Here is a 44,239-nt window from a genome sequence, read left to right as displayed (position 1 = left end):
CCCGACGTTCCATTCGACGCTCCACCGCCCGACGATCCATTCGATGCTCCGCCGCCCGACGTTCCATTCGACGCTCCACCGCCCGACGATCCATTCGATGCTCCGCCGCCCGACGTTCCATTCGACGCTCCGCCGCCCGACGATCCATTCGAGGCTCCGCCGCCCGACGATCCATTCGACGCTCCGCCGCCCGGCGTTCCATTCGACGCTCCGCCGCCCGACGATCCATTCGACGCATCCGGGCGGTTGAGTTCAGATCCGTCGGAATCGGAATTTTCCCGGTTCTCCCCCGAAGAGCGCCGGACTTCTCCGCTCCCGTTTTCTTCACTACGCTGTCCGGTCCGAGCTGACGCGTCAGGAGGATTCTCCGGACGATCACAACCGGACACCACCAGCAGTACCACCGCGATGGGAGCGAAAATCATCGAGCAGCAATCGAAACGTCTTTTGTTCAATCCGACACCCTGTATTTTGGATTATCTGTCAAAAACAGAAGATATTCTTCCGTAATCATCCACTCAAGTTTCATCCCGAACGCCCGAAACATCTGTCGGAGACCGACGAACGTCTCCATCGAATCCGGATGCACAAAACAACGCACAAAACAACGATTCCGGTCAAATCCGGGGAATAATCGGGAGAATTCCGCCTTGCCGATCTCCTCCGAAACCGGGATGCCGCGCACCGGAATCAAAGTGAGGGTGTTTCCGTTTCTCCGCACCTCCACTTCCGCAGAACTGTCAAAACCCTCCCCGAGACGATGCAGCGCATCTCCGCAGAGAATCACATCGTAAGGACGCAGCCGGGTCGCTTCATTCTTCGCGAACCGGATCTTCCGGGGACGGACCTCGGCCCTCTGCCCGCGGATGGCCTCCTGCTCCTGCGCCAGAAGTTCGCTCCGCTGCTCCTGCTCCCGCAATGCGGCCTGCGCCTCAAGCTCACTGCGGTTGATCCGTTCCAGCTCCGCCGCATTCGCCGCCGTCCGCCGCGAAACCTCATTCTGCAATCTCTTGAGCTCTTGAAGCTGCGCGGTATGCCTCTCCTCGAGACGGGCGGCCTCGCGCATGCGCTCCCGCAGCTGTTCAACCGCCTCACGATCCCCCGAGGCATACCCGGTGGAACGCGACTGCATGGTCTGAGACTCCGCATTCTGCTCCTCCGCCACCGCTTCCAGCTCCGCAATCCGTCTGCGCTCCTCTTCGAGCATCTGCCTTTCCAGCTCGGCGGAAGAGCCTCCGGTCAGCATCTTCGAAACCACGGAAACCATAATCACCATGCTGATCGTAATGAACATGACTCCGCCGAACGTATTGCACATCGTGTCCAGCAGCAGCTCCAGACTGTCGGGTAATTTATGTTCGGCCATCAGAAACAGTGCTCTCTTTCGTAAAGCGGATCCATGCCCATCTCATACGAGGACATCCCCAGAGAATACTGATTGAGCAGGTATTCCGCGTATTTCGCCGCGCTTGGTTTGATCAAAAACAGAATATAACAACTGGATGCAGGATATTCCCGCAGAACGGCAAGCAGTTTTTCAATCTCCGCCGTAACCGTTATCCCCTGAAACGGAATCTCCCGGATCTCCGGCGAGTCAAGCCGCTTCACCCGAAATCCGGTTTCGCTGCACTCCACCATGACCGGCTGTTTGGACATATCGCCTTCAAACTCGATCGAGACGGCGTTCGCAAGCCGGCGGAGCTCTTCGCGCTGTTCCTCGTTTCGCCGCTGCAGCGCATCTCCATTCCGGCGAACCTGTTCGAGCTGTGCCGTACGTTGCTGAAGTTTCTCTCTCCGCCCGGCCAGCTCCCGTTCCGCGGCCTCAACCTCGGCTTTGCGCTCCCGCATCCGGAGCAGCAGCTCTTCTGCGGAAGAACACGCTTTCGTCGCGGAGTCGATCCGATGTTCGACTCTCTGCCGGGAATAGAGCAGCTCCGCCTCGCTCATATCGCTCACGGAGTCAAGTTCGGCGGCCAGCTCCTTCAGGCGGCGCGCCTGCTCTTCCACCTGCGTCTCCAGCGACTTCCTCTGTTCGCGAAGCCGGGCAAGCTCCTCCCGAACCGGAGAACTCTCTTCAAAGATACGGGTCGCCTCAATCAACTCCAGCGAAAGCAGCAGCACAAACAGCACCATGATTCCAATCAGGGTCGTGACGATGTCCTGAAAGGAAAACAGGGAAATCGGCGGGTCGGAATTCCGAAACATTATGACTCAAGATCCTCCCGGATGTCGATGAGTTTGAGTTTCGAAACAATGTTCCGGTAGCAATAGGATGAACATTCGTCCAGAAACGCCTCCTCCTTCTGAGCGAGGATCGTCAGCAACAACTGGACAATCAGGGCCGCAACCAGCGCAATCAGGGTCGTCTCAAACGCCACGGCCAATCCACCGGTCACCCCTCCGAGCGAAAGTTTCAGTTCGGCAATGTCCGCTCCGCGCGCCACCACGGCACCAAACCCTCCGATCGCCTGCGAAAGTCCCAGCACCGTTCCGATGAACCCCGTGACCGGGATCGCCCAGATCAACCCCTTCGGAAGAGTGTAGGTCCCCTCCGTGTACTTCTCGTCCGCCTTCGCAAGATCCCCCAGAACACTCGAAACATCCGCGACCCGGCCGATGTTCTTCAGATTCGCCAGCGCCTTGAGAATCCGGTTGTCCACCATGAATCCATCGGCCATGTACACCTTGCGGTTCAAGCGGAGAATCAGTTCCGCGGAATTCTGCGGAGAAAGAATGTAATCCGGATCATCCGGAAGCAGCTTCACCTGCAGCGCCAGCCGCTGAACCGCAAGTTTCCTCCATTTGATGAACAGAAATGCAAGACACCACATGGTCAGGAATACCGTGTAATACGGTATCGTACTCCGATTTTCCGGCCCCCCGTGAAAGAACATGTTCACCATCTGCCAGCGGTTCAACTGCCAGAACGGGTAGAGCACCAGGTAAAACACCCCCGTGAAAAACAATCCCAGCAGCGCCGAGGAGACATTCCCCACACCGGTAAAACGTTTGGCTGGAAACCCAAACCGCGCCTCAGGATCAAGTTTCTTCCAGTTTAATTCATAAGGCTGTGACGCCATCGTCTTCTCCTTTCCCATCAACACTTAGAGACTCCCCAGCCAGGCCATCCCGATCACAAATAGAAACGTGACCACAATAACCGCTGCCACTATAAGCAGAATGTTCACAAACATCTGCAGGTCGCCATGATTCGTCGTCACGGAAACAGACGGCATCGGCGCACCGCCCCCCTGCCCGGTCGCCGCGGGAACGAAACTCTTCCTGCAGGCTGGGCAGTCCACACTCTTTCCGCGCAACGCGGGATTCAGCCGGAAACGGTGCGAACATGACGGGCACACCACATCAAAAAACGGATAAACCAGAACCGGCTCCTCCTCCGATTGAACCGGCCGGAGCGGATTCGGCTTAATCGGCTGAACCGGAATGGCTTTCTCCTTCTCCGGGTCCTGAGGAGTCGGCGGCTCCTGCTGAACCCGGCCGGCCCTGCCGCCTTCCGGAAGCGACTTCAACTCCTCCATGTCGCGGAGGGGAATCCAGCGGGAGCGATCCGCGGAAATCGGCAGTTCTCCGTTGAATTTCCCGCTGTCCCGAAGCTGCCGGATCCGCAGGGCGTCGAGCGGACCGATCACTTTTCCGTTCAACCGGATGAAATAGGAAGACATTATCGATTTTCTCCTTCGGTTACATTCTGCGGCCAGAAAGCCGGCCAGGGAATCTCCGTAACGCCGGCCTTTTTCGCCTCGGCCCGTTCGTTTGCAATCCATTGTCTCGTATCGTTCCCGTCAACGGGAGTGAACGCCACACAACTCCGCGCCCGCTCCTGAATCGCAGGATCCCAGGTGATCTCGTCGCCCCGAAAACTTCCCGCCAGCCAGCAGCCGCGGCGACTGTCGTCAAAGCACCAGACCTCACCTGTTTCCCGTTCAACGTACCGGGATTTGTGGAAAACGGTCCTGCCGGCATTCCGCTGAATCACGCCGAGAAACTGCAGCTTTCTGGCAGTCGCACCGGAAATGAGGCGCACGAGAAAATGATTGGCCGCCAGATTGCCGAACAATTCCTCCATCCTGACCCGGGCCAATTCCGAACGGATCCTGTCGTTGAGCAGCTCATTGTTCATACCATTCCCCGAATTGTCCGCGGCCAGAAGCTCGTCGATCAGCTTTTTCAACTCGGTGTAAGGCTTTGTATCGATGACTTCAAGCTGCTGCATCGCATTCACAAGGCGGCTGCACAGCTGAAGTTTCCAGTAGGGATTGCAATTCGGATCCGAAATGATCCGGCCGATCGCCTCGACGATCTTTTGTTCGTACAATACCCCGTCGAGACCGCGCAGCATCGTGAGCGTCTCGGAAGCCAGCAGTTGATGCGGCGCCGTCGCATTCAGAAGTGAATTCCGGTCCAGACGGGCAGGATAGACCGGCCGAATATCGGCATAGAGCGTATCTCCCACCTTGACACTCGCCACGCGGTCGACCTCAATTTCCACAGGGAGCCCGTTCTCCGCCTGAAACTGAAACTTCCGACTCCCGGAGTCATACATCGCCGACACGGTGCGGCTCTGCGGAAAATAGATCGAAATTTCACGCCCGTTGCGATCTTTGAAGCTGAACATCCGCAAGCGGTTGCGCACCACACTGGTCATCAGGAGCTCATAGGACTCGATCATCTTTTTCCGGGCGGCGTCGAACGACTCGGAAAGCGCACGGCTTTTCTTCGCATCCTGAAAAAAGGCAACGGAACTCTCCTTCGGCAGCGGTGTTGTCGCAGGCTTCTCCTGATAAGCCGCAATCGCCAGAAGCGCCTCTGAATCGCCCGAAAGCGCCTCGACGAACGCTTGATCCGATGGCGGCAGATTCCGGTCGGTCGTACTCTTTTTGAAATCCGCCACGGCCTCCGCAACCGCCGAGGTTGTATTCGCCGCTAAAACCATCTGCCGCAGTCGGGTGACAAGCGCCTGAATCTCCTTGTCATCTTCAAAATATTGGAACAATTTCTCATAGGAGTTGATCAATTCGGCATACTCCTCGCGATTGTCCGCGGAAACCCCTTTCTGAGCCGCAGCCTTTCCCGCCTCAACCCGGAACTCGTCCAGAATGCGCTCGGCATTTGCAAAGTCATGCTCGCCGAGGAAACGGAAAAAATCGGCACGGATCTCCTTGAGATGCCGAACCTGCTCCAGGAACTGCTTGTCCGCCTCCCGGCGCGCCGCGGCAATCCGTCGTTCGGCCTCGCTGCGCTTTTCGCTCAGCGCCCGTTTGTCCTCCTCGAAATAAACCAGTTTTTCACACTCCGCGAACTTGGAGCGGATGAATGCCTCATCGGGGACCCCCCTTTTCAGCTCCTCATCCACATCGGCAATCCGATTGCGAAAATCCTCCCGGGCCGTAGTGATTTCATACTCCAGCCGGGAGAGTTCCCCGCGCAGCTCGGTGATCGCCGCTCCCTGGGCGATCGCGGGGTAACTCTCCTCGATCGACTTCAGCATCTTCCTGGCCTCCAGAAGCTTGCGGTCCTGAATAACCGCCCGCAAGCGTTCGGTCTGACTTTTTTCGATCTGATAATAGACAACGGAATAACCGACCCCGCCGAGCACCAGAATCCCCACGAGGCAGGCGGCCACAAGCTTCACGGTGCGGAGAATCCGTCTGTGGCGCGCCTCATTTTCACAGATCTGGCGGTACATCGCAATCCGGTCGACGAGATAGTCCGGGATGGGCTTTTCCAGTGCCGAAAGCGTTGCAAATTCCTGTTCGACCTCCTCCAGCGGCGCTTCCGAATCGAGCAAGTAATTCACACGTTTCAAAGATGTGGAAAAGGCCTCCTGCGCAGCCTCGGTTTTTCTTTTCTCCTCCAGCCATTCCCGCGCATCGTCCACCTGGAGCTGCTCGTTCGGGTCGGGTTCATAGTCCTCGAGCCGGCAGATGGCGTCCCACCGCGCGATGGCATCTCCCAGCTGCGACACGTCAAATATGCCGTACGCCAGATTGATCTCTTCCAGGATCGCGACGGCCGCCTTTTTCCGTTCCGCCTGGTGATATTCATCGAGAACCTTTCCGATTTTCGAAAGAACGATCGCCGGGACAGGAACCTGCCAGGCGGGATCCGTCAACTCCTTCTGCAACGTTTCGAGTTCGGCGAACCGCTTCTGCTCAATGGCGCTCCTGGCCCGATCGATCAGATCCGGAAGATATTCCGTCTCGATCTGCTTCTGATTCTGCTTCCATTCAGGATTCCGGGGATCAAGCTCCGCGATTTTCCGCAGCAGGCGGATCTTCTCCTGGAGATTCCGCCCCCGGGCGATGCGCCGGTATTCGTTCAGAAGTTCCATCAGGTCGGAGAGACCGCCGGAAGCGTTTTTCAACTGTTCGAACACCGGCATGTTCAACCGCGGCGGCGCGGACCAGTCGTACCATTCACACAACTCCAGAAATTCCGGCAGCCGGGGGAAATTCAGCAGCGGAACGATCTCAAAGAGAGAAGGTTCCCGACTCGCCAGATTCACCGCTTCGACCGTCATCTTCCGGAGCAGCAGCGCCGAACACTGATCGAGACGGCTGTTCGCCTCGACGCAGCACTCGGTATATGCAGCGAGAATCTCCCGGGAAGCAGGGGAGTTCACCCAGTCGTTCGATTCCAGAAACGCATTGAGCCGGGCAATGACTTGTCGTTCTTTCTGCATAGGTCATCCTATTTTATATACTCAACTGTGATCTGCGGGAAAAAGTCGTCCCCCAGAACGATTTCAGACCGGTTCAAACGGACGAGGATCTCTCTGCGCATTCCGTCAAGGTTCCTCTGCGCCGACATCAGAGCGATATCGACACTCTCTTTCGGAGCTAACGACTGAAAAAGTCGATTCGCCCCGAACATGCTCCGCAACTGAGCCGGAGTCGCCCGCGCCAAAATGGACTGGACAATGTTTTTCCTCTCCTCCTCAAGTTTCTTTTTAAGTTCATCACACTCCGTCTCCAGCTTCTTGCGGAGCTCCCCGCGCCGGGCCTCGGCATCCTTGTCCTGCGGATTGTCAAGCGGGGACTGCTGTTCCTGGATCTTATTTTGCCGGAGTTCGATTTCACGGCTGAGACGCTTGAATTCCGAAGTGGAAAAACCGAATTTTTCCCCCCCGGATTTTGCCGCGAGCGGCTCCAACTGTTCGCTGACGAGCTTCCGAATCTCCCCGGCCGTCCGGGTAAGATTGCTCACTTGCTCGAACAGCTTGAGATATTTCCCCCCGCTGAAGGAATCGAGCGTTGCAACCGGAATGACAAATTCCGGGCTGCCGGAACGCAACGATACAAAGTCCGATACGCAGCCGTTCGATTTCAGGGCGATTTTCCAATCGCCGTCCGGAACCCGTTCGAGCGCACCGCAATATTTCAAATGGAGCTCACCAGAATCCCCCCATTTCGCCGTCAGGGCATTTTCTCCGGCGAACTTGAGCCGGGAATGCCCGGGGACAAAGTAAAAATAGACGCTCTGACGCCCCCCGAACTGCGCATAGATCTGGCTCTCCTCCGGCAACCGTCCGCCGCGGATCTCGAACGTCAGACAATTCGCCCGATAGCTGGCGGTGAGCATAAGCTCATTGCCGCTGTCGGTCGTCATGCGGATCGTGTTGCCGTCCGACAGCACATCCGGACCGTAAATTCCGGTCAACTCCAGCCCGGGGTCGACCGCCAGCGCAAATGACACAGGATTTCCGGCGGAAAGCTCAAACAGCTGTGCAGCGTGCATCCAGACGAATTCCGGCGCAATCCGGGGCAGATCGGGCCGCCCGGGCCGCTCACTCCCGCTCTCCTCTCCGGACGGAGCAGGTTCCACAATCTCCTCCGCCCCGGACGGGGGGGTGTTTTCCGGAACCGGAGCGGCTTTCCGCTGCATCTCATCCAGCTGCTGCAGCAACGTATTGAACGCATTGACCGCTTCGCTCAGTCGTTTCCGGCTGTTTTCCGCGATCCGCCGAATCCGGTCAAGCTCGTCCCGAAATACCGGCACATCCGCACCGGACTCCCCATCCGTCCGGATCTCAACTCCCGTTGCCTCGCAATAAAGATCGCATCGCCGGTCGAATTTTTCCACGCCCTCAAGCAGCTGATAATTCGAGAGTTCGGAAATGGCTTCCGCACAAGCGGCTTCACGTTGTTTCAGACTTTCAAGATTTTTCCGGAACCGTTCGGACCGGGCGGTGATATCCCGGCAGAACGTCTCCCTCTCCGGATCCGATGCGAAAATCTTCTCAAACCGTTCCCGCAGATCTTCGATATCCGCCGAGAGCGGCGTCTCCTCATCGAGAGTTCCCTGCGTTTCGAGCTTCCGGAACCGCTCCCGGTATGCGGCATACTCGCGGCGCAGCTCCGTTTCCTCCTTCTGCGCCTTTCCGGAGGAGACAATGTGGTGCATCAGAAAAAATCCGCCGCCGAGGAAAAGCATCAGAACAATCAAAACCAGCGCGATTTTCCACCAGCTGCCCCGGTTTGAAACCGCAGCGGGATGCCTGGACCCGGCTCTCGACGCTGCGCCCGCGGGCGGCCATCCCGGTGGAGCTCCGCTCATCGCCCCCGTCCCGCCAGGCCGCGCCGCCGCATTCTCAGGCCGGAAAACGTCTTCGACATTCCGCAACGGAAAGACGGCGGACTCCTCTTCCCGCTCCGGCTTCCGCTCCTGCTCCTGCTCCTGCACCTGTTCCGGCGGCGACGGCAATTTCACCTCGGGCGGCGACGGCAATTTCACCTCGGGCAGCGACGACACCGTCCCGGAGGCCTGGACGCTCACCCTTCCGGTTCGGGCCAGCAGCACCAGTTGCCCCCCCTCCGCTGCGGGAAGCGGCCGGGTGAGATCGATGACCAGCGCCCCGGGAGAACGGCGGACCACCCGTTCCGCCTCCGGTCCGGCCGGCAGAAAACGCCAGTTGCAGTTGACTCCGGCCGGCAACGTGGTGAAATAGGTGTTGAAACAGACATTCCATCTCACATCGCGCGGAAGCAGGAGAATGCTCTCCTGCACCAGCTCAATGAGGTTCTTGTGTCGCAGTGGATCGAACAAAATACAGGCGCACTTCTGCGGAGAAGCGAGAAAATGTTCCGCGAGCACCCCGCCCCAGCCGGCGTCTCCGGCGAAACGCTCCCAGGCACTGCATTTCTCCGGGGCGAGATTCGAAGGCGCAATGTCCGCCTGACGTTCGAACAGTTCGGATTTGATCTCCCAGGAGGCATCCCGGAAGAGACCGGGCTGAAAAAACGGGGCGGCCGGACCGCTCACAAGCGCACTCATCTCACTGTCGCTCAAAACGATGTGCGACGCCAGCTTATTTGAGCGCTTCGTGTAGTCCAGGCCGTTGAAGCAGACCCGGCTGAGAACATGGTACGATCCGCCTCCCCCGCTCACGACACAGTGGGAACAGGCAACAGGATTCTCCCAGGCATTCGGATCGTAATGAGGATAAACCGGTTTGTAGGCGCTCAGATTCTCCAGCTTGGCAATCAGTCCCGCCCCCATCCCTTTCGTGCAGGCGACAACGCAGAAACCGCTGCTCCCCTGGCGGATGCCCCGGGGCGCCGATGTGTAAACCAGTTCAAAAGCCATTTTAATTTGCCCAGAAGGTTGTATCGATCAAACTGTTGCTGTCATCCAATCCATTTTTTCCGGCCTTTTCCTGCTCGGAGGCGGCACTCTCCTCCGGCGGAAACGGCAGTCTGAAATATTGCTGAGTCTCGTCACAATAGAGGGTTTTCCCCCAGTAGTTGCGCGGCAGCTGCTGCCGTCTCGGCAGACCGGGGAGGGAAAAGAGAATCGTATCATGAACGAATTTGTAATTTGTGATCTCGACGGCGTTTTTCACCGCTGTTTCCACGCCGCCGAGCAGGTTGTGCAGATACAGCTGCAGCAGAAACGGAACTTCCGCCCAGAGCGGTTTGAGATGATCCGGTTTGATTCCGATCATTTCGCGACTCTCATCGAACTCCGGAATCCGGCCGAGAGCGCTGACCGGCACGAAGTAAACCTGATCTCCAAACCCCTCCGCCGCGGCGACCACCTCGGGAGAGATTTCCAGCAGCCGCTTCCGCAACAGATAGGAGACGGAAGTAATAACCCGGATATCAAGATTGTAACGCATGTTCTCCGCATCGAAAGAGAGAAATTCCTGTTCGGAAAGATGCAGATCGAAAGATTGCCGCCACGCGTCGTACTTCGGAATCACCACCACAAGCGGTTTCCGGTATTTCTCGGAGGCCTTCAATCCGGCGTATTTCCGGATCCGGCCGGTCATCTCGTGGAACAGCGCAAGCTGATTGGCTCCGGTTCCGCCGCGGGAAATCTGCGGATCGTCCCCATTGCAATCGCGCATCATGCGGGCATCCTTGAGCGGGTCGTACAGAAAAATGATGCCGTCGGAATGAACGAGGTGAACCGTCGCCAGATTGGTCATGGAGTCGCGTCCCGGCTCAAAATGCTCCCCAGCGTTGTCGTAAAGAACGATGTTTCGTTCGAGCACCTTTCTCCGGGTATCGTAATCGGGGTGCGACATCATCGGACTGAGGTTGAAGATGAATGGACGCGGCAGATCGACGCTGATTCCGTCCAGCAGCACCTGGTTCGAAAAATCGGACCCCTGCAGTTCCGTCTTGGGCAGGGCGACATACTCATCGGGTTTTGCGTTCAGGAACAGGATCTTCTCGTAGTTGTTCAGCACGGAATTGAACGTTGCGTCCGTATCGGCGATGGTGAAATCGAACCACTGCGGAAGCACCTTCCGAATCTGCCAGATCATCGAGGTCAGGAAATAGGATTTGCCGCTGGCGGGAGCTCCCACGATGGAAAAAAACGACGTCGGCAGTTCAACCAGCGACTCGGGAATCTTCAAGTGACAGTGCGGACAGGCCATCTCCGGACACTCCACGCCGTTGGCATCGAGCGCGAGTCCGCCGGGACTGAAACGCAACGGCAGAAACCGGAGCTGAGCGTCCGGCCCGAGAACCGGATCTCCGAGCAGATCCAGATGCCGCGAAATGTAGTTGACCTCATCGATGGGGAACGATTTCCAGCAATGCGGACATACAATCCTCGCGTGTTCCGCGTCGCCGGTCCCCGCGGAAACCGGACCGGACAGCGGGGCGGAGGGTTCGGCGGCGGGCCACTTCAACCCTTCGATCTCGGAAGCGCGATACCACACGCCGTCGTTCCCGTAACGAATCTGTGTCTCGGGAGAGATCACCCCCTCGGCCGCCATTTTGAACACATCACGGCCGCGAAACGGACCTGACACCTCATCGTCCTTCTGGATAAACCAATTCTGCGCCATAAAAATCCCATTGTATGTTTTACTTCACCGGCATTCCGCCGGATAAAAACACAATCGGTGCGGAAACCGGAGGGACAAAAACTCCCGAAGCCGCACGGGATGTTCCGCCCCCCCGTTTTTCCTCGCTCTCACAATAAAGAATGTCCGACGTCCGCTCCGCCTCCCGGTCAGGAAACCGCCGCGTCAAACAACTCCCGCTGTCGGGAGCGCCTCCCTCCTCCACTCGTCCTGCCGGTCACCGCACAGTCGCTCCGGAGCGTCAATTGCAGACGAAACCGGCCGGCGATGCAATATCTGTCACTCATTCGCAGAAATAATACTATTAAATATATCCCGACATTGGCTCATTTTCAATCCCCCGGCGCAGAAATTTCAGCAAAAACCCTCCGGCCGACTCCCGAAACGGAAAAGCTCATGCGTTCCGTTTGCGGAACAGGCCGCTGGTCCACTCGCGAAGCGTCTCGCGGTCGAGCTCCTCGAACCCGAGAAGCGTAAACGCTTCCGCAACCTTGTCGAACTCGGTCGAAAGAATCCCCGCGAGCGTGAGATATCCGCCCGGCCGCACCCATTCGACAATGTTCTTCCGGAAGCGCACGAGCAGATGCCCGAGGATGTTTGCACAGACCAGATCGTACGGATGACTTCCCTGCCAGACTTCAGCGTCCGCGACGAACGGAACCACATTGCGGATGTTGTTCCGTTCGAGATTCCCGGCGGCGATGCGCACTGCGTCCGGGTCGTTGTCGAACGCGTCGACCGGCTCGTACCCGAGCAGCGCCGCAGCGATCGAGAGGATGCCGGAACCGCAACCCGCGTCGAGCATGCTGCGGACCTCCGCCTTTCCGGCGAGACGGTCGATCGTCTTCAGACAGTAATAGGTCGTCGCATGCTGACCGGTGCCGAAGCTCATGCCGGGATCGAGTTCGACAATCGCAAGCCCGGGCTTCGGCTCGACCGAAAGCCAGCTCGGTTTGATGACCAGCTTCTCCGAAATCGGAATCACGTCGAAATATTTCTTCCAGACTTCGGCCCAGTCCTCCTTCTTGAGTTCGAACGGCTCAAGCGCCGAGATGCGCACGCCGTACTCCCTCCACTCCTCGACGGCTGCCTTGAGCGCCGCAAGGTTGTTTCGCGCGGTCTCCGGATCAGAGGCGTAAACGGTGTGATAGACCCGTTTGTTCTCCTTGTCCTCATAACTGCTTGAATCAAGTTCCAGCGCGGCAAGCATCTCGGCGGCGAGATCAAAATTCTCCGAATCGTCGACGAGTTTGATGCAGTAAAGCATATCATCCATCGTAGGTCTCTCCATAAAACAGTATAAAACAGTGAATCGAAAAAACGCCGGCTCTCCCCCGGCTTCATACACTATAACCCGAAATCCGGAAAAATGAAAGCCTCCTCCCTTTAAAACCCCGTTTTTTTGTGCTATATTAAAACAAAAGCGATTGCAAGGAACCTTCCATCAAGGAAACGTCTATGAGTGAAACGATCATCGTTCTCGACTTCGGTTCTCAGTACAGTCAGCTGATCGCACGCCGGATCCGCGAGTGCCGGGTCTACAGCAAAATCATGCCGTATCATACGAAGGCGGAGGCGATCAGGGCGGAGAATCCGAAGGGAATCATCCTCTCGGGCGGCCCTTCGAGCGTCTACTCACCGAACGCGCCGAAGTGCGACCCGGCCATCTTCGAGCTCGGGATTCCGGTACTCGGAATCTGCTACGGGCTTCAGCTCATGATCCAGACCCTCGGGGGGGAGATCTCCCGCGGGAAAGCGCGCGAATACGGCAAGGCTATGCTCGACATCGTCGAACCGGGAGAACTTTTCATGGGGCTTTCTCCGCGCATTCAGGTGTGGATGTCCCACGGTGACAAGGTCTCGAAAATGCCGGAGGGCGGCTTCAAGGTTCTCGGTTCGAGCGGCAACACGGAGTTCTGCGCCGTGCACATGCCGTCGCGCAACCTCTACGGAATTCAGTTTCACCCCGAGGTCGTCCATACGCCCGAGGGGAAGAGCATCATCGGAAACTTCTGCCGACGCATCTGCAAGTGCAGCGGCGACTGGACGATGGAGTCGTTCATCGAGCAGCAGATTCGCGAGATCCGCGCGAAGGTCGGGAAGTCGAACGTGATCCTCGGACTCTCCGGCGGCGTCGACTCCTCCGTCGCGGCGGCGCTCATCCACAAGGCGATCGGGAAGCAGCTCAACTGCATCTTCGTGAACAACGGGCTGCTGCGCAAAAACGAGGCCGAACGCGTTCAGCAGCTCTTCGGGCGCAACTTCGACATGAAACTCATCTACGTCGATGCGACCGACCGCTTTCTTGAGAAACTCGCGGGCGTCGAGGAACCTGAACAAAAACGCAAGATCATCGGCAAAGAGTTCGTCGAAGTGTTCGACGACGCCTCCTCAAAGATCGAAAACGCCGAATTCCTCGCGCAGGGGACCACCTATCCCGACGTGATCGAAAGCGTTCCGATCGACGGCAATCCGTCGGCGATGATCAAAAGCCACCACAACGTCGGCGGCCTCCCGAAAGAGATGAAATTCAAACTGCTCGAACCGCTGTCGCGCCTCTTCAAGGACGAGGTTCGTGAAGTGGGCCGCCAGCTCGGACTGCCGGAAGACGTGGTCATGCGCCAGCCGTTCCCCGGGCCGGGCCTTGCGGTGCGACATCTCGGCGCCGTGAGCCGCAAAACGCTCGACATCCTGCGCGACGCCGACGAGATCGTCGTCGACGAAATCAAGAAGGCGGGGCTCTACTACAAGATCTGGCAGACCTTCGCGGTCTTTCTGCCGCTGCGCACGGTCGGCGTGATGGGCGACGAACGCACCTACGACTACGTCATCGCGATCCGCGCGGTCGAGAGCTCCGACGGCATGACCGCCGACTGGGTGCCGCTCCCGGCCGATCTGCTCGGGCGGATCTCCTCGCGCATCATCAACGAGGTCAACGGCGTGAACCGCGTGGTCTACGACATCACGAGCAAGCCGCCCGGGACGATCGAGTGGGAGTAAACGCCGCATGCGGATCATAGCCGGAACTGCGCGCAACATCGAACTGGCCGTTCCCCCCGGAATCGGAGTGCGTCCGACGGCGGGGCGCGCCCGCAAGGCGCTTTTCGACAGCATCGGAAATCGCCTGGCGGGAGGTGCTGTTCTTGACTTGTGCGCTGGCTCCGGCGCTCTTGCGCTGGAAGCGGCGAGCCGCGGCGCGGCGGCGGCGACACTGGTCGAAGCGGATCCGCGCCACGTCCGGGTGATCGAAGAGAACATCGCCAGGATGGAAAAGGCGGGAGTCCGTTGTGGATTCCGGGTGGTCAACAGCCACATCGAAACGGTCGCGTCCTACGCCGGACTCTGCGGAAAGCCGGACGTGATATTCGCCGATCCCCCCTATGCGGAGTCGGCGGAACTGTTCCGAAAACTTCTTGCGGACAGCCACTTCACCGAATTTGCCGCCGGAGCGCTGCTGATCTGGGAGATTCCGGACATGCCCGGCAGTGTCGGGCTGTTCCTCGACACGCCCCTCCTCGCAAAACAGCAGCTCCGCAAATTCGGAGGGACCGATTTTCTGCTCGGGGAGATAGTGGCATGACCAACCGTTACCGCTGGCGCTTTGCGTCGGACGCCGTGCGCGCCGAACTTGGAGAATTCCCTGAAACCATGCTTGAAACCGGCGAGGAGGTCAAATCCAATCCGGTCAGACGCGTGGTGCGCGCGGGCGATTATTTTCTGAAGTGCGATCTGCGCGGCGCAGGAAGGTTCCGCCGCGAATGGAGGGGGGCGGAGCTGCTCCGGGAGAGCGGAATTCCGGTGGTCGAGTATCTCGCCTGCGGTGAATCGCCGAACGGAGGCTGCCTTGTCACGCGGGCGCTGCCGGATTCGGAATCGGTCGGGGAGTACTACTGGCGGAAATTCGTGCGCGGCGGGGAAGACCCTGAGCCGTTTCTCAAACGCTTTGCGCCGTTCGTGCGGAAGATTCTCGAATCGGGTCTTTTCCACCCGGATTTTCACATCGGCAACATTCTCTGCGACAAGCGGAACGGCTCCTTTGTGATGGTCGACGCCATGGGAATTCGCCGGGCGACGCTGTGCGACCGACTCTTCCGGATGTACCGCATGCGGCGCATCCCGATGGAGCTGCGCGAACCGCTCGGCCGCGAGCGGATGATTGCGCTGATCGGGGAGTGCGGCATCCCCTCCCCCGCAGAGTTTTTCGACCGCGCCCTCGACCGAGAGGCGGACGCGCTGTGGAACGAGTGGCCGAAACGGCGGCGGCAGATCCTCGCGGGATATCCGAAATTCACGCGCCGCATCGACGGGATTCTCCACACGGTCGATCCGCTGCGGCGCATCGAGGAAAACGTGGACTGCGTGGTCATTGAAGATGAGGAGCCGGAGCTGCTCGAAAAGATGTTTCTTGCACATTTTTTTCTTCAGCTCGCCCTGATTCCGCACCGGCGGGCGGCGGCCTACGATCCGGAGAACGGCAGACTTTATCTCGAACCGGTTCCGGGAGGGGCGGTTCCGGCCCGCGCGGGGGATCAGGAGGAACGCATGGCGGCCTTCGACCTCACCTCCGGCCTGACCGACTGGATCAGCGGCGGGAAGGGAAAAGGAAAAGAAAACGAAAACGTCCGTTTCTTCAATCTGAAACGGATCGCAAAATTCATGTAGCCCGGAAAAGGAGTGCCGTCCCATGCTCGCGAAGACATTTTCCGCCGCCGTCATCGGCATCGACGCCTACCCGGTTGAGATCGAAGTCAACGCCGCCGTCTCGGAGAAGAGCGCCGGAAGTGAAAACGCCGTCTCGATCGTAGGACTGCCGGACATGGCGGTGAAAGAGAGCCGCGACCGGGTTCGTTCGGCGATTCTCTCGTCCTGTTTTCAGCCGCCGAAGGGGTTTACGGTGGTGAATCTCGCTCCGGCTGACCTGCGCAAGGAGGGGGGAGCCTTCGACCTCGGGATCGCACTCGGGATGCTGGCCGCGACCGGAACGATTCCGCCGGAGACGCTGGCCCGGTACGCCGTGATCGGCGAACTTGCACTCGACGGAACGGTCCGCCCGGTCCGGGGTGCGCTTCCGATCGCGGACCGGCTCGCGCGGCTGAACCGGTTTGCGGGGCTGATCGTGCCGCGCGAAAACGCGGAGGAGTCGGCGCTCGCGACGGGAGGCAGAATGCCGGTATACGCGGCGGGATCACTCCGTGAAGCGGTCTCAATCCTGATCGACGGCAACGCGCCGCCATGCCGGGCGGATCTGGGTGAATACATCGGGAAATCCACCGGGCGCGAACCGGATTTCAGCGAAGTCAAGGGGCAGATGCTCGCGCGCCGCGCGATGGAGATCGCCGCCGCGGGCGGACACAATCTTCTGCTGAACGGCAGCCCCGGAACCGGAAAATCGATGATCTCGATGCGGCTGCCGGGCATCCTCCCGCCGATGACGCTGGAGGAGGCGCTTGAAACGAGCCGGATCCACAGTGTGCTCGGACTGCTCTCGGACGGGCAGCCGCTGCTGAATCGCCGTCCGTTCCGCGCGCCGCATCACACGATCAGCGACGTCGGATTGATCGGGGGCGGACGCGACCCGAAACCGGGGGAAATCAGCCTCGCCCACAACGGCGTACTCTTTCTCGACGAGCTGCCGGAATTCAAGCGCAACGTGCTCGAAGTGCTGCGCCAGCCGCTTGAAAACGGCGTGATCACGGTCAGCCGCGCGGCGGGGAGCTGCACATTTCCGGCGCGGTTCATTCTCTGCGCGGCGATGAACCCCTGTCCCTGCGGGCGCGGGGAATACGAACTCGGCTGCACCTGCAAACTCGAGGAGAAACGGCGCTACCAGAAGCGGATCTCCGGTCCTCTGCTCGACCGCATCGATCTGCTCGTTCCGGTCCGGCAGCTTTCGCCGGAGGAGCTCATGGCCGCGCCGGAAGGCGAATCGAGTGAGACCATCCGCCTTCGGGTCGTGAAAGCGCGCGAAATCCAGCGGGAACGGCTCGGAAAATTCGGGCTTTACTGCAACAGCCAGATGAGCAGCCGCGATCTGCAGGAGTTCTGCCGTCTCGCGCCGTCGAGTGCACAGCTGCTGCGCGCGGCGATCGCGAAATTCAAACTCAGCCCGCGCGCCTATGACCGGATTCTGAAGGTTGCCCGCACGATCGCGGATCTCGCCGGGAGCGCGGCGATCCGCGACGAACACATCTTCGAAGCGATCAACTACCGGAAATCCCCCCTCGGGGCGGAGTGAGCCGCCGACTCTCCGCGCGCCCTCTCCGTTCCGGGGTCAGAGCAGATTCACGGCCTCGATCTCCGAGATGGCACTCTCGTCCATTCCGGCCGCGGCGAGAAACTCGGCAATGAGTTCGGTCTTGCCGCGGCAGTAGGCGTCGACATCGTCCGGGTGGAGGGCGGCAAGTTCAAATTTACGCGCTGAATAGCGTTCGGCATCATAAGGATGCGAACGCAGATAGTCGCGCAGTTTCAGATGGTTCTCCACGGCGGGCATGCCGTCACGACAGACGTAGAGGTTGTGGGAAAAATCGAGGTGCGGCGACCGGGTAAACGCCTCCCGCCACGGAATACCGAGATCGCCCCTGCGCTGAAACCCGAGCGTCTCAAGCCGGGAGGCGGCCTCGCCGAACTCCTCCCAGTTCGTCAGAATCACGTCGGCGTCGATGACCGGTTTGGCGGAGAGGCCGGGGACGGCGGTGCTGCCGACATGCTCGATCCGACAATTGATTCCTTCGAGAGCGCCGGCGACAAACTGCCTGAGGCTCTCGAACATCTCCATCCACTCCGGGCGGTACAACACCACTTCAACTGCCATTTTCTCCTCCGGGCCGGGGTTCCAACTTCCGATTGTTTTTTACAATAGAACCGCTCGGGCCGGAAAGCAAGAAAATTTTGCAAAAACCCCGGAAAAAAACGCCCGGCGCCCCCCTGTCCGCGCTTGCAAATCCGCACGGTCTGCCGTATAGTACAGCATGACGGAACCTGCGGAAAAATCGAAAATCAGCGCGATGGAGAAGGCGATGCGGCTGCTCTCCCGCCGGGCGCTGACCGAGCGGGAACTCCGGACGAAACTCGGTGCGGCCGGATATGCGTATCCGGAAATTCGCGAAACGGTCGCGGAGTGCCGCCGCCGCGGCTTCGTCAACGACGAACAGTTCGCCGCCGACTACACGGAAATCCTCGCCGCGCGCGGGCTCGGCGGACGCCGAATCCAGCTCGCACTTGGAAAACGCGGAATCCCGCGGCAGCTCCAGACCCGGCCGCTCGAAGAAGCCGCCGAAGGCGAAGCGCAGCGCGCCCGCGAAGCGCTCGAATACAAACTCCGGCTGCTTTCGCGGGAAACGGATCCGCGTAAAAAGCGGGAGAAGGCGTTCCGGTTTCTCATCAGCCGGGGCTTTTCCTGCGACAGCTGCCGGGCGGCGCTCGACGAAATCGACTTCAACCATTGAAAGGAAATCGTTTCATGCGAAAGTACACTCTGTTCCTGACAGCCCTGCTGTGCGCCTTCACGCTCACGGCGGAGAAGATCGACTGGAAGAAGGCCGAAGAGGTCCAGACAGGCGTCCGACTCGTCAAGTTCGAGCGCAGGGAGCCGCGGTTGATGAAGATCAATCTCATGCGGATCGACCTGCGGACACCGGGGCTTGAATTCACCGGCAGCGCCCGCGACGCCGACTGGGGCAAGCCGATGCCCGATTACGAAAAGGCCGTGATCCGGACCAAACGAATCCGGACCCGTGATTTTATGCTCAACGCGCGAAAACCCGTGAAGGAAGGCGGACTCGGCCTCAACATGATCGTCGCGGCGAACTCCGCCCCGTGGTGGCCATGGGAACCCCCATATACACACAAATACGCCCATCCCGCCGGACTCGGAATCCTGAACGGCGAGGTCATCTGCGACACGAAGCCGCACAACGCCGTATTCGTCGTATATGAGAACGGGGAAGTCGATATCGTATCCTCTGTTCCGGAAAAGGATTACAAAAAAATCCGGGTCGCCGCCTCCGGGTTCGCCATCATCATGAAGGACGGGAAAATCCTCCCCGGCGGCGGCTACGAGAAAAATCCGATGCCGCGCATCGCCTACGGGCTCTCGAAAAACCGCCGCTATCTCTACATCATCACCGTCGATGGACGTCAGAAGGGGTGGAGCATGGGCGCGACCGGCCCCGAAACCGCCGCATTTCTCGAAGACGCCGGCGCTTACGATGCGATCAACATGGACGGCGGCGGCTCGGCCACGCTCTGCTACTGGGACGAAAAGGAAGGCAGACCCGTCACCGTCAACCGGCAAACCGAAAGCGGCTATCAGCGACCCGTCGGCTCCAACATCGGCATCTGGCTGAAACCTTGATCCCCACGTATTCTGGCGGCGACCCGGCTTCGCCGCCCTGTTTCATCTCCGGAGTGCCATCGATAGCATTTTTTTGACAAAAAAAAGCGTCCCGCACTTGCTTTTCCGGAAATCGGGCGTATTGTAATCAATGCCAACGATGGCATAAAAGCTGAGGAACGGAAAGGAATCGAATGGCGGCGACGCTGAAAATGGTGGCGGAAAAGGCGGGAGTATCGATCCGCACCGCAGGTCGGGCGCTTTCCGGGACCGGTCCGGTGAAGGCGGAAGTGGCGCGTCGCGTGCTCACGGCGGCGCGGGAACTGCATTATGTGCCGAACGCGGCGGCGCGGAGTCTCAAACAGCGCGCGAGCCGGATCGTCGGGGTGATCTGCGAAACGAATCTTCAGAACGAGTGCGGAGTGCGCCGGATCAGTCTGCTCGAAGGGGCGCTGCGGAATGCGGGGCGCCACACGCTGCTCGGAGCGCTGCCGGAGACGGAGGAGAAACTGGGGAAACTTCTGCGCAGCTGGACCGGCATTGTGGAGTCGGTGATCTTTCTGGCGTGGAATCGAGCCTGGAATACGGAGAAGCTCCACTCTTTGCCGATCCGGTTTCTCTTCATCGACTGCGAGCTTGAATGCGCAAAGTTCGACCGGCTCGAAACCGACCGGACGAGCGGAGTCGCCGCGGCGGTGACGGAACTGCTCCGGGCGGGTCGGAAGCGAATCGCCCGGGTCGGCACCGACAATGCCGCCGGACGCCGGGCGGGATTCGAAAAGGCGCTGGGAGGAGCCTCCCCCGGCGTGGCAAGCACCTTCATCGTCAGCAACGGTCTTGAGTTTGCCGACGGCTTTGCGGCGGGTGGAGCGCTGGAGGAGTTCGGCGCGGACGCGGTGTTTTTCGACACGGACCGCATGGCGCTGGGCTTCTACCGGTACGCGAGTGAAAAGGGGATTTCGATTCCGGGAGAGATCGCGGTGGCGGGATTCGACGACGACGCGGCGGGCGCATTCGCGATTCCGGCCCTGACGACGGTCGCGCATCCGCTGGCCGAGACGATCGAACGCGCCGTCGAAAAGGTGCTCGCTCCGGCGGAATCGGAACCGGAATTGATCGTCTATCCCGCGCGGCTGATCCGTCGGGAAAGCATAGGATCTGCAACAAACCCCTACCAACAGGAGACAGGGAAATGAAAAAACGTTACTGCATCGTCGGGACCGGCGGCCGGTCGGAAATGTACATCAAAGCGATTCTGAACACCTTCCCGGAACAGGCGGAACTGGTCGGACTGTGCGACTCGAACCAGAAGCGGATGGATTTCTACAACAAAGTCGTTCTCAAGAAATACTGCAACAATCATCCTGACCTGCCGACCTACAAGGCGCAGGAGTTCGACCGCATGATCGCGGAGTGCAAACCCGACACCGTCATCGTCACCTCGATGGACCGGACCCACCACAAATACACCTGCCGCGCGATGGAGCTCGGATGCGACGTCATCAGCGAAAAGCCGATGACCATCGACGCCGAAAAGTGCCAGCAGATCATCGACACGAAGAAACGCACGGGGAAAAATCTCACCGTCACCTTCAACTACCGTTACGCCCCGCGCAACAGCAAGGTCAAAGAAGTTCTGAAATCCGGCGTTGTCGGGGAGATCACAAGCGTTCACTTCGAGTGGCTGCTCGACACCTGCCACGGCGCTGACTATTTCCGGAGATGGCATCGCAACAAGGTGAACTCCGGCGGCCTCATGGTGCACAAGGCGACGCACCACTTCGACCTCGTGAACTGGTGGATCGACTCCGAGCCAGTGACCGTGTTCGCCATGGGAGACCTGAAGTTCTACGGAAAAATCAACGCCGAGAAACGCGGAATCACGGAGTTTTACAGCCGCGCCCGCGGCAGCAAAATCGCCGAAAAGGATCCGTTCGCGCTGCATGTGAAGGAGAGCGACGAGAACCTCATGGGTCTCTATTACAACGCGGAGGACGAGGACGGGTACTACCGTGACCAGAGCGTCTTCGGCGACGGCATCAGCATCGAGGACAACATGGGCGTGATGGTGCGTTACAAGAACAATGTGGTCATGACCTACTGTCTCTGCGCGCACTGTCCGTGGGAAGGATACCGCGTGGTGTTCAACGGCACGAAGGGGCGGCTCGAATTCAACGTGGTCGAGAACTCGTACTGCAAGGCCGAGGGCGAAGATTTCAACAGCTTCGGCATGCGCGAACTGGGCCAGGATCGTTCGAAGCTTGTGCCGGAGATCATCTTCCAGCCGCACTGGGGCAAACCGCAGGTGATCGAATACTCGGTCGATTCGCTCGCGGGACACGGCGGCGGCGATGAGCGGCTGCTGCGCCACCTCTTCGTCGGAGTGGACGACGATCCGCTCGGGCTGGCGGCGGACTACGTCGACGGCGCGAAGTCGATTCTGACCGGCATCGGCGCGAACCTCTCCATGCAGACGGGGCTGCCCGTCAAGGTGCAGGAGCTGATCCACTGGTGATGTACGCAGCTGCAATCTCATGAGAGAGACGGCGGGTCCATGCGGAGCCCGCCGTTTTTTCATCCGGCAGGCATCCGTTTCCGGAACTCTTCGAAATATCTGACCGGTCAGGCGGTCGGTCCTGATGTGAAGGCATTCCTTCTGCAGAAGCGACAAATCGTTCACGGAATGCAGAACCATTCGCGCAGCATAGAAAAAAAACTTCTTTATTTTCCTGACATCAGGGGTTGACATGCGATTGTTTTACAGTAAATTATATGGCAGTCATAACTCACAGGAGGTAATATCATGTTTTGCAACAAGTGCGGAAAAGAAGTTGCGGACGGCGTCCAGTTCTGCCCTGCCTGCGGAAATGCAATGCAGAATCAACAATCCGCCCCCAATGCGCAGCAGACGGTTGTCATTGTTCAGCAGCAGACAACTCCTCCGAAATCAAGGACGGCGTACATCCTTCTGGCATTCTTCCTCGGCAGCCTCGGCATTCACAACTTTTACGCGGGACGCACGGGGTGCGGAGTTGCGCAGCTGCTGATCACGCTTCTCTCCTGTGGAACTCTGAGCGGAATCTCCGGACTCTGGGCGCTCATTGAAATGTTCACGGTTTCGCGCGACGGCCACGGAGTTCCCATGCAGGGCGGCGGCGTGCTGCTTGCCGTGATTCTCGTCATCGTCTGGCTGGTACTGGTAATCCTCCTGCTCGGAGTCGGAATGCTGCTTCCGGCCTTGAACAGCGCCAGGGGGCGTGCTCAATGCATATCCTGCTCGTCAAATATGAGGCAGATCGGACTGGGGTTGGTGCAATATGCCGGTGATTTTGACAGCAGATTCCCGGTACAGGACAATGCCCGCGGCCTGGAGGCGCTGCGGTCGACAGGAGTGCTGACGGATCATGCAGTCTATGTCTGCCCCTCGTCCACGACAACGGCGGGATCGGGAGAGGAACCGCTGACCGATGCGAACTGTGATTACATCTATCTCGGCGGCTTGTTCGATACTGACTGGACCCAGGATTGCCCGATCGTCATTGAGCGGCCGGGAAGTCATGTCGGCAATTCCGTCAATATCCTTTATGCGGGGGGATATGTCAACACCATCACGCTGCCGGATTCGGTTCAAACCGTCACGGAACTTCTCGAATATCTGGCTGACGAGGCGACCGACCCCAAAGTGGAAAAGTTCCTCAAAACGAAGCAGCAGACGGTCTTCTGATCCGACCATACACGGACTTGTCGCAACAGCGGGAATATTTCTCCCGCTGTTTTTTTTGTGTTCCGGACGGTCTTTTTCCCTTCCCGCCTCCCCGCCTTCCCCGCTTCCCGGCGTCAGGAATCATCCCTGTTTTGATAAATTTTTATCAATCGGCAGCTCACGCGAACCACGCGGATCCAAAACTTTGATATTTTTTTATCAATTGACATTGAAGGAGTTGCAAATCGAAATATTTTTGTAAAAAAATCGGGAGTTTCCGGAAGGGACGCTTGAAATCGGAAATTTCGGCGCTATTTATTAAAGAAGCCCGAAATGATCAATTTCACAGGAGAACAAACATGAGCTGTCAGTGCCAGTGCGCCGCCACCTCCCCGACCCGGACTCCGGAGGATGCGGCGAAATTCGACGAACTCGGACGTTTCATCGCGTCGCTGAATGTGGATGCCATCCCGGACCGCAGGCGCGGTTACCTGATTCAGATCCTGCATCGCGCGCAGAGCATTTTCGGATACCTCCCCGAAGAGGTCCAGGAGTTCGTCGCCAGAGCACTGAACATCTCGCGCGCCGAAGTGTACGGCGTCATCAGTTTCTACAGCTATTTCACCGACAAACCGGTCGGCCGCTACAAAATCAACGTCTGCACCGGAACCGCCTGCTTCGTGAAGGGCGCGCCGAAGGTGCTCAACGAGTTCAAGGCCCGGCTCGGAATCAAGGAGGGCGAAAGCACTCCGGACGGCAAATTTTTCCTCGGCGCGCTGCGCTGCGTCGGCGCATGCAGTCTCGCGCCCGTGGTCATGGTCAACGACAAGGTCTACGGCAACATGACCGCCGACAAAGTCGCGGATATCCTCAAGGAGTGCGGAGAGTGATTTTTCCGTACCGATCCGCGCTTTTTTCTCGATGAATCAAAAAAATGCAACCATTTCTGGAGTAGCTTTTTATGAAAATTGAATCCCCCGTACAACTCGCGGAGACCGCCGGGCAGCTGAACTCGCGTCCCCGTCCGCCGATGAAACTGCTCGTTTCGCTCGGCACCTGCGGCATCGCCGCCGGAACCCAGCCCGTGCTCAAGGCGATCAAGGACGAGATCACGGAACGCCGCCTCGAAAACGCGATCGAAGTCAGCGAAGTCGGCTGCATGGGGCTCTGCTACGCCGAGCCGGTCATCATGCTTCTCGACCGCGAGTCGGGCAAACGGCTGATCTACGGAGATGTGACGCCGCAGCAGATTCCGGCGATTCTCGCCGCCGGAACCGACGCCCCCGCGACCGGGACCCGCACGATCGAACGAAACTGGTACTATCCCGAGAGCGAGACCCCGGCCGACGGGGAATTCCAGGCGCGCATCGTGCTGCGGAACACCGGGCGGATCAACCCGGAAAACATCGAAGAGTACATCGCCGAAGGCGGTTACACGGCACTCGCCAAAGTGCTGACCGAAATGAAGCCGCAGGATGTGATCGACCTCATCACCGCATCCGGGCTGCGCGGGCGCGGGGGCGGCGGCTTCCCGACCGGACGCAAATGGCAGTTCGCCGCAAATCAGCCCGCCGGGGAGAAGTTCATTATCTGCAACGCCGACGAGGGCGACCCTGGCGCGTTCATGGACCGCGCCGTTCTGGAGGGGGATCCGCACACGGTGCTCGAAGCGATGGCGATCGGCGGATATGCGATCGGCGCCTCGACCGGCGTCATCTACATCCGCGCGGAGTATCCGCTCGCGGTGAAACGGCTCGAAATCGCGATCCGGCAGGCCGAAGAACGCGGACTGCTCGGAAAAAACCTCTTCGGCAGCGGGTTCGACTTCAAGATCGAAATCAAATTCGGCGCTGGCGCATTCGTCTGCGGCGAGGAGACCGCGCTCATCCACTCGATCGAAGGCAAACGCGGCGAACCGACCGTCAAGCCCCCCTTCCCCGCGGTCGAGGGGCTCTGGAAACGGCCGAGTGTGGTCAACAACGTTGAAACTTATGCGAACATCTGCGCGATTGTGCGCAAAGGCGCGGAGTGGTTCCGCTCGATCGGCACCCAGGGATCGCCCGGCACAAAGGTGTTCGCGCTCGCGGGCAAGGTTGCGAAGGTAGGCCTCGTCGAAGTCCCGATGGGCAGCACGCTGCGGGAGATCATCTTCGGCATCGGCGGCGGCATCAAGCACGGCCGCGAGTTCAAGGCGGTTCAGACCGGCGGCCCCTCCGGCGGCTGCATCACGAAACAGCATCTCGACCTCGGGATCGACTACGAGTCGCTCAAGGGAATCGGTTCGATGATGGGTTCCGGCGGCATGATCGTCATGGACGAGGATGACTGCATGGTGAATATCGCGAAGTTCTTCCTCGAATTCACGCTCGACGAGTCTTGCGGAAAGTGCACGCCGTGCCGCATCGGCAACCGGCGGCTCTACGAGATGCTCGAAGACATCACGAACGGGCTCGGCACGGTCGAGACGATCGAAAAACTCAAGACGCTCTCGGCGACGATCAAGGACACCGCGCTCTGCGGCCTCGGCCAGACCTCGCCGAACCCCGTGCTCTCGACGCTGAGCAACTTCGAGGAGGAATATCTCGCGCACGTGAAGGAGTCGCGCTGCCCGGCGGGCGTCTGCGTGAAACTCGTTCATTACACCATCACCGACAAGTGCGTCGGCTGCGGGCTCTGCGTCCGCCACTGCCCGGCGAACTGCATCTCCGGCGAACGGAAGATGCGGCACGAGATCGACCAGTCCCGCTGCCTGAAGTGCGGCGCGTGCTACCAGGTCTGCAAGTTCCACGCAGTGGAAAAACATTGAGCAATCCGCCGGAAAGGATAACCCTGATAAATGAAGATCAATCTGAAAATCAATGACTCCCCGGTCTCGGTCGAGGCCGGCACGACGATTCTGGAAGCGGCTGAACAGCTTGACATCCACATTCCGACACTCTGCCACTTGAAGATGGACTGCCTGCAGATCGAACACCGTTCCGGCTCATGCCGCGTCTGCGTGGTCGAAGTCAAGGGGCGGCCGAACCTCGCCCCGGCGTGCAGCACGCCGGTCGCGGAGGGAATGGAAGTTCACACAAACACACTGCGCGCAATCAACGCGCGCCGCACGATCCTCGATTTGCTGCTCTCGGATCACCCGAAGGACTGCCTCATCTGCCCGAAAAACCTGAACTGCCAGCTCCAGGCGCTCGCACAGGAACTCGGGCTCCATCATCTGCTCTACAAAGGGGAGCAGTCTACTTACAACAAGGATCTTTCGAGCAACGCGATCGCCCGCGACCTCGACAAGTGCATCATGTGCCGCCGCTGCGAAACGGCATGCAACGTGATCCAGACGGTCGGGGTGCTCTCGGGCGTCGGACGCGGATTCGAGGCGGTGGTCGCTCCGGCGGGGCTCAAGCCGCTCGTCGAAACCGAGTGCGTATTCTGCGGGCAGTGCGTGCAGGCGTGCCCGGTCGGCGCGTTGAGCGAAATCGACTACAAGTACCCGGTCTGGCGCGCGCTGAACGATCCGACCAAGACCGTCGTCGTGCAGACCGCTCCGGCCGTTCGCGTCGCCATCGGCGAGGAGTTCGGGCTCGCGCCCGGCTCGATCAGCACCGGCAAAATGGTCGCGGCGCTGCGCAAGCTCGGATTCGACAAGGTGTTCGACACCGATTTCGCGGCTGATTTGACGATCATGGAGGAAACGAGCGAACTCATCGAGCGGATCAAGGAGAACAAGAATCTGCCGATTCTCACGAGCTGCTGCCCGGGCTGGGTCAAATTCCTTGAGCACCAGTTCCCGGATCTGCTCTACATGCCGTCGACCGCAAAGTCGCCGCAGCAGATGTTCGGCGCGATCGCAAAAAGCTACTACGCGGAGAAGATCGGCGTGAAGCCGCAGGATATCATCGTGGTTTCGGTCATGCCGTGTCTCGCGAAGAAGTATGAAGCGTCACGGCCGGAGTTCAGCCACGACGGCGTCCGTGACGTGGACATCGTGATCTCGACCCGCGAACTCGCAGACATGATCCGCGAAGCGGGCATCCAGTTTGCGGAACTTGACGATCAGCCGTACGACTCCCCGCTCGGCGATTCGACCGGCGCGGCCGTGATCTTCGGTGCGACCGGCGGCGTGCTCGAGGCGGCGCTGCGCACGGCGGCCGACTGGCTCGCGAAGGAGGATCTGCAGGAGATCGATTTCAAGGCGGTCCGCGGCATCAAGGGGATCAAGGAGGCGACCGTCACCATCGCCGGACTCGAACTGCGCGTGGCGGTCTGCTCCGGCCTCGGCAACGCCCGCAAGCTGCTCGAGAAGATCCGGCAGGGCAAGGCGAATTATCAGGCGATCGAAATCATGGCCTGCCCCGGCGGCTGCCTGAACGGCGGCGGCCAGCCCTACCATCACGGTCACGGGAAAATCCTCGTCAAACGCATGGAGGCGATCTACGAGGACGACCGCAATCAGCCGATTCGGAAGTCACACCAGAATCCGGCCATCCAGCAGCTCTACGCCGAATATCTCGGGGAGCCGGGCAGTCACTTCGCGCACAAGCTGCTGCATACGCACTACTTCGACCGTTCCAAAAAGTGAAAGGCAACGACCGCGCCCCGGAGTTCCGAGCAGGGATTCCGGGGCGTTTTTTTTCAGCGCCAGAGCGCGGCGAGGAAACTGCGGAAAGCGGAGGGAAGCGCGAGTTCCGCCTCGAATCCGGCCCGCCTCACCCAGAAAAAAACGTCGGGCATGGCCGCACATTCAACGCGAAACGCGGTCATGTTCCACTGCCGGTGGGTGAAGATGTGCCTTCCCTCCCCCGCCGGAGCGATGGATTTCGGGGCGAGATTCCACTCCTCCGCGAGCGCGGACACGGCGGATTCGGAAAGCGTCCCGGCGACGTTCGGCAGCTCCCACATCCCGGCAAGAAGTCCGCTCTTCGGACGGCGGTGGAACGCGGCGAAGTCGCCGCATCGCAGCAGAAATACGGTAAGCGCGTCCTCGCGGCGCGGTTTCTTCGCACTTTTCACGGGGATCTCCCGCACCGCTGCTTCGCGCCGGGCACGGCAGAGTTGTTTCCACGGGCATGCGTCGCAAAGCGGCTCCCCGTTCGGCAGGCAGACGAGCGCGCCGAGCTCCATCAGCGCCTGCGTGAAGTCACTGCAGCGTCCGACCGGGTAGATTCTGCGCAAAGCATCCGAGACCGCCGCTTTCACCGCCGGGCGGGAAACATCCTCGCGGCAGGCCGTGAGCCGCGCGACCACACGCAGAACATTGCCGTCCACGGCCGGTTCCGGCTGCGAAAACGCGATCGAGGCAATCGCTCCGGCCGTGTAATCGCCGATCCCCGGCAGCGACAAAAGCTCCTCGCGCGAAGCGGGAAACCGCCCGCCGAAATTCGAGACGATCCGCTGTGCCGCTTTCTTGAGATTCCGCGCACGGCTGTAATACCCGAGTCCCTCCCAGAGTTTCATAAGCCGCCCGTCATCGACCTCCGCGAGAGACGCGACATCGGGGAGTTCATGCAGAAATCGTTCGTAATAAGGCTTTACCGCCTCGACACGCGTCTGCTGGAGCATGATCTCCGAAATCCAGACGCGATACGGGGTCGGTTCTTCGCGCCAGGGCAGCGTCCGCCGGTTCGCGTCGTACCAGGCGAGCAGCGGGGCTGCCGCCGCCTCCGGAATCTCCAGCGTCATCGGAACAGCGCCCGGAGGCTCTTCACCTTCGCCGTCACATCCCGGGCCTGCGTGATCTCGGTCACCATCGCGATATGGCGGGCTCCGGCTTTCACGAGTTCCGGGATGTGGCGCGCCTTGATTCCCCCCATGACGGAGAAGGGAACGTAGACATAGGGGCGGATCGCCTTCATCGCCTCGACCCCGAGCGGCTCGTAACCGACCTCCTTGGTCTGCGTCGGATAGATCGGACCGATGTTGATGCAGTCGGCCCCCTCGCGCTGCGCGCGCAGCGCCTCCTCGAGATTGTGGGTTGAGTTGCCGATCCAGAGCGACTCCGAAAGCGTCCGAGCCGCCGCGATCGGCAGATCGTCCTGCCCGAGGTGAACCCCGTCGGCATTCGCGGCGACGGCGACGTCGGCATGATCGTCGATGATGAGCAGAATTCCAAACTCGTTGGCGATGCTCCGGCAGCGGACGGCGAGTTCATAGAGCGCCTTCTTTCCCAGATGCTTCTCCCGAAGCTGAACGACCTTCGCACCGCCTTCGGCGACGGCGCGGAAGATCTCCTCAACCGGCCGCCCGAGGCAGAACTCCGAAGAGATCACCGGATAGATGTCCGCAGACTCGAACGCGGCACGTTTTTCGACGCGCGTACCAAAACAGGATTTCAACATGATGCCTCCTCTTTCTTCTTGAACCGGGGACACTCCCCCATCGGATCCGCGGCGTGACCGTCGACGCCGCAGAGGGTCTTGAACGGATGTTCGATGAAGTATACGCAGTTCCGGCAGAAACGGCCGTAACCGTCGCCGGGCGTGAGATCGGCCTTCGCCTCAGGCGGCGCCGACTCTCCGAGCAGTGCGGCGAGCCGGTCGGCGGTGGAGTTTTTTTTCTCCGCGCCGCCTTCGACGGGTTTCCCGAGTTCCGCGCCGCAGAGAGCGCAGACCAGAACCTTCCCGACCAGGGAAAAACCGTCCATTTTGTTCTTCGACTTCACGATACTCCGCTCGCCGCAGCGGGGACACACGATCGACTCTCCTTCGCGCATACCTTCTCCTGTGCCAGATTGTCACGGTTTCCGGGACAATCTGTCCCGGCGCCGCCCGTTTTTTCCTTCGGACTGCCTTCCTCGGATAAGGTACACCGCATTCCATTTTTTACAAGCGCCTCACCCGGAGACGGAGCGGGAAAACTGGCATGTTTCCTGCTAACAACACAACTGTGACTTTCTGGAAGGAGAAACAATTATGAATATGGAAAAGCTGACGAACAAAACCCGTGAGGCACTTCTGGAATCCCAGAACATCGCCGTCGGGAACCGCAATACCGAATTGCGGAACATCCACGTTCTCGCCGCGCTCATGCGGCAGGAGGACGGACTTGTGCCCTCACTGCTCGAAAAACTCGGAGTGAGCCGCAAGCTCTTCAACACCCAGGTCGACGAGGCGCTCGCAAAGCTGCCGACCGTCCAGGGTTCGGAACAGCAGGTCTACCAGTCGCGTGAATTCAGCACGCTGCTGGTCGACGCCGCGCGCCAGGCCGAGTCGATGCAGGACGAATATGTGAGCGTCGAACATCTGCTTCTGGCGATGTTCCAGGCGACCGGCTCGAGTGCGCTGGAGCTGCTGACCAAAGCGGGGCTCACCGCCGACAAAGTGCTTCAGGCTCTGCAGAGCGTCCGAGGCAACCAGCGTGTGACCTCGGCCGATCCGGAAGGAACGTTCGAGGCTCTGAAAAAATATTCGCGCGACCTCACGCTCATGGCCATGCAGGACAAACTCGATCCCGTGATCGGCCGTGATGAGGAGATCCGCCGCGTGATTCAGATTCTTTCGCGCCGCACCAAGAACAACCCGGTGCTGATCGGCGAACCCGGCGTCGGCAAAACCGCCATCGTCGAGGGGCTTGCGCGACGGGTCGTACGCGGCGATGTGCCCGAGAACCTCAAGAATCGCCAGGTCGTCGCGCTCGACATGGGCGCGCTGATCGCCGGCGCGAAATACCGTGGTGAATTTGAAGAGCGTCTGAAAGCCGTGCTCAAGGAGGTTACCGCCTCCGAAGGCAAAGTCATCCTCTTCATCGATGAGCTGCACACCGTCGTCGGGGCGGGCGCTTCCGAGGGTTCGATGGACGCGGGCAATCTGCTCAAGCCGATGCTCGCACGCGGTGAACTTCACTGCATCGGCGCAACCACGCTTGACGAGTACCGCAAGTACATCGAGAAAGACGCCGCGCTTGAGCGCCGGTTCCAGTCCGTTCTGGTCAATCCGCCGAGCGTCGAGGATACGATCTCGATTCTGCGTGGCTTGAAAGAGCGTTATGAGCTGCACCATGGCGTGAAGCTGCGGGACAGCGCGCTCGTGGCAGCCGCCGTGCTTTCGGACAAGTACATCGCCGACCGGTTCCTGCCGGACAAGGCGATCGACCTCGTCGACGAAGCCGCGGCCGCGCTGCGCACCGAGATCGACAGCTCCCCGGAGGAACTCGACGAAAACGAGCGGCGCGTCATGCAGCTCGAAATCGAAATCACCGGGCTCAAACACGAGAAGGATTCCGCCTCGATCAAGCGGCGCGAAAACCTCGAAGCCGAAGTCGCGGAGCTGAAAACCGAAGGCAAGGCGCTCCGGGCCCGTTATGAGAACGAGAAAAAGGCGATCACCGATCTGCGTACGTTGCGCGAATCGCTCGATACCGCACGCGCCAAACTCGACAAGGCCACGCGCGAATACAACTATGAGGAAGCTGCGAAACTCCAGCACGGCATCATTCCGGGCATCGAGCGCCAGATTGCCGACGCCGAGAAGAAGATCAAGGAGTCGGGCGAATCGCGGCTGCTCAAGGAGGAGGTCGACGAAGAGGATATCGCCGCGATCATCAGCCGCTGGACCCACATCCCGGTTGCGAAGCTCGTCCAGAGCGAGAAGGAGAAACTTCTCGCACTCTCGGGCCGTCTGCACGAACGGGTGGTCGGCCAGAGCGAAGCGGTTTCTGCGGTTTCCGACGCGGTACTGCGCGCACGTGCCGGACTCAAGGATCCGAACCGCCCGATCGCAAGCTTCATCTTCCTCGGACCGACCGGTGTGGGCAAAACCGAGCTGGCCAGAACGCTTGCCGCGGATCTTTTCGATGATGAGCGGGCGATGGTGCGGATCGACATGTCCGAGTACATGGAAAAATTCAGTGTCTCGCGTCTGCTCGGTGCGCCTCCAGGCTACGTCGGCTATGAGGAGGGCGGCCAGCTCTCCGAGGCGGTGCGGCGTCGTCCGTACTCGGTCGTTCTGTTCGACGAAATCGAGAAGGCGCATCCGGATGTGTTCAACATCCTGCTGCAGATCCTTGAGGACGGCATCGTGACCGACTCGCAGGGACGCACGGTCAGTTTCAAGAACACGATCATCATCATGACCAGCAACATCGGCAGCGACCGCATCCTCGCGGCATCGGGCGACGTCGAGGCGCTGAAGGAGGACCTGATGATCGAACTGCGTCGCCATTTCCGGCCGGAGTTTCTGAACCGGATCGACGAGACACTGATCTTCCACGCCCTCACGAAGGAGGAGATCAAGCAGATCGTGGACATCCAGCTCAAGCGACTCGCGAAGCGGCTCGCCGATCAGGAGATCGGACTCGAAGTCACACCCGAAGCGAAGGAGCTGATCGCGGACGAAGGGTACGATCCGGCATTCGGCGCCCGGCCGTTGAAGCGGGCGATCATCCGGTTGGTCGAGACCCCGGTCTCACGCAAGATCATCGGCGGCGAAATCCAGCCGAACACGACGCTCGTCATCGGCCGGAAGGACAACGAGCTCACCTTCGAAACGAAGTAACCCGGCGAAATTCCTCGCGGACGGGAACGGCAGAAGCCGTCTCCGCCCGCGTTTTTTATTTCAACGCCGGATTTTTTCCATCGCGTTCCGGAAGACGATTCCGGAAAGAATCGTGACGGCCACGTCATCCAGCACCCCGAAGACCGGAATCGCATCCGGAACCAGATCGATCGGCAGAAGCACCCAGACCAGGGCGATCAGCGTCACGAGAATCACACGCGGCCAGACCGCCAGCCCCCCCAGCAATGTCTCGCAGCAGCAGAGCCGCTCATCCGGAACCAGGAAGGTTCCGCTGTCGTTGCCGGACAAGTGCATGATGCGGTACTCATAAAGAATACGTGCCGTCAGATTGGAAACAGCCTGGTGCAGTTCGGGAGATTTCCCGGATAAGCCGTATTCTCCCGCGACGATGCGGCTCACGGCCTCCTCCGACACGCGCGCATCCTCACGCCCCTGCGCGGCAATCCTCAGAATCGCCCGAAGTCCGGCTTCCTCGATCGGCGCAACCGTGAGTCTGGCAACCACATTTTCATAGTAAGCCATGCGCTCCCAGCGACAGAACTGCAGCGCCATTCCGGCAAACAGACAGAGCATCCCCGCAATCAAAAAACGGAAGGTTGCGCCCCCCTTGTCGAACACGGCGAAAAGCTCGACTGCGATCAAAAGCACCAGCAGCGCGACCCGCATCCCGAGTTTCCGGAAACTCAGCGCCAGAAGCATCACCATGAAAAACATCGTCACCTGCCAGTTTCGGAACAGATCACAGATCCAGTAAGGAATCCAATCGAGCAGACGGGCAACGCCGACGCTCCGGCCGATATTCGCAACGCCATCGATCACCGCCGAAAGCATGGAGCCGTCCTCGACCGGCGCGCTCGGCAACGAAACGATCCGCGCGATGAAGAGAAAAGCCGGCAGACACATCACGAACTGCAGCAGAAGATTCGCTCCGCGCGGCGGCCCGAAAAGCATCATCTCCCAGCAGAGCGCCGCGACGATCACAAACGCCAGCAGCAGCGTCACCATCCCCTGCTGATAGGAGAACACGCCTCCATTCTGAAAGAACGGATCACGAACCAGACAGAGAAAACCTCCCAGATAGAACACCAGCACCGCCCAGAATCTCCAGGAGCGGAAACCGGGAACCCCCTGTCCGCCGCCGGGGGATTCGTTCAACCACCGGCAGACCGGCTGCATCCAACCGGATAATTTCATTGTTCGTCTCCCTTCCATGCCCGCGTCTCCAGTTTCAGCCGCTCCGCCAGAGGAGCTTTCGTCCCGCGATAGGCTCCGTTCCAGTAGATGTCGTTATACCATGAATCCTGACCGAGCAGCGTGCCGAGTATGAATATCTTGAGTCCGACAAACGGTTTTTCCCGCCGGCCGTCGATGATGCTCCACGCCTCCTCGCGGGAATCCACGCCGGGATCATCCTCGTTGTCCGGGAAACGGGATGTGCCGCTTCCGCCTTCGAGCATCCACTTCAAGGTCAGGAGTTCCGCCTGAAACAACGCAAGCTGCGTGCGCACCTCCTTTTCCTGCGGGAGAGGTCTGCGCCGGGAATCGATCTTCGACTCCAGAAGCCGCACACTCTTCAACGCCTGATCCACGTCCAGAAGCCCGCGCTGCCAGTTTCCCACCCATTGCCCCTGCCTGAGTTGTCTGAAGAATTCAGGGCAATCAGGGAAACACCGCCGCTGCGACAGCACAAGGAAGTAACGCCACATCAGATTGTCCGGCTCGTACCCGACAAGCCGTTGAGCCAGCGAAACGCCTCCCCTCCATCCTCCCGACTCTACCGCGCCGTTTTCGCAGGAGACGAAATAAAGATAAAAGAGCGCATCATGTCCGGCCGGCAGATTTTCGCCCATCGCCTCGATCGACTGTCTCAGAATCCGGAGCGCGGCCTCGTAGTGTTCCAGCTCAAACTCTCCGCTTGCCCGCCGGTATGCCTCCAGATACGCCGAGTTTCCCGGAAAATTCGGCCCGCGATACTGCCACATGAAATGGAACGGCGGCGCCGGAACCGGTCTCGGAAAATACAAATAGACAAACCAGCCCACCGCGCACAAAGCCAGCACGATCAGCAGAATTTCAAACCGACGGTAGCGGTTCCGGGCGGAAGCGTGAAATTCAACGACCGTTCCGGAGACGTCCGCCGGCAGACAGTTTGCCACCGCGGAGAGAAATGCCGGTGAATCCGCATCGATCCTCCGCACTCCGGTCGAAATCGCCCCTTTCTCCCCGGCGTTCCGCAACTCCCCGCCGCCCGGGGCGGGAACAAAGTTCCGGTCATTGTTCATCGCTCACCTCATTGGAATCCACAGTTTTCCTATATACTCTATACTCTTCCGGGAAGTTTTACAAATCCTCCCCGGTTCCTTCCCTGGAAAATTGACACGGGCTCCTCATGATGCTATTTTAAAGGTCGTTTCAACATCAAAATCAACCGGGAGGCTGACTGTGGCCGAATATCACACCCTCGTTCTCGGCAACTCCGCGGATGCGGACGATACCGATTTTACACTTTTCGACGGCGATTATGCCGCCAATATCACCATTCTCTCCGGCGGAACGCTGCGCCTGGAGCCGGGCAGCGCCGTCTCCTCCGTCACGGTCATGGAGGAGGGAACCCTGGAACTCGCAGGCAGCGCCGAATCCGTCACGGCATCCGGCGGCACGATCCACGTCTCAGCAGGCGGCAATATCGCGCAGCTCGAACTCTTCGGCAAACCGAAGGTGAATGTCGAAAGCGGCGGAATCATCTCTTCCTTTCAGACGGAAGAGAGCGACTTCATCGGATACGACTTCCACACCTCGGTTACCGGCACCGGCGAAGACGGCGTGCTTATCGTCGCCACCCCGGAGAGTTCGTTCAACTACGACATCACGCTCCGGCAGGAGGTTGCGGCCGGTTACACCGCATTCCAGTGCAGCGTTGCGGACGGGGCCGTGCAGGAGGTGTCCTCCGGCGGCATAGCGAACTACACGACGGTTTCCGAAGGAGGAGTTCTGCAGGTCGGCAACGGCGGGAAGGCGAATGCGTCCGAAATCTCCGGCCTCCTCGAACTCGACTCCGGCGCCGTTTCCAATTACGCCACGATCGATGACGGCGGACTCCTGCATGCCGGAAGCGGTTCCCGCGTCAACAACGTCACGCTCAATCCGGGAGGCACGCTGGAACTCGATGCGAATGCAACTCTCGCCGGAGTGACCGTCACCAGCGGCCGGATCGAGGCGGCCGCCGAAGTCGCCGCCCATACTGTCGTGCTGGCACTTGTCCAGGAGGGGGCGCCGGTCACCCCGACGGAGATCGCGGAACCGCTGCTGAATGATCTTGCGCTCTTCCGGAACGTCGATCTGTGCATCACTGTCAGTTTCGACTATCAGACGCCGGGAGAGTATAAGCTCGCAGGCAACGCGGCAGGATTCACAGGTACGATCACCGTGCTGGGAGACAATCTCCTCGAACGGTACACGGAGCTTTCCGTCGGAGAAACCTTTGCGGACAACAATCTTCTGCTCTCGCTTTCGGTCGACGCCTCGAACGACCTGATTCTGACCGTCGAACGCGGCTCCGGAGAAGATGCGACACCGCCGGACCCGGTGCGCGCGCTCTCCGGATCGATCTTCGACGACAACGTTCTGCTGCTGCGCTGGCAGGAGGCCGTCGACGACACCGCCGTGGCGCAGTACGAGGTGGAACTCCTGCGGGAGAACGGTTCCAGGGCCAAACGGGTCCGAACCGACGACACCAGCTGCGTGATCGACAACCTCAAAGCCGGCAGCTATCTCTGCCGGGTCCGCGCCATCGACGAGGCCGGACAGGCCGGAGAGTGGAGCGAAACGACGATCACCGTCGTCAACGACGACGAGAAATGGAACACCGTGCCGGATGGGCCGATTCTCTCCACCGCACTCTGGGGACATGACTTTCTGCCGACCCTCTATGAATCTCCCGAACCGGCGAATCCCAACGATGTGGAAGGAATTTACTTCGCCGACGCCGAGAAACTCCTTACCGTGCGGGATCTCCCCTACTGCTGGGCCGCCGCCACGTCGAACATCCTCACCTGGAGCGGCTGGGCGGCGAACTCATCAAAAGCGTTCGCCAGCGAGGACGAAACCTTCGAACATTTCATCGCAAACTGGAAGAACGACGGCGGCGACGAACGGGACGGATTCTCCTGGTTTTTGAATGGGACGATGTCATCCGGCAACAACATCGTTCCGGTCGAGGGAGGCAACTTCTTCCCCGGGATCGACAGCAGCGACCTGCTGTTCACGGTCTCGAACAGCGAGGGAAGCGGCAACTTTGCGGAACTGCTGTGTTCGGCCTTCGCCGCCGGATACGGCGTGACGCTCGGGATCTACTCAGACGATGGAGTTTCCCATGCGATTACCGGCTGGGGATTCGAGATTGACGGGGATGATCTCTACCTCTACGTCTCCGACTCCGACAGCGACTTCTGGACCGGCAGCGCTGACCGCAGGGACGCCCCGAACCGCCTCTCGAAATATCTCCTCGACTGGGATTCTGGGGACGGACGCTATTATCTTCCGGACTATGCCGGGCTGTCAGGCATCTACCTCGGCGACTTCACGGCGCTGCGCCAGTTCGACAAGGCCATCATCGGCGGGGAAGAGTCGTTCGACGATGCGCGCCGTCTCGAATTCTCCGATGACGACACGCTTCTGCGCGCCGGAAATCTCGACGGAGAGAATGACGACGACTATTATGTGTTCTCGACCGACTTCACCGGAACGGTCGACATCCGGGTCGCCATGGAACACGCGGTTTCCTTCCTCACGGGCATCACGGTCTCGCTTTTCGACTCGGCGAAAAATCTGCTCTGGTCGGCAACGGAAGCCGCGCTCGAACAGCTTTACAGCTTCACCGCCGCAGCGGGAATGGACTATTATCTCGCGGTGTTCGGAGATGAATTCGACTCGGATGATTCACTGCCGCTGGGCATCAACGGCTATCGCATCGAACTCTCGGCAGGGCCGGAGAGAACCGCGGGAATCTCGACCGCGGACGACACCTGGCAGCAGGCCGCAACCGATGCATCGCTCTCATTCCAGCTTCCGGGCAACGCCTCGGCTCTGGAAACGACCGACCTCTTCGCCGTTACCGTCACCCCGGCCGGTACCACGGAAGAGGCCATCGTGTCGAACCGGATCGGAAAGGAGGACACAATCGATTTCCGTGCCCTCCGCTTCGATCAGGCGGGCAGTTACGACTTCATCATCAGCCCGGTATCGGAAAAACTTCAGCTCACCATCTACGAACTGCGCGACAACGGCAAACTCAAAACCGTGAAGAGCGTCACCGTCAACGCAAAGACGAAAGAGGAAAAGCGCGGCATTTTCCATTGGAATCTCGCCGCCGACACCGATTATTTTGTCGCCGTCCGTTCAACCGCGAAAACGGGCACGAACTATGAGGTCTCGCTCGGCGGCGAAGTGTTCGTAAATGCCGAACGCGGCGACGACACCTGGCAGCTCGTCACCGCCGATCCGGACTACACGATGTCGGTCAGAAAAAAGGAGGGAGCATTCACGATCCTCAACCCGCTTTCTCTCTTCAACTACAACTGGGTCGGCTTCGGAGACACGATCGACTACCGCCCGCTCGAACTGGCCGATCCGGGATGCTACAATTTCACGGTTTCAGCCCTCGAAGGGAAGGCCTCCGGACGCTTCACGCTCTGGGAGGTCCGCGATGACGGAAAACTTCGGAAGCTGTTCACCATCAACGGATCAAACAACAAGGAGACCATCCGGAACAACGTCCTGCTCGAAAGCGGACTCTATGCGGTCTCCTTCGAGTCGAGAAACTGGAAAAGCGGCCACAACACCAACTACACCGTCACCCTGGCCGGAACGGTCTTCGGCCAGGCCAATCAGCGCGATGACAACGACTGGAAGAATGCCACCTTCGTCTCCGAGGGCGAGGCCGTGCGCGAAGAGTGGGTCGGATACGGCGACCTTGAGGATTTCTTCCGGTTCGAAGTGACGGAGGAATCGCTCTGTTCACTCGATCTCTCCGGCGCAACCGGCAAAGATGCGAAGCTCACGCTTTACCGTCAGAAGATCGACGGGAAATGCAACGAGAAGAATCCGGTCCGGCTCGCCGCCCGGCGAAGCGTCGACGGAGAGGCGGAAATCACCGAACTCCTGAGCGCCGGAATCTACTACTTCGCGGTCGAGGCGCAGGGCGACGCGAAGAAGAGCGGAACGAACTATGACATCGACCTCTCGCTCGAGCGTCAGACGCCGGGGATGCTCGCCTGATCCGGACGGGCGCGCCAGAGCAGCCGGTTCGACCTGAAGAGGGGTTCGACCCGCCCCGCATCGGCGAGAAACGCCAGGGCGGAGCGAACCGTGCTGCCCGCGAGCGCATACTGCGTGAAGTCCAGTGAAAGCCCGAACTCGTCGAAGAGCCGCTGGAGGATCTCCTCGAATCCGAACGGTCCCACCCCGCACAGCGCCGTGATCCGGTCGAGCAGTGCCGTCACGGCAGACCGGTTCACGCGCACGAGCGGTCCGATGTCGGCTGTCGCCGGGGCGTGCGATGGGACGAAACAGGGAGCATCGAGCTTCTCAACTTCATCGAGCGTAGAAAGATACGCCCCAAAATCGTAGATGAACGCAATGCGATATTTTGCAAGAGCCGCCTCACTCGCGAGTGCGTCCGCGAGAAACACCGTTCCATCCGGAGAACGCACGCCGATCATGTCGAACCAGTGACCCGGCAGTGGAATCACCTGCAGCTCCCGCGGGAACGCCGGATCCGTGATCTCCCTCACGGAGCTCGGCTGCGCGAGCAGAAATTTGCTGCGAAGCGGCGCGGGCGGAAATCCTCCGTAGACCAACGCCGGCTCCAGAATCGGGTGGAATGTGAACGCCCCTTCGATCGAGGTCGTGAACACCGGACAGGAAGTCCGCTCCTGCAGCAACCGGTTTCCCCCGATGTGATCCGCATGCGAGTGGGTGTTCACCACCGCGCGCAGCTGCCACTTCCGCGAATCGAGAATTTTGAGCGCCCGCTTCCCCGCCTCCTTGTCAAGCCCGCTGTCGATCAGGCAGACGCTGCCGTCGTTGAGCTGAACGATGCCGATCTTCGCGGGAGATTCGATGTACCACGACCGTTCGCCGGCCTGAACGAGTTCATACATGATCGCCTCCTGCATTCCGTTTCTTTTCCGGTAATATAGCCGATCCGGTGGAGAATTCCAGTTTTCCACTTGCATCGAACCGTTTCCGGTGCTACATTTCCGCATGACGACAGTGCGGAAATATGGAACACCTCCCTGGTGTGCGGCAGCGATCCACGGCGGTCCCGGCGCGCCCGGTTCGGCAGCGGGACTTGCCCGGGGGCTCGCCGCCGCCACCGGCGCGGGTGTCCTGGAGCCGTTCCAGACGAAGCGGACAATCCGGGCGCTTGTGGAAGAACTCTATGCCCAGCTGGCCGCCGAAAGCGCCGGATTTGTTGTGCTGGCGGGACACTCCTGGGGGGCGTGGCTCGCGGCGCTGTTCGCGCAGAAATATCCGGAGAAGGTCGGGAAACTCATACTCATCTCCTGCGCCCCGCTGACCGAAGTCTGCGTTCCGAAAATCGCTGCGCGCCGGATGGCCCGCCTCGGAGAAAAAGAGCGGATGCGATTCGCGGAACTCCCCGCACTGCTCGCCGGGGCGGAGTCTCCCGGCCGCGACGCGCTCCTCGCCGAATTCGGCACCCTCTGTGCCCGGAGTGACGCATACGCTCCGCTGAAATCCGACGAAGCCCCCTCCCCTCCTCCGGACGGCACACTCCACCGTGCGATCTGGAGCGAAGCGGCGGAACTGCGCCGTTCGGGAGAGCTGCTGCAACTCTTTTCGCAGTTGAAAGTGCCCATCTCGGTCATTCACGGGGATGCCGATCCGCATCCGGCAGAAGGAGTCCGGGAACCGCTCAAATCGCTGGGGCTCCCCTTCACCTTCCATCTGCTGCCGCGCTGCGGCCATACGCCGTGGGAGGAAAAATTCGCGCGCGAACCATTCTTCCGGCTGCTTGCGCGCGAACTGGCCGAAAACGGCGGCCGGCCTCACAGGAGTTCTCCATAGCGCCGGACGCAGCGCCCCTTCATGAACTGCGTCAGAACCAGATACAGAACAAGAGTCAGCACCAGCCAGACGAAACAGCTCCCCGGCAGCGGCGCAAAACCGATGCGCGCCCCGAATTCCGTGAACGGCAGCGCAGTCGCCAGCGCCACACCGACTCCGGAGAAAAGAAAGACCGGCAATGACGCCCTGCTCTGCAGAAACGGGATCTTCGGCGTACGGATCAGATGAATGACAAGCGCCTGAGTCCACATCGATTCGACGAACCATCCAGCCTGAAATACCGCCTCGTACGTTGCCCGCACGGCTTCGCTCTCCAGCTGCCGGTAGAGCAGCCCGCCGCAGACCGCCGGACAAATCACGTAGAAGAGCAGCAAATAGGTTGTAATGTCGAAAATCGAACTGACCGGTCCGATCCGCAGCATGAATCCCGCCACCGAAGAAGCATCCCATGTGCGCGGCTTAGTCAGGTATTCGGCATCGACATTGTCCCAGGGAATCGCAACGCAGGAGATGTCGTTGATCAGATTCAGCAGCAGCAGATGAATGCTCAGCATCGGCAGAAACGGCAGAAACGCACTCGCAATCAGCACCGAAAACATGTTGCCGAAATTCGAACTTGCGGTCATTTTGATGTACTTCATCATGTTCGCGTAGGTTTTGCGTCCCTCCAGAATGCCGCGCTCGAGCACCATCAGATCCTTTTCCAGCAGGATGATGTCGGCCGCCTCCCGCGCGACGTCGACCGCCGTATCGACGGAAATGCCGACATCGGCCGTCTTCATGGCCGCCGCGTCATTGATGCCGTCTCCGAGAAAACCGACCGTATGGCCGGAAGTGCGCAGCAGCTCGACGATCCGCGCCTTCTGAATCGGGGAGAGTTTTGCAAACACATTTGCTTCGACCGCCGCGGCTGCGAGCGTCTCATCGTCCATGCGGTCGATGTCCACGCCGGAAAGCAACCGGTCGATGTGGATTCCGACCAGGCGGCAGACGCAGCGGGTCACGCGTTCGTTGTCCCCGGTCAGCACCTTCGTCGTCACGCCGTGATTCCGCAGCGTACGGATCGCGTTCGCGGCGGTCTCCTTCGGCGGGTCGAGAAAAGCGAGGTAGCCGATCAGCACCATTTCCGCCTCATCCTCCACAGAAAAAGCCCCGTTCCGGGGGAGCCCGCTTTTCTTCGCCACGGCGATCACCCGCATTCCGGCATCATTGAAACGCTCGACGGTATGCAGAATCTCCTCCCGGATCGTCTCAGTCAGCGGCTCCACGCGTCCGGCATATTCCACCAGCGGAGAGATCGCGAGCATCTCTTCGACCGCGCCCTTGGTAATCATGGTGGTTTCGCCGCTCTCGCGTTCTGCGACGACAACACTCATGCGGCGACGCTGAAAATCGAACGGAATTTCGTCCACTTTGACGAAGACGGCGGAAAAACCATCGGAGTCGGGCCATTCGGCGAGACTGCGCTCGATAACAGCAACGTCCATGAGGTTGCGCAGCCCGGTCTGATGAAAGCTGTTCAGAAACGCGTACTTGAGCACACGCGGATCTTCATTGCCGTGAATGTCCATGTGCAATTCGAGTGCGACCTTGTCCTGTGTCAATGTTCCGGTTTTGTCGGTACAGAGGACATCCATCGCTCCGAGATCCTGAATCGCATTCAGACTCCGGACGATCGATTTCCGCTTCGACATGGCGACGGCGCCCCGGGCGAGGCAGGTCGTCACAATCATCGGCAGCATCTCCGGCGTCAATCCGACTGCAATCGAAACGGCGAACAGAAACGCGCCCTGAAAATTTCCTTTCGTGAATCCGTTGACAAAAAACACCACCGGAACCATGACCAGCATGAAGCGAACCAGCACCATCGAGACGGTGTTCACACCTTTTTCGAAGCCGCTTTCCGGCCGGGGTTGTTCAAGCGCTCCGGAGAGACTGCCGAAAAGCGTCTCATCTCCGACCGCGAGCACCACCGCCAGCGCACTGCCCGAAATGACGCTGCTGCCCAGAAAAGCGAGTGAAGGATTTTCCGTGAGCGGTTCCCGATCCGAGTTGTCGGCGCATTTTTCCACCGGTTCGCTCTCGCCGGTCAATGCGGCCTGGCTGACGAACAGATCCTTCGCACGAACGATCCGGACATCAGCGGGAATCATATCGCCGGCGGCGAGACGAATCGTGTCTCCGACCGCAAGTTCTTCGAGCGGGAGCTCCACTTCCCCCTCCGGGTCGCGCAGAACCGTGGCCGTGGTACGAACCATCTCGCTGAGTCGGGCAGCGGCGTTTCCGGAACGGGTCTCCTGAACAAGGCGAACCACCCCGCCGACCAGAACCATCACAAGCACGATGCAGACGGTCATCGCATCACGCTCACCCGGCTCGGCAAACCAGACGTCCGACACGAACGAAACGGCCGCCAGCCCCAGCAAAATCAGCGAAAACGGATTCAAAAAAGCCCGGACGAGACGGAAGGGAAAAGAGTCCCCGCCCCGGCGCGAAATCCGATTTTCTCCGAATTCCGCCCGCATTTTTTCGAGTTGTTCCGCCTTGAGTCCCCGTCCTGCGTAATCCGGCAGGACCGCCCGAACGCCTTCTCCGGCCGCGGTGAGCAGCCGGGCATTAATACGATTCCTCTTCTCGAGCTCCCGCGCGACGGCGGCAGCTCCGGTGATTCTCTTCTTCATGTTCCATACCTCTTCCATGAACAGTCCTGGTTTCTGTCCGGCATGGAGCAGCGGGAACAGAATCATCCGCAACGGCAGATCGAACAGGACGGACGAGCAGACGCACTCCGTCCCCGGAGCTCCTCATTTCGTCTACATTCCTCGTCCATATTTCACCTCAAAACGGATCAGCGGCCCACAACGATTTTCCTGGTTTCACGACGGTTCCGGGCACAAAAAAAACCGCCGTGGTCAACGGCGGCGGGAAACACAGCGAAAGCAGGTCTGAACTTGCAGATTCGGTTCAAACTCGAATCCGCACCACCGTCCAAGCTTCGGCATCGAAGGGCGATGAAGTCACGTTAGTCCACACCTTGTTTTTCGATGTGGACTGCTGACCGGCTGGCAGTGTCTCCACTGCTTCGCGGCAGTAACCCGTATCCCTCCGATAGCTTCGCCTACCGGAAACCATTCTTAGACTATAACGCTCCGCATGGGATTTGTCAAGCCAATACGCATAAATTCAGACAAATCAAAACCACCGGCTAAGCCGGTGGTATGCACCACGCCTTCAAGGCGATATTGCCGGCAGCCCGACACGGGCTC

The 44,239-nt window shown here is 59.8% G+C and carries 32 protein-coding genes and 1 riboswitch; of the genes, 16 read left to right on the top strand and 16 right to left on the bottom strand.

The genetic code is table 11. The features are described from left to right. The coding region (locus tag Q0K10_RS10795; RefSeq protein ID WP_294506845.1) for a hypothetical protein at positions 1-250 on the top strand (250 nt) is incomplete at its 5' end. A 201-nt stretch (positions 251-451) separates the two neighbouring features. On the opposite strand, the gene Q0K10_RS10790 is transcribed toward Q0K10_RS10795, so the two are convergent. The 8 genes from Q0K10_RS10790 to Q0K10_RS10755 form a co-directional block, all read right to left on the bottom strand. Beyond that, positions 452-1,366: a hypothetical protein gene (locus Q0K10_RS10790; protein ID WP_294506843.1), complete on the bottom strand. Its 915-nt coding sequence runs from the start codon at positions 1,364-1,366 to the stop codon at positions 452-454. Next, positions 1,366-2,205: a hypothetical protein gene (locus Q0K10_RS10785; protein ID WP_294506841.1), complete on the bottom strand. Its 840-nt coding sequence runs from the start codon at positions 2,203-2,205 to the stop codon at positions 1,366-1,368. Before Q0K10_RS10785 ends, Q0K10_RS10790 begins: the two co-directional genes overlap by 1 nt. After that, a complete protein-coding gene (locus Q0K10_RS10780) occupies positions 2,205-3,080 on the bottom strand; it encodes a MotA/TolQ/ExbB proton channel family protein (RefSeq protein WP_294506839.1) in 876 nt (291 codons plus the stop codon). Before Q0K10_RS10780 ends, Q0K10_RS10785 begins: the two co-directional genes overlap by 1 nt. A 24-nt stretch (positions 3,081-3,104) precedes the next feature. Further along, positions 3,105-3,683 carry a hypothetical protein gene (locus Q0K10_RS10775; RefSeq protein ID WP_294506837.1) on the bottom strand — a complete coding sequence of 193 codons (579 nt, stop codon included), beginning with the start codon at positions 3,681-3,683 and terminating at the stop codon, positions 3,105-3,107. Beyond that, entirely contained in the window at positions 3,683-6,703 is a 3,021-nt protein-coding gene (locus tag Q0K10_RS10770; RefSeq protein WP_294506835.1) for a hypothetical protein, read from the bottom strand. The genes Q0K10_RS10775 and Q0K10_RS10770 overlap by 1 nt, the downstream gene beginning before the upstream one ends. A gap of 8 nt (positions 6,704-6,711) precedes the next feature. Next, positions 6,712-9,606: a hypothetical protein gene (locus Q0K10_RS10765; protein ID WP_294506833.1), complete on the bottom strand. Its 2,895-nt coding sequence runs from the start codon at positions 9,604-9,606 to the stop codon at positions 6,712-6,714. A 1-nt stretch (position 9,607) separates the two neighbouring features. Further along, entirely contained in the window at positions 9,608-11,323 is a 1,716-nt protein-coding gene (locus tag Q0K10_RS10760; RefSeq protein WP_294506831.1) for a DUF4339 domain-containing protein, read from the bottom strand. Positions 11,324-11,735: 412 nt separating this feature from the next. Then, positions 11,736-12,617 carry a 50S ribosomal protein L11 methyltransferase gene (locus Q0K10_RS10755; protein WP_294506829.1) on the bottom strand — a complete coding sequence of 294 codons (882 nt, stop codon included), beginning with the start codon at positions 12,615-12,617 and terminating at the stop codon, positions 11,736-11,738. A gap of 182 nt (positions 12,618-12,799) precedes the next feature. On the opposite strand from Q0K10_RS10755, the gene guaA reads away from it, so the two are divergent. From guaA to Q0K10_RS10735, 4 genes are read left to right on the top strand one after another with little or no spacing between them, the layout of a single operon-like run. Beyond that, a complete protein-coding gene (guaA, locus tag Q0K10_RS10750) occupies positions 12,800-14,341 on the top strand; it encodes a glutamine-hydrolyzing GMP synthase (RefSeq protein WP_294506827.1) in 1,542 nt (513 codons plus the stop codon). A gap of 7 nt (positions 14,342-14,348) precedes the next feature. Beyond that, positions 14,349-14,921, top strand: coding sequence for an RsmD family RNA methyltransferase (locus Q0K10_RS10745; RefSeq protein WP_294506825.1), 573 nt, complete (start codon positions 14,349-14,351; stop codon positions 14,919-14,921). Then, positions 14,918-16,003, top strand: coding sequence for a lipopolysaccharide kinase InaA family protein (locus Q0K10_RS10740; RefSeq protein WP_294506823.1), 1,086 nt, complete (start codon positions 14,918-14,920; stop codon positions 16,001-16,003). Before Q0K10_RS10745 ends, Q0K10_RS10740 begins: the two co-directional genes overlap by 4 nt. A 22-nt stretch (positions 16,004-16,025) precedes the next feature. Beyond that, entirely contained in the window at positions 16,026-17,576 is a 1,551-nt protein-coding gene (locus tag Q0K10_RS10735) for a YifB family Mg chelatase-like AAA ATPase (RefSeq protein WP_294506820.1), read from the top strand. Between the two features lie 36 nt (positions 17,577-17,612). On the opposite strand, the gene Q0K10_RS10730 is transcribed toward Q0K10_RS10735, so the two are convergent. Beyond that, positions 17,613-18,155: a GrpB family protein gene (locus tag Q0K10_RS10730; RefSeq protein ID WP_294506818.1), complete on the bottom strand. Its 543-nt coding sequence runs from the start codon at positions 18,153-18,155 to the stop codon at positions 17,613-17,615. A gap of 157 nt (positions 18,156-18,312) precedes the next feature. Here Q0K10_RS10730 and Q0K10_RS10725 point away from each other — a divergent pair, with 157 nt between their 5' ends. From Q0K10_RS10725 to Q0K10_RS10690, 8 genes are all read left to right on the top strand, one after another. Next, the gene (locus Q0K10_RS10725) at positions 18,313-18,789 is read left to right on the top strand and encodes a regulatory protein RecX (protein WP_294506816.1); all 477 of its coding nucleotides are present in this window, start codon (positions 18,313-18,315) and stop codon (positions 18,787-18,789) included. A gap of 14 nt (positions 18,790-18,803) precedes the next feature. Then, entirely contained in the window at positions 18,804-19,697 is an 894-nt protein-coding gene (locus Q0K10_RS10720; RefSeq protein ID WP_294506815.1) for a phosphodiester glycosidase family protein, read from the top strand. Between the two features lie 173 nt (positions 19,698-19,870). Further along, positions 19,871-20,872, top strand: coding sequence for a LacI family DNA-binding transcriptional regulator (locus Q0K10_RS10715; RefSeq protein WP_294506814.1), 1,002 nt, complete (start codon positions 19,871-19,873; stop codon positions 20,870-20,872). Further along, complete coding sequence (locus Q0K10_RS10710; RefSeq protein ID WP_294506812.1) at positions 20,869-22,191, top strand: Gfo/Idh/MocA family oxidoreductase; 1,323 nt, start codon at positions 20,869-20,871, stop codon at positions 22,189-22,191. The genes Q0K10_RS10715 and Q0K10_RS10710 overlap by 4 nt, the downstream gene beginning before the upstream one ends. Positions 22,192-22,479: 288 nt before the next feature. Continuing rightward, on the top strand, positions 22,480-23,400 hold the full coding sequence (locus tag Q0K10_RS10705) for an NINE protein (RefSeq protein ID WP_294506809.1): 921 nt from the start codon (positions 22,480-22,482) through the stop codon (positions 23,398-23,400). Between the two features lie 338 nt (positions 23,401-23,738). Continuing rightward, complete coding sequence (locus Q0K10_RS10700) at positions 23,739-24,269, top strand: NAD(P)H-dependent oxidoreductase subunit E (protein WP_294506807.1); 531 nt, start codon at positions 23,739-23,741, stop codon at positions 24,267-24,269. Positions 24,270-24,340: 71 nt separating this feature from the next. Then, the gene (locus Q0K10_RS10695) at positions 24,341-26,185 is read left to right on the top strand and encodes an NADH-ubiquinone oxidoreductase-F iron-sulfur binding region domain-containing protein (RefSeq protein ID WP_294506805.1); all 1,845 of its coding nucleotides are present in this window, start codon (positions 24,341-24,343) and stop codon (positions 26,183-26,185) included. A gap of 30 nt (positions 26,186-26,215) precedes the next feature. After that, positions 26,216-27,955, top strand: coding sequence for an NADH-dependent [FeFe] hydrogenase, group A6 (locus Q0K10_RS10690; protein ID WP_294506803.1), 1,740 nt, complete (start codon positions 26,216-26,218; stop codon positions 27,953-27,955). A gap of 53 nt (positions 27,956-28,008) precedes the next feature. Here the strand turns inward: Q0K10_RS10690 and mutY are convergent, their stop codons facing one another. From mutY to Q0K10_RS10675, 3 genes are read right to left on the bottom strand one after another with little or no spacing between them, the layout of a single operon-like run. Continuing rightward, positions 28,009-29,055, bottom strand: coding sequence for an A/G-specific adenine glycosylase (mutY, locus tag Q0K10_RS10685; RefSeq protein WP_294506800.1), 1,047 nt, complete (start codon positions 29,053-29,055; stop codon positions 28,009-28,011). Then, positions 29,052-29,711 carry a thiamine phosphate synthase gene (gene thiE / locus Q0K10_RS10680; RefSeq protein ID WP_294506798.1) on the bottom strand — a complete coding sequence of 220 codons (660 nt, stop codon included), beginning with the start codon at positions 29,709-29,711 and terminating at the stop codon, positions 29,052-29,054. Before thiE ends, mutY begins: the two co-directional genes overlap by 4 nt. Then, positions 29,705-30,085 carry a hypothetical protein gene (locus Q0K10_RS10675; RefSeq protein ID WP_294506796.1) on the bottom strand — a complete coding sequence of 127 codons (381 nt, stop codon included), beginning with the start codon at positions 30,083-30,085 and terminating at the stop codon, positions 29,705-29,707. Before Q0K10_RS10675 ends, thiE begins: the two co-directional genes overlap by 7 nt. Positions 30,086-30,284: 199 nt before the next feature. On the opposite strand from Q0K10_RS10675, the gene clpB reads away from it, so the two are divergent. After that, positions 30,285-32,864 carry an ATP-dependent chaperone ClpB gene (gene clpB / locus Q0K10_RS10670; protein ID WP_294506794.1) on the top strand — a complete coding sequence of 860 codons (2,580 nt, stop codon included), beginning with the start codon at positions 30,285-30,287 and terminating at the stop codon, positions 32,862-32,864. Positions 32,865-32,924: 60 nt separating this feature from the next. Here the strand turns inward: clpB and Q0K10_RS10665 are convergent, their stop codons facing one another. Further along, positions 32,925-34,079 (bottom strand): YkvA family protein, encoded by a 1,155-nt coding sequence (locus Q0K10_RS10665; RefSeq protein ID WP_294506791.1) that lies wholly within the window; start codon positions 34,077-34,079, stop codon positions 32,925-32,927. Further along, on the bottom strand, positions 34,076-35,167 hold the full coding sequence (locus Q0K10_RS10660; RefSeq protein ID WP_294506789.1) for a hypothetical protein: 1,092 nt from the start codon (positions 35,165-35,167) through the stop codon (positions 34,076-34,078). Before Q0K10_RS10660 ends, Q0K10_RS10665 begins: the two co-directional genes overlap by 4 nt. A 160-nt stretch (positions 35,168-35,327) precedes the next feature. On the opposite strand from Q0K10_RS10660, the gene Q0K10_RS10655 reads away from it, so the two are divergent. Then, positions 35,328-39,161, top strand: a complete 3,834-nt coding sequence (locus Q0K10_RS10655; protein ID WP_294506787.1) for a hypothetical protein — start codon at positions 35,328-35,330, stop codon at positions 39,159-39,161. Here the strand turns inward: Q0K10_RS10655 and Q0K10_RS10650 are convergent. Then, positions 39,137-40,045, bottom strand: a complete 909-nt coding sequence (locus tag Q0K10_RS10650) for an MBL fold metallo-hydrolase (protein WP_294506785.1) — start codon at positions 40,043-40,045, stop codon at positions 39,137-39,139. The genes Q0K10_RS10655 and Q0K10_RS10650 overlap by 25 nt on opposite strands. A gap of 103 nt (positions 40,046-40,148) precedes the next feature. Here Q0K10_RS10650 and Q0K10_RS10645 point away from each other — a divergent pair, with 103 nt between their 5' ends. Then, complete coding sequence (locus Q0K10_RS10645) at positions 40,149-40,973, top strand: alpha/beta hydrolase (protein WP_294506783.1); 825 nt, start codon at positions 40,149-40,151, stop codon at positions 40,971-40,973. Here the strand turns inward: Q0K10_RS10645 and mgtA are convergent. After that, positions 40,955-43,654: a magnesium-translocating P-type ATPase gene (gene mgtA, locus Q0K10_RS10640; protein WP_294506781.1), complete on the bottom strand. Its 2,700-nt coding sequence runs from the start codon at positions 43,652-43,654 to the stop codon at positions 40,955-40,957. The two genes, Q0K10_RS10645 and mgtA, sit on opposite strands and share 19 nt — an antisense overlap. Before the next feature lie 292 nt (positions 43,655-43,946). Further along, positions 43,947-44,106: riboswitch (M-box (ykoK) riboswitch) on the bottom strand. Positions 44,107-44,239: the final 133 nt, after the last annotated feature.

It is taken from the genome of uncultured Victivallis sp. (assembly GCF_944391105.1).
GTDB lineage: Bacteria > Verrucomicrobiota > Lentisphaeria > Victivallales > Victivallaceae > Victivallis.
Note: the sequence above shows the minus strand (reverse complement) of the source record. Positions and strands in the feature narration are given on the sequence as shown.

What these genes read in the sequence shown, in the direction of transcription:
- Q0K10_RS10790 (WP_294506843.1), bottom strand. Translation starts at nt 1,366, where the DNA reads ATGGCCGAACATAAATTACCCGACAGTCTGGAGCTGCTGCTGGACACG.
- Q0K10_RS10785 (WP_294506841.1), bottom strand. Translation starts at nt 2,205, where the DNA reads ATGTTTCGGAATTCCGACCCGCCGATTTCCCTGTTTTCCTTTCAGGAC.
- Q0K10_RS10780 (WP_294506839.1), bottom strand. Translation starts at nt 3,080, where the DNA reads ATGGCGTCACAGCCTTATGAATTAAACTGGAAGAAACTTGATCCTGAG.
- Q0K10_RS10775 (WP_294506837.1), bottom strand. Translation starts at nt 3,683, where the DNA reads ATGTCTTCCTATTTCATCCGGTTGAACGGAAAAGTGATCGGTCCGCTC.
- Q0K10_RS10770 (WP_294506835.1), bottom strand. Translation starts at nt 6,703, where the DNA reads ATGCAGAAAGAACGACAAGTCATTGCCCGGCTCAATGCGTTTCTGGAA.
- Q0K10_RS10765 (WP_294506833.1), bottom strand. Translation starts at nt 9,606, where the DNA reads ATGGCTTTTGAACTGGTTTACACATCGGCGCCCCGGGGCATCCGCCAG.
- Q0K10_RS10760 (WP_294506831.1), bottom strand. Translation starts at nt 11,323, where the DNA reads ATGGCGCAGAATTGGTTTATCCAGAAGGACGATGAGGTGTCAGGTCCG.
- Q0K10_RS10755 (WP_294506829.1), bottom strand. Translation starts at nt 12,617, where the DNA reads ATGGATGATATGCTTTACTGCATCAAACTCGTCGACGATTCGGAGAAT.
- guaA (WP_294506827.1), top strand. Translation starts at nt 12,800, where the DNA reads ATGAGTGAAACGATCATCGTTCTCGACTTCGGTTCTCAGTACAGTCAG.
- Q0K10_RS10745 (WP_294506825.1), top strand. Translation starts at nt 14,349, where the DNA reads ATGCGGATCATAGCCGGAACTGCGCGCAACATCGAACTGGCCGTTCCC.
- Q0K10_RS10740 (WP_294506823.1), top strand. Translation starts at nt 14,918, where the DNA reads ATGACCAACCGTTACCGCTGGCGCTTTGCGTCGGACGCCGTGCGCGCC.
- Q0K10_RS10735 (WP_294506820.1), top strand. Translation starts at nt 16,026, where the DNA reads ATGCTCGCGAAGACATTTTCCGCCGCCGTCATCGGCATCGACGCCTAC.
- Q0K10_RS10730 (WP_294506818.1), bottom strand. Translation starts at nt 18,155, where the DNA reads ATGGCAGTTGAAGTGGTGTTGTACCGCCCGGAGTGGATGGAGATGTTC.
- Q0K10_RS10725 (WP_294506816.1), top strand. Translation starts at nt 18,313, where the DNA reads ATGACGGAACCTGCGGAAAAATCGAAAATCAGCGCGATGGAGAAGGCG.
- Q0K10_RS10720 (WP_294506815.1), top strand. Translation starts at nt 18,804, where the DNA reads ATGCGAAAGTACACTCTGTTCCTGACAGCCCTGCTGTGCGCCTTCACG.
- Q0K10_RS10715 (WP_294506814.1), top strand. Translation starts at nt 19,871, where the DNA reads ATGGCGGCGACGCTGAAAATGGTGGCGGAAAAGGCGGGAGTATCGATC.
- Q0K10_RS10710 (WP_294506812.1), top strand. Translation starts at nt 20,869, where the DNA reads ATGAAAAAACGTTACTGCATCGTCGGGACCGGCGGCCGGTCGGAAATG.
- Q0K10_RS10705 (WP_294506809.1), top strand. Translation starts at nt 22,480, where the DNA reads ATGTTTTGCAACAAGTGCGGAAAAGAAGTTGCGGACGGCGTCCAGTTC.
- Q0K10_RS10700 (WP_294506807.1), top strand. Translation starts at nt 23,739, where the DNA reads ATGAGCTGTCAGTGCCAGTGCGCCGCCACCTCCCCGACCCGGACTCCG.
- Q0K10_RS10695 (WP_294506805.1), top strand. Translation starts at nt 24,341, where the DNA reads ATGAAAATTGAATCCCCCGTACAACTCGCGGAGACCGCCGGGCAGCTG.
- Q0K10_RS10690 (WP_294506803.1), top strand. Translation starts at nt 26,216, where the DNA reads ATGAAGATCAATCTGAAAATCAATGACTCCCCGGTCTCGGTCGAGGCC.
- mutY (WP_294506800.1), bottom strand. Translation starts at nt 29,055, where the DNA reads ATGACGCTGGAGATTCCGGAGGCGGCGGCAGCCCCGCTGCTCGCCTGG.
- thiE (WP_294506798.1), bottom strand. Translation starts at nt 29,711, where the DNA reads ATGTTGAAATCCTGTTTTGGTACGCGCGTCGAAAAACGTGCCGCGTTC.
- Q0K10_RS10675 (WP_294506796.1), bottom strand. Translation starts at nt 30,085, where the DNA reads ATGCGCGAAGGAGAGTCGATCGTGTGTCCCCGCTGCGGCGAGCGGAGT.
- clpB (WP_294506794.1), top strand. Translation starts at nt 30,285, where the DNA reads ATGAATATGGAAAAGCTGACGAACAAAACCCGTGAGGCACTTCTGGAA.
- Q0K10_RS10665 (WP_294506791.1), bottom strand. Translation starts at nt 34,079, where the DNA reads ATGAAATTATCCGGTTGGATGCAGCCGGTCTGCCGGTGGTTGAACGAA.
- Q0K10_RS10660 (WP_294506789.1), bottom strand. Translation starts at nt 35,167, where the DNA reads ATGAACAATGACCGGAACTTTGTTCCCGCCCCGGGCGGCGGGGAGTTG.
- Q0K10_RS10650 (WP_294506785.1), bottom strand. Translation starts at nt 40,045, where the DNA reads ATGTATGAACTCGTTCAGGCCGGCGAACGGTCGTGGTACATCGAATCT.
- Q0K10_RS10645 (WP_294506783.1), top strand. Translation starts at nt 40,149, where the DNA reads ATGACGACAGTGCGGAAATATGGAACACCTCCCTGGTGTGCGGCAGCG.
- mgtA (WP_294506781.1), bottom strand. Translation starts at nt 43,654, where the DNA reads ATGAAGAAGAGAATCACCGGAGCTGCCGCCGTCGCGCGGGAGCTCGAG.